The sequence below is a fragment of the Arthrobacter sp. ISL-72 genome, from assembly GCF_018613755.1.
GTDB lineage: Bacteria > Actinomycetota > Actinomycetes > Actinomycetales > Micrococcaceae > Arthrobacter.
Genome location: NZ_JAGGPP010000033.1, coordinates 1 through 57671, shown reverse-complemented (window position 1 = coordinate 57671; position 57671 = coordinate 1). Strand labels below are relative to the sequence as shown.

Genomic DNA, 57671 nt, shown 5'->3' with positions numbered 1-57671 from the left:
TCTACTGCGTTGAATGTGAAGGCTAAGGGCCGCTGAGGGGTCGCTTGGCAGCCGTTGCAGGCTGCCCCGGAAATCTTACGGAAACGTGCCCGGCTTAGTGTGGTGACAAGCCATACCCGGTAGTCCTCCGGCAGGTCTGGCTAAGGCCGGCCCGCCGGGACTATAACCATAGGACCGTGCCGGGCCGTTTGAAGGGATTTCCGATGCATCTGATGCCCCGTGAGCAGGAAAAGCTCATGATCGTGGTCGCCGCAGACCTCGCCAGGCGGCGGCAGGCCCGCGGCCTGAAACTGAACTTCCCCGAGGCTGTGGCGATCATCAGCTATGAACTGATCGAAGGCGCACGGGACGGACGCACCGTGGCCGAACTCATGAGTTACGGCACCACCCTGCTGGGCCGCGATGACGTGATGGAGGGCGTGCCGGAGATGATCCACGACGTCCAGATTGAGGCCACGTTCCCGGACGGCACCAAGCTCGTCACTGTCCACGATCCGATCCGATAGGGGCAGGGCAATGATTCCTGGTGAGTACGTTCTGGGCTCGGCGCCCGTGACGATCAACGCGGGACGCGAGGCGGTGGACGTCGTCGTTGTTAACACCGGTGACCGGCCCGTGCAGGTGGGTTCGCACTACCATTTCGCCGAAGCGAACCGCGCTCTGGATTTTGACCGCAACGCCGCCTACGGCCGCCGGCTGGACATCCCGGCGGGCACGGCGGCCCGGTTCGAGCCGGGGGACAGCAAGACCGTCCGCCTGATCGAACTGGCGGGCAGCCGCGAGGTTCACGGCCTCAGCAACGCGGTCAACGGACCGCTTTCCCGCGGCCAACAAGCCGCCGCGTCCGCTGCGCCGGAAGGGGCTGCCCAGTGAGTTTCGACCTGACCCGCAGGCAGTACGCGGACCTGTACGGCCCGACGACGGGCGACGCCATCCGCCTGGCGGACACCGAGCTGTTCCTCGAGATCGAGAAGGACCTCACCGTGTACGGCGAGGAAGTGGTGTTCGGCGGCGGCAAGGTGATCCGCGACGGCATGGGCCAGAACGGCCAGGTTGTCAGGGACGGTGACGGCCAGGGCGGTGCCGTTCCGGATACCGTCATCACCAACGCCGTCATCCTGGACTACACCGGAATCTACAAGGCGGATGTGGCGCTCAGGGACGGCCACATCTTCAAGATCGGCCAGGCCGGCAACCCGCAGATCACCGACGGCGTGGACATCGTGATCGGTGCCAGCACGGAAATCATCGCGGGGGAGCGGAAGATCCTCACCGCTGGCGGGGTGGACACCCACATCCACTTCATCTCCCCGGACCAGGTGCCCACCGCCCTCGCCAGCGGCATCACCACCATGGTGGGCGGCGGCACCGGCCCGGCCGAAGGAACCAAAGCCACCACCGTGACCCCCGGCAAATGGCACATCCAGCGGATGCTGCAGGCCACCGAGGGGATGCCCATCAACATTGGCCTGTTCGGCAAGGGGCACGCGTCCGCCGTCGAACCGTTGGCTGAACAGATCCGCGCGGGGGCCATCGGACTCAAGGTCCACGAGGACTGGGGCTCCACCACCTCCTCGATCGACAATTCCCTGAAAGCGGCGGACGAATACGACGTCCAGGTGGCCATCCACACCGACACCCTCAACGAGTGCGGCTTCGTGGAGGACACCATCCGCGCCATCGGCGGCCGCGTGATCCACACCTTCCACACGGAGGGGGCCGGCGGCGGGCACGCCCCGGACATCATCAAGATCGCCGGGCTCCCCAACGTGCTGCCGGCATCAACGAACCCCACCCTGCCGTACACGCGCAACACCATCGAAGAACACCTGGACATGCTGATGGTGTGCCACCACCTGAACCCGGACATCCCGGAAGACGTGGCCTTCGCCGATTCCCGCATCCGCGCCGAAACCATCGCCGCGGAGGACGTCCTGCAGGACATGGGGATCTTCGCCATCACCTCCTCCGACTCCCAGGCCATGGGCCGGGTGGGCGAGGTGATCACCCGCACCTGGCAGGTGGCGGACAAAATGAAGAAGCAGCGCGGCGTGTTGAAGGACCCTTCCGGGGCCGCGCACGGCTCAGCCGAAAGCGACAACTTCAGGATCAAGCGCTACGTGGCGAAGTACACCATCAACGCCGCGATAGCGCAGGGCATGGCCGACTCCATCGGTTCCGTGGAGGAAGGCAAATTCGCGGACCTGGTCCTGTGGGACCCGGCGTTCTTTGGCGTGAAACCGGAGCTGGTGCTCAAGGGCGGTCAGATCGCCTATGCGCTGATGGGGGACGCCAACGCCTCCATCCCGACGCCGCAACCGCGCACCATGCGCCCCATGTTCGCTGCGTTCGGCAAGGCGGTGCAGCAGTCCTCCATCACGTTCCTGTCCCAGGCCGCCATCGACGCCGGGGTGCCGGAAGAGCTGGGGCTGCAGAAGGTCATCCGTCCCGTCTCCGGCATCCGAAACCTCACCAAGGCCGACCTCAAGTACAACGACGCCACCCCGGATATCCAGGTGGATCCGGAAACCTACAAGGTGACCGTGGACGGCGAGGACGTCACGTGCGAACCGGCGGACGTGCTGCCCATGGCGCAGCGCTACTTCCTTTTCTGACCCCCGACTACCCGGAGCACCACAGACCCATCGGAGCACCAAGTGATTATCCAGAAAGTCCTCGGCAACCTGCATGATCTGCCCGCCGCCAAGGCCGGTGAGTACGCCGGGCTGCACCAGGAGAAGGTGGTGCTTCCCAGCGTGCAGCTGGTCAAACGCATCCAGCGCGTCACCACGGACCACGGCAAGGAGATCGGCATCCGGCTGCCGTCAGGTTCCGGCGACCTGCGCGACGGCGACATCCTCCATGTTGCCGAAACCAACATGATCGTGGTGTCCGTGCTCCCCACCGACGTCCTGGTGGTGGCCCCGCGCACTGTCCACGAAATGGGCGTGGTGGCGCATTCGCTCGGCAACCGGCACCTGCAGGCCCAGTTCTTCGACGCCGGTTCCGAATACGGCGCCGAAGTGATGGTGTGCGCCTACGACCACACCGTGGAGGACTACCTCAAACACGTCGGCGTGCCGTACGAGCGCCAGGAACGCGTGATGCCCGTCCCCTTCCGCCATGCCGAACACAGCCACTGACTCCGCCGCTGCGGCAGATGGCTACCAGCTCGCCCTGCAGCAGCTGACCGACTCCGCGCTCCCTACCGGGGCGTTCGCCCACTCGCTCGGATTCGAGACGTATATTGAGCGGGGCCTGGTCCACGACGAGGAATCCTTCGGGGTGTGGCTGGCCGCATACGTGGGCCAGCAGCTGACCTATTCCGACGGGCTGGCCGTCCGGTTCGTGTACGAGGACGTTCCCGTGGCCGAGCTGGATGCACGGCTCACCGCGCTGCTCCTGCCCCGGCAGCTGCGGGAGGCAAGCATCAAGATGGGCGGCCGGCTGCTGCAGATCGGCGCTGAAGTGTTTCCTTCCGCCGGACTCGAGCAGTACCGCGGCCTGGTGGCCGCGGGCCGTGCCGCCGGCCATCAGCCGCTGGCGTTCGCCGTCGTCGCCCGTTCCCTGGGGGTTCCGCTGGCCGAAGCGCTGGCCGCTTACCTTTTCGCGACGGTCACCTCGCTGACCCAGAACGCGGTGCGCGCCATCCCCCTGGGACAGAACGCCGGCCAGCGGCTGCTTCGGGCAGCGTCCGACGACGTCGCTGCCGCCGTCGGAAGGATCCGGCACCTGACGCCGGACGACTTCGGGGCCGTGAGTCCCGGGCTGGAAGTTTCGCAGATGCGGCACGAGCGTCAACGTGCCCGCATGTTCATGAGCTAGTAGGAGGACAGAATGTCTGAACCCATCAAAATCGGCATCGGCGGACCGGTCGGCGCCGGCAAGACCCAGCTGGTGGAGCGCCTCACCCGGCACATGAGCCGCGAAATCTCCATGGCCGCCATCACCAACGACATCTACACCATCGAGGATGCGAAGATCCTGGCCGCCAACGGGATCCTGCCCGAGGACCGGATCATCGGCGTCGAAACCGGCGGCTGCCCGCACACCGCCATCCGCGAAGACACCTCCATGAACACGGCCGCCATCGAGGAGCTCAAGAAGCGGCACCCGGACCTGCAGGTCATTTTTGTGGAGTCCGGCGGCGACAACCTGTCCGCCACCTTCAGCCCGGAGCTGGTGGATTTCTCGATCTACATCATCGACGTGGCGCAGGGCGAGAAGATCCCGCGCAAGGCCGGCCAGGGCATGATCAAGTCTGACCTCTTCATCATCAACAAGACCGACCTCGCGCCGCACGTGGGAGCAGACCTCGCCGTGATGGAGCGGGACTCGCGCGAATTCCGCGGCGAAAAACCGTTCTGCTTCACCAACCTCAAGACGGACGAAGGACTGGACGCGGTCATCGAATGGGTGCGCCGCGACGTGCTGATGCTCGATTTGGCCCAATGAGCACGACGGCGGCACCGGCGGCTGGGGCGAGGGCTGTTGGGGCACCGGCGGGTCACGCGCCGATGGGGAAACTCGCCTTGCGGGTGGCCGTGCGGGGCCAGCGGTCCGTGGCCGTGCACCAGTACTATCAAGGTGCGCTCCGGGTCCTTCGGCCGCACTATCTGGATGAGTCCGGGCAGGTTTGTTATGTGCTCGTGAACCCGGGCGGGGCCTATCTGGGGGCCGACCTCTACGTGCTCGATGTGGAGGTGGAAGCGGACGCGAAATTGCTGCTGACCACCCAGTCGGCCACCAAGATCTACCGGACGCCGGGGTCGTTTGCGGAGCAGCGCATGACTATCCGGCTGGGGGAGGGGGCACAGCTGGAGCTCGCCCCGGACCAGGTCATCGCCTACCGGGAGGCCAGCTACCGGCAGAAGACGCACATCACCGTCCGGCCGTCGTCGAGCCTGGTCATGGCCGAGGTGATCACGCCGGGCTGGTCCCCGGACGGGGCGTCCTTCCGGTACGAGGAACTGCGGCTGCGCAACGAGATCCACGTGGAGGCCGACGGCGTTTCCCGGCTGCTGGCGCTCGACAACCTGCTCATCCGGCCTCCCCTCAATGACGTGACCGGGATGGGCTTCATGGAGGGGTTCAGCCACCTGGGCTCACTGGTGGTGGTGGATCCCCGGGTGGACCAGGCGCTCGCCGATGAGATCCACACAATAACGGCCGGCCATGACGCCTACACCGGGATTTCCCTCACCGGGGCTGTCGCCGGCACCATGGGGCTGGTCCTTCGTTCGCTGGCCAACAGCACCGAGGAACTCAACCGATTGCTGGGTGCGTGCACGTCACTGCTGCGCCACACTTGGCATGGGCAGGAACCCATGAACCTGAGGAAACACTGATGACTTCGCTGACAGAGCTGGCCGTGCTCTACCGCAAACGCGAACAGCTGTCGGTGCGCGCCAGGTTGCTGTGGACGTTCGGGGCCGTAGCCGCATTGCATTTCGCCGCCGTCGTGCTGTTGTTGGCGGGCACTTTTCCGATGACCGGCACTGCCGGAGGAGGGGGGCAGCCGCTCGCGCTGGGGCTGGTCCTGACGGCCTATCTGGCCGGGGTCAAGCACAGCTACGACTGGGACCACATCGCCGCGATCGACAACTCCACCCGCAAGTTCGTGGCACAGCGGCGGGACCCGGTCAGTGTCGGTTTCGCGTTCAGCCTGGGGCACAGTTCCGTGGTGATCCTCGCCGGCGTCCTGGTGGTCTCCGGGGCAACGCTGGTGGGCCGGCTGATGGAGGAGGGGACCACCGGGAACCTGGTGCTGGGGCTGATCGGCAGCGGGGTTTCCGGGCTGTTCCTGTTGATGATGGGCATCTTCAACGGCTCGGCGTTCCTGCAGGCCACGCAGCTCTACCGCAGCGCGCGCACCGGGGCCAGCATCACGCTGGAGGACCTGGAAGCCAAAGGCTTCGTCGCCCGGCTCCTGGCCCGGCCGCTCTCGCGCGTCCAGCATCCGCGGAACATCTACGTGATCGGCTTCCTGTTCGGGCTCGGGTTCGACACCGCCACCACCATCGGGCTGCTGGTGATGACGACGGCGGCCTCCCTCGCCGGCGTTTCCCCACTGGCACTGATGGCACTGCCCTTCGCGTTCGCGGCAGCAATGACGCTGTGCGATTCGCTCAACGGGGTGGCGATGCTACGGATGTACAAGTCGGCCGTCGACGATCCGCTCCGCAAGCTCGGATTCAACGCCTTGATCACAGGTGTCTCGGCCGCATCGGCGCTGTTGATCGCGGTCATCACGCTGGGTGGATTCTTCAACGCGGCCTTTGGCCTGAAGGATCCGATGACCCTATGGCTGGGTTCCATCGACCTGGGTGACGCCGGCTTGCTCCTCGCGGGGCTGCTGCTGGCTGTCTGGGGTACTGCGGCCGTCCGGGGACGGTTGAAGGGCGCGGCGCCGGGCTCCTAGAAGGTGGAGCGGCGCGGGTGGGAGGATAGGACGCATGGAACTGCACATCACAGGGGACCCCGCCGCCGATAAATTACTCAGCGATGACGCCTTTGCTCTGCTCACCGGCATGCTGCTGGACCAGCAGGTGACCATGGAGTCCGCGTTTGCCGGCCCCGAAAAGATCCGGACGCGCATCGGTTCCATGGACCCGGCCGCGATCGCCGGGTATGACCCCCAGGGCTTCGTCGAGGTGTTCAAGGAGCGGCCCGCCGTTCACCGGTTCCCGGGATCCATGGCCGCCCGCGTCCAGGCCCTCGCCGAGACCGTGCACAGCGACTGGAACGGGGACGCCAAAGCCATCTGGACCCAGGGTGATCCTGACGGCAAGGAGGTGCTGCGCCGGCTCAAGGCCCTGCCCGGATTCGGCGAACAGAAAGCCAAGATCTTCCTGGCGCTGCTGGGGAAGCAATGCGGACTCCAAGCCAAGGGCTGGCGCGAAGCCGCGGGCCACTACGGCCAGGAGGACTCGTTCCTGTCGGTTGCCGACATTGTGGACCCGGAGTCGCTGACCAAGGTTCGCGCAAGCAAGCAGGCTGCCAAGGCCGCCGCCAAGGCTGCGAAGGCTCCCTGACACTGAGGCCCGCGTTATGGGGAGGCGCACAAGAGGTGGCTGCGGGCCTGTACCTGCGCCGGAACCCGGCCGCGGCGACGCACAAACTGATGGTCCCGCTCAGCCTGGCATCGGCCATCCTGCTCTTCGGCGTGGTGCTGCTGATCGGCCTGAACATCGAGCTGCTCACCTTCGCCGACGCGCTGACCAACACCATCCTCATCCTCGTGACGCCTGTCGTGTTCATCGCAGGACTCGTGGCCGCCCGCTGGGTGCGCCGCCACCGCCCCGAAACCTTCGCGCAGATTGGAAGCTTCGAAACCCATGAATCCTGAGTTGATCATCCTGGCCGACACCATCCACACCATGGAGGGGTGGGCAGGAAGCCCAGCACCGCAGGCGGTGGCCGTGCAGGACGGCGTAATTGCCGCCGTGGGAAGCCGTTCGGATGCCGAAAGCTGGTCGGCCGCGGAGGTCGTCGACTTCGGCGCCGCCGTGCTGACTCCGGGCTTGGTGGACTGCCACATCCATCCGGTCTTCGGCCTGGAGCTGACCCGCGGCTGCGACCTGTCCGGTGTCGCCGGCCTTGCGGAGGTGCGCGCGCTGCTGCGCGCCGAAGCGGCGGCAACTCCCTCCGGGGAGTGGGTGCGGGGCTGGGGCCTGGACCCCAATGTGTTCGGAACCGCCTCGGCCCACCGCGAGCTGATTGACGACGTCGTCTCCGGACACCCGTGCCTCATCCGCCTCTTCGACGGACATTCCGCGCTGGCAAGGTTCCCGGGCGCTCGAAATCGCCGGGGTCACCGGGGTGCGCGTTCAGCCAGGCTTCCGGGGTGGTGTGCGACGGGAGCGGCAGGCCTACGGGACTCCTGCTGGAGGCCGCCGCGATGGAGCTCGTTGCGCGGGTGATGCCCGCAGAGTCCTTCGGTGAGCGGAAGGCGCGGCTGGCGGAACTCTTCACGGAGTTCTCCCGGTCCGGGCTGACCGGGGCGCACGTGATGGACTGCGGGGAGGATTCGCTGGAGCTGTACCGGGCCTTGGAAGAAGACCTGGGCGGCGGGCCTCCCGCTGCGCCTGCGGATCTCGCCGTGGTGCATGCCCGGCAGCAGTGAGCAGGACTGGCAGCAGCTCGCCGAGCAGATCGGGCTGGGCGGAAAGCGCAGGGAGGTGGCCGGCATGAAGCTGTTCGTCGACGGCACGGTGGACAACGGCAGGGCGTGGCTTTTTGAGCCCGATGCCTATGGGGAGTCGGTGGCACCGTTCTGGCCCCGCCCCGAGGAGTACGCGGCGGCGGTGCGCTTCTTCGCGGCCCGCGGCATACCCACGGCAACGCACGCAATCGGCGACGCGGGCGTGGCAGCCGTGCTGGAGGCCTTCGAGTCCCTGCCGCCCGGCGGGCCACAGGCAGTGCACCGCATCGAACACCTCGAAACCGTCCCTGACGCCCTGATCGGGAGGTTTGCCCGTACGGGCCTGGTGGCGAGCATGCAGCCGACGCATTGCACGCATTTCTCCCCCGCGGACCAGACGGACAACTGGTCCACCCGGCTTGGACCGGAGCGCGCAAACAACGCCTGGCGGTGTGCCGACCTCCGCGTGGCGGGGACCACCCTGGGGCTTGGTTCTGACTGGCCAATCGCCCCGTTCGAACCGCTGCCCATCCTGGCGGACGCGCAATTACGACGGCGGTCCGGCCACCGGGAGGAAGTGCCAATCAGTCCGGGACAGGCCCTCACGGCCCGGCAGGCGCGCTCGAAGGCTATACCTCGCACGCAGCCAGGGCTGCGGGGGATTGGTCGGTTGCTGGGTCCGTGACTACCGGCAAGCGTGCGGATTTCACCGTGTTCGACACGGATCCGCTGCTGGCGGCCCCGGACGAACTGGCCGCCGCGCAGGTATTGGCGACCTTTGTGGACGGCCGGGTGCAGCATCTGGCGGTGGGCGCTGTGAGGTAGGTGGCCGGTCCTCAGGGAGCTGTTGGCGGCCACCCTTGTTTGATTCGGCCTTCGGGTCTGGGCCTATGCTGGAGTAGGTGGATGGGCCGTCCGGTTGACGTGACGCAGGTGCCGTCGAACCAGGCCGGGCCACGTTTCCTTCACCCTGAGCGAATGAGAGACCTTATGGCGCAGCAACTTCCTTTGGACGGGCTCACTGGCATGATCGCCCGGATCCGGGGACTCCTGCTGACGGAGGAGAAGGTTGACAGGGCGGTCCAGCTTCTGGCCCGGGCCATTAAGGAGTCTTTCGCCGGCACCATCGGGGCCGGAGTATCCCTGCTGGACGTGCATGGCCGCAGGAAAAGCAGCGGATTTATGCATGGAGTGGTTGAACAGGCCGACCGGATGCAGTACGAGCTGGGACAGGGTCCATGTTTGACTGCCTGGGCCGCCGAAGAGGCTGTGGTGATTGAAGACCTGGACTCCGACGACCGGTGGCCGGATTGGAAAGCTGCCGTAGCCGGGCTACCCATCCGCTCCGTAGTCAGCGTGCCGCTGCTTGCGGGTAAGGAATGCATCGGAGCCCTGAAGCTCTACGGTGCCCAGCCCGGGGAATACGACGATGCCACAGGCCGCCTCCTTGCACTGTTCGCCGCTCCCGCCGCCACGCTGCTGGCCCACATTCAGGCCAGTGATGCGCCGCAGCGGATGAGTGAGAGTCTGCAGGCTTCCCTGCACAGCCGTGATGCGGTCAACCGAGCCTGCGGCATCCTGATGGAACGCCACCGAATCGTGCCCGAAGCTGCCCTTCAGGAACTCATGCGGCAGGCCCGGGCCGCCGGCAGGACCCTGGGACAGGTGAGTGCCGACGTCGTTGCCGGGACACCGGCGGCCGCCGGGTAAGGGCATCCGATGGGCTTTGATCCTAACGAACCGGAACAACGGCGAAGACTCAGGGAAGCAATGAAGGCCTCCGACGTGTCGGTGCCGGAACTGTGGCTTCGCTATTTTGGCATAGCCGGGGACGCGGGTGAATACGAAGTGGAAGCGTACCTTCAGGGTATGCTGTCGTTTCCGTCGACGCAGCGCGACCTTTTGGCCATGGCTGCCAATGAACTCATCGATGAGATTGCCCGTCCCCGCGCACCCTTGTCTGGCGAATTTAAGGCGGACGGGCGCCGTGACGCAACCAGCGGGAGTACTGACTTCAATGGCGGCAACAAGGAAGATGACGCCGGCGCGGCGGGCGGGAAGGAAGCGAAGTAGCTCCCGCTGTTCGTATTTAGGGGCACCGGGGGAGCGTAGTGTCGTAAGTAAGAGATTTCGGGACGGGGCGATGGTCCGGGGATGGAACATTCGGGCTAACCCGCGTTCAGAGCGGCGGCCGATAGCCAGGGGCTTCATGCCTGGCGGCTTTAGAATCGGGGCCGCACGGCCGTGAACAGTGTACGAACCACCTCTGAACAACTGCAGGACCTGTTGCTTGAAAGCCCGGATTTCATCGACTTTCTCCTTGGACTGACCACCACCTCCGCTTCCCTGCTCGGCAAGGATGGACAGCCGATTCTCTGCGCAATCACGGTGCAACGGGACGGCGGACCGGCGACTGTGGCGAGCAGCACAGATATGGCGCGTCGCCTGGATGAGAAGCAGTACGCGATCGGCGACGGCCCCTGCCTGACCGCTCTTCGGGAACAGCACCGGGTACTTATAGATGATCTTCAGGCCGATTCGGAATGGAGCCGCTACGCGGAGGCGATCGCCGGCGAGGGCGTCGGGTCCGTACTGGCGGTCCCGATCCCGACTGATTCCGCGTCCGGAGCAGCCCTGAACTGCTACGCCCGCGGGACCGGAGCTTTTGATCACCGGACAGTGGAAGCCATAGAAGAACATGCGGCATCAGTTTCGCGGATCCTGAGGATCCTGAGGCTTGCCCTGCGGCTTCACTTGCCGGAGGAATATCCGGAGCATCTGCGTGAAGCGCTGAAGTCCCGTGCCACGGTGGACGCTGCCGTATCCCTGATCATGCTGCAAAGCCGCCGGGGCGGGACGACGCGATCGAACTCCTGCACGTCGCCGCCCGGAACGGCAGCCGCAGGATCCAGGACATCGCCACGGACATTCTCCGCGGCGGACGGCCGCCTGTCGACGAGCAGGAGGCTCACCATGCTTCATGACGTGAGCACTGTGGTCGAATGACGCAGCCCAGTTTCCGGGACCTGCCCGCTGTCAGGGCAGAATAGAGGGCATGACCCTTACGACGTTCGCCCTCATCCGTCATGGCCAGACCGACTGGAATGCGCAGCGCCGGCTGCAGGGATCCACCGACATCCCGCTGAACGACGTCGGCCGCGGCCAGGCGTGCGACGCCGTCGCCGCCCTGTCGGGTTACGAATGGGACGCAGTCGTTTCCTCGCCGCTGAGCCGGGCGGCAGAAACCGCCGAGCTGATTGCCGCCGGGCTGGGGCTCAGCGTGGCGCGGCACGTTCCGGAGCTTGTCGAAAGGAGCTTCGGGCCCGCCGAGGGCATGCAGGATGGCCCCGAACTCGACGCGCTCCGCATCCCCGGTGGGTTCCGCGGCGCCGAGAGTGAGGACGAGGCAGCCTCCCGCGGTTTGGCTGCGTTGGAGTCGCTGGCCGAGGAGTTCCGCGGCCGCCGCCTCCTGGTGGTCGCCCATGGCACACTCCTTCGTGTGAGCCTCAGCCGTGCCATTGGCCGAACCTTGGAAAGTGTCGACAACGCCGTACTCAACCTGGCCCACCACCACGCGGTTGACGGCTGGCAGCTCGAGTACTTCAACGGCGGGCGTGTGGCGGCGGTAGTCCAGGGCTGACGGGCAACGCAGTCGCGACCACGTTCCATCATTCCGGGCATGTAAAGGGTACGGCGCGGACCAGTGTCACGGACTTCCACTTTCGCCATGTCGGAGGGCTTGGCTACTCCGCGGGAATTCCAAACCGTTCTCCTCGGTTGCAGGCTAGAGGCAGCGTGCGGCGTCACCGTCAACCGCCGGAACCCTTCCCGTGCCTCAGGGGGTTCTGCCAGTACCCGTTTCAACAGAACCTTCCTCCCCGTTGCAGGATGCGGTTTCCTAGATAGGCAAGGAAAACCATCTTGCCCCGGACCGCGGACGCCGCACCCCCGGGCCCGAAAACAACCGGACTCAGAACAACCGGGCAAACCGGCTCCACAGCCACCCAATCAAGCGACTACCTCACCCAACCTTGGAGATAAATTGCTGACCGCTAACGCATACGCAGCCCCGTCCGCCGACGGAGCCCTCGTTCCCACCACGATCGAACGCCGCGACGTGGGCCCGCATGATGTGCTCATCGAGATCAAATACGCCGGCATCTGCCACTCCGACATTCACACTGTCCGCGGTGACTGGGGATCCCAGCACTACCCGCTGGCTCCCGGCCATGAAATCGCCGGAATCGTCACGGAGGTCGGCGCCGAAGTCACCAAACACGCCGTCGGTGACCGGGTGGGTGTCGGCTGCATGGTGAACTCCTGCAAGGAGTGCGCCAACTGCCTGGCCGGCGAGGAACAGTACTGCCTCAAGGGAATGATCGGCACCTACGGAGCCGTGGACCGCGACGGAACCATCACACAGGGCGGCTACTCCACCCATGTTGTGGTGACCGAGGACTTCGTCGTCTCCATCCCGGAGGGGATCGAGCTCGACGTCGCGGCGCCGCTGCTCTGCGCTGGCATCACCACCTACTCCCCGCTGCGCCGCTGGGGCGCTGGCCCCGGCAAGAAGGTCGCCGTCGTGGGACTCGGCGGACTCGGCCACATGGCCGTCAAGCTCGCCCACGCCATGGGCGCCGAGGTCACCGTGCTGTCCCAGTCCCTGAAGAAGCAGGAAGACGGGCTGAAGCTGGGCGCCGACCACTACTACGCCACCAGCGACGAAAACACCTTCGCGGACCTCGCCGGCAGCTTCGATCTAATCATCAACACCGTCAGCGCCTCGATCGACATCAGCTCCTACCTTCAGCTGCTGACACTCGACGGCGCCCTGGTGAACGTGGGCGCACCGGCCGAGCCGCTGCCGGTCAACGCCTTCGCCCTGATCATGGGACGCCGGTCCTTCGCGGGTTCGATGATCGGCGGCATCCGCGAAACCCAGGAGATGCTCGACTTCTGCGCCGAGCACCAGCTCGGCGCCGAGATCGAGGTCATCCCGGCCGACAAGATCAACGACGCCTACGAACGCGTCCTGGCTTCCGACGTCCGGTACCGCTTCGTCATCGACACCTCAACCCTGGTGTAGCCAGGCATCAAGGCAGCGCCGTCCTCAGGAGAGGGCGGCGCTGCTTGATGTCCGGCGCTGCTTCCTTCCGCGGCCGTCAACAGCTGCTAGCAGCCAGCCGGTGCCACTAGCCGGCAGTGATCAAGTGGGTGAAGTGGTCGTACCGGAAGGTGACCGCGCCGCCGCCGTGGGTGAAGGAGATGTTGCCGCCGTTGGGGACGCCGTCGACTCCGTAATTCTCATTCCAGGACCGGTTCAGTGCTGCCTTGAACTCATACGTGCCGGCCGGCAGGTCCGTCACGGACAGCTTCCACACCAGATCGGCCGGGTCCAGCGTCAGCTGGGCCTGGTCGCAGGCTGGATCCCAGTCAGCAGTGCAGCCCAGTTCACCGTCAAGGCTTCCGGCGACTGCCACCGCCTCCGGCTGCTGGGACGGGTAGACGGCACTGATCAGGTGCGTGCGGTTGTCGTAGCGGAACGTCACCGCTCCGCCGGGATGGTCCAGCACAATGTTGGCTCCGGTGGCCGAGCCGCCGACTCCGTAACTCACGTCCATGCTCCCGTTCAGCGCGGCCTTGTACTCGTACTGCCCGGCGGGCAGGTTCAGCGTGAGGCGCCAGACGTCGTCAGCGGGGTCCAGGGCCATCTTGGCCGGCGCGCAGGCAGGATCCCACCCCGCGCAGCCCATGGGTACGTTCAGCGTCCCGGCTACTGTCACCGAGTCAGGCTGCGGGGCGTCACCCACCGTGACAGTCCGGGTTTCGCTCACCACGCTGAAGCCGGGGCCGCTCATGGCGCCGCGGTACTGCACCCGCGTGCCGTCGGCGAGCCCCGACACATCGTCCGCCAGCGAGTACACCGGCGAGGAATCGTCGGAGCCTAGGGCTGTCCAGGCGCCGCCGTCAACGCTGCGCTCGAAGGACACCACGTGGCTGGCTTTTTCCGGATCGGCCGTCGCGCTGAGCTCCACTGAGCCCCTGGCGCTGCTGCCCTCAACGGGCTTCTGCAGGGTCAGGACGGGCGCAGGAACGGCAGCCGTCCGTGATGCGCTGGTGGCCTTGTGTCCCCCGTTGTCCAGCACTGTGGCCCGGTATTCCAGTGCTGTGCCGGCATCGAGCGCCGCCACGTCGTGGAACACCTGGTAGGGGGCGGTGTCATCGGTGCCGATCGGCGCCCAGTCGCCGCCGGCTGTTTTCGCCTCGAAGGTGACCTCGTAGAACGAAGCACCGCCGACGTCGGCGGTCACCTTGATCCGGCCGTTGTCAGCCGGCGCCGCAGCCGGTTCCTGGAGGGCGACGGCGGGAGCCGCCTTTGAATGCGGAATGCGGCCCGAGGACTTGTACACGACGGCGGACAGCGGCGGAACGCTGATCGTCAGCTTCCCGTCCGCGGAGGTCTTGGCTTCCGCGGCTGCGTCCCCGTACACAAGCTCGTAGTTGCGCTTGGAGATGTATGTGGGCACCTCCGCGGTCTGTGCCTGCTCGCTGTTGTTCAGGGCCACCACGTACTCACGCTGGTCCTCGGCGTCCGTGCGGGAGAAGGCGTAGATGCCAGGTCCTTCGGAGGCGTACCTGTGCTGGTGGGCGCCGTCGCGGAGGGCCGGATGCTCCTTGGTAAGGGCGGCAAGCTGGCTGATCTTGGCGTACAGCGGGTGGCCCGTGTTGAAGTTGTCCGTGGCATGCGTGGCGTCGGTGCCCAGCAGGTCGTCGTCAAGGTATTCCGGAACCTGACTGGCGAAGAGCGTCTGCCGCGCGTCCTGGTCGCCGCCGGGGCCGGTGAAGCCCTGTTCGTCGCCGTAGTAGATCACCGGGTTGCCGCGGGAAAAGTACATCAGCTCGTGGGCCAGCTGGTCGCGGGCCACCTGCTCGGCGTCGGTTGATCCCGGGTTGTCGGCCGCGATGAAGCTGCCGATGCGCCCCATGTCATGGTTTCCCAGGAACGTGGGCAGCTGGTAGACGTTCGAATCAGCGTCCGTGTACCAGTCGTCGCCAGCGAAGAACGTCTCCAGGGAGCGGGTGTCCCGGCTCTTGGACGCGAAGTTGCGGGCGGCATCCTGGAACGGGAAGTCCAATACTGCCTGCATCTGGTTGCGGGTGGTGAACTGCGAGGTGAAGCTCTTGGTGGTGTCGAACACCTCGCCGAACATAAAGAATTCGTCCTTGCCCTGGTCCTTGGCGTAGCTGAGGACTTCTGGGCCGAACTGCTGCCAGAACTCGTTGTTCACGTGCTTCATGGTGTCGATCCGGAAGCCGTCCACGCCGAAATCGCCGATCCAGGTCTTGTAGACGTCCTCCATGCCTTTCACGACCCTGGGATGCTCGGTGAAGAGATCGTCAAGGCCGAAGAAGTCGCCGTAGTAGGAGTCCTCGCCCACAAACGTGGTGTCCCCGCGGTTGTGGTAGAGCGTTGGATCGTTGAGCCAGTCCGGAACTTTCAGGTTCTTCTCCTGTTCGTCCAGGAACGGCGTGTAGGGGAAGGACGTGGCGGCGTCCAGGGGAGGGAAGTCCTCGGACCCGGCGTAGTCACGGTCGTCGAAGGCCTCGCCGGACGCCGTCTTGTACGGTTTGGCGTCCTTAGAAACGTAGGGCCTGCGCGCGCCTTCCTTGTTCTTGTCCTCGTAGCCGATCACATCTGCCGTGTGGTTGGTGATGATGTCGAAGTACACCTTCATGCCGCGGGAGTGGGCTTCGTCGATGAGCACCTTCAGTTCATCATTGGTGCCCAGATGGGGGTCGATCTGGGTAAAGTCGGTGACCCAGTAGCCGTGGTAGCCGGCTGACTTGTCCTCCGGCTGGACCGCCTTGTTCTTGAAGCTGGGGGTCAGCCAGATGGACGTGGTGCCCAGGCCCTGGATGTAGTCGATCTTGTCCAGCAGGCCCTTGAGGTCGCCGCCGTTGTAGAAGCCTTTTTTCGTCGGGTCGAAACCGGAAACCATCGGATCCGAGCCGAGCCCGCCGTCGTCGTTGGTGTGGCTTCCGTTGCGGAAGCGGTCCGCCATCACGAAGTAGAAGTTCTCGTCCGTCACCGGTGCGCGGAGCGAATGGCCGGCCGGCGCGTCGGGGCCTTTCGGCTCCGTCGCCGCGTGGGCAGGGACGGCCAGTGCGGCCGCGGCCACTAAGGCTGCGACTGCCGCGGCTGCACGTCCGGCGGGACGCTTGCAGGGTGAATCCCTGCGGGGTGAGTCCATGCAAAGGGGATTCTTGGGCATTGCACTAAGGAAAAACACGATAAGGAAACCTTCCGAAAAGCGACATTGCTGCTGTGAAGGACGATGCGGGAGACCGGCCCCTGAGAGCCAAGTCACACTGTAAGCGCTTGCACCGACATTTTCCAGCAAATCCCAAGGCTGCTTTGCATTCACCTCCGGTTCGGTAGCATGAAGTCCATCGACTGCAGCTGAGGAGCCTGCCCTTGCCGCCTAAAAGCACCGTGCAGCCCGGCCGGGCAGCAGGCGCAGACCGTCTCGAAGACCAAGTCCGCCGCCTCCGCGCCGCCGGCTGTGTGTTTGCCGAAGACGAAGCCCGCCTGCTGACGGACGCGGCCGCTTCAGCCGCTGAGCTGGAAGCGATGATCGAACGGCGCGTCGCCGGACTGCCGCTGGAGCACATCCTCGGCTGGGCGGAATTCTGCGGGCTCCGGATCGGCGTGGCAGCAGGAGTGTTCGTGCCGCGCCGCCGCACCGAGTTCCTCGTACGCCAGGCGGAGCAGCTGCTGCGGGATAACTCCGACGGCGGGACTTTCGACGGCGGGGAGCGCCCCGCCGTCGTCGACCTCTGCTGCGGATCAGGCGCGGTCGCCGCCGCCCTCGCGGCCCGCGTGGGCGGCATCGAACTGCATGCCGCGGACCTCCACCCCGCTGCCGTGCAGTGCGCCCGGCGGAACATCGAGCCTGCCGGCGGGCAGGTCCATGAGGGTGACCTCTTCGACCCCCTGCCGGCCCATCTGCGAGGCCGCATCAGGGTCCTGATGGCCAACGCCCCCTACGTCCCCACAGCGGCGATCGGCACCATGCCGCCGGAAGCCCGGACGCACGAGCCCCGGATGTCCCTGGACGGCGGTCCGGACGGGCTGGACATCCAGCGGAGGGTCATTGCGGAAGCGCCGGACTGGCTTGCCCCCGGCGGCCATGTGGTGATCGAGACAAGCCGGGGGCAGGCGCGGCAGACCGCCGGGCTCATGCGGCGGGCGGGACTCTCCGCCCGGTTGGCTAGCGACCCGGAGCTGGACGCTACAGTGGCCATCGGTACAGCGCCTGCCTCAGCGCCGGGCGCTGCAGCGATCGGGACCGCAGCGACCGGCACAGTGACTACTGGAACATTGTCAAATTCCGGCCGGCGGGCGCCGCTTGTGCAGCCCGGGGTGATCCGGCCAGCAGTGCCGAATAGAAGCTGACGTACTCCCGGACCATCCGCTGTGAACTGAAGTGCTGCTCGGCGGCCCGCCTGCAGTCGCTGCGGCGGAGCCACTGGCAGCCCTGCAGTGCCTCGGCCAGGCCCTGGAGGCTGTCCGACAGGAACCCTGTTTCGCCGTCGCTGATGATTTCCGGAGCCGAACCCCGGTGGGTGGCCACTACCGGCGTTCCCGCGGCCAGCGCCTCGATCATCACCATCCCGAACGGTTCCGGCCACTGGATCGGATTCAGCAGCGCCACCGATTCGCCCAGCAGCCGGTACTTCTGTGCCGTGTCCAGCTCGCCCAGGTATTCAACATCCGGGCCGAGGAGCGGTTCGATCACGTCTTTAAAGTAGTCCAGCTCGAACGGTTCGCGCATCTTTGCGCCGATCCGCAGCGGAATGCCGGCCTGCCGTGCCACCATGACGGCCTGCAGGAGGCCCTTGTTCGGGTGCATCCGGCCCAGGAAGCAGGCTCCGCCGTTGTGCGACGGGCTGTAGCGCACGTTGCCGACGTCGATGCCGTGGTGGATGACGGCGTCGATCTTTACACCGCGGGCCGTGGAGGCCTGGTGGTGCGAGATGGCCACGAGGGCCGTGTCCCGGTGCATCGCGCGGTAGATGCGGGTGAGGTCATCGTCGAAAGGCCCGTGCAACGTGGTGGCGCGGGGAACGGCGGGTGTCCTCCGATAGGAGAGCGGGCCCAGCAGCGTGTGGTCGTGCACAATGTCCACGTCCTCCATGGCTTCGTAGGCCCGGATGACGTGGAGGATCTCCTGCCTGGCCGAGTCCATGCTCAGCTCGGACGAGTCCGGCAGACCCGGAACGCGCGGCACCGGACAGGTGCTGTCGCCCGAAGCGGCGAGGACAACATCGTGCCCTGCCTCGGCGAGCCCCACGGCAAGCGTGTGGACCACTGCTTCGGTGCCGCCGTAACTGGGCGGGGGGACGGGAATCCAGGGTGGTGCCAGGATACCGATACGCATTGTGCCTCCTACATCAGCCAGCCTTCCGGCCAGGATCTTGATGGACCCGGATAAGGTCCGCCCGGGGGTCCTGCGTCCCCAAATGCAATTCAATCGACGGGGGCAGCCCCGTCACGTGTGCGGCATTGCCCGACACCTCGATGGTAAGCCGGGAACCGGCCAATGGCACCTGGTCCTTCTTCAGGTAGCCGAAGCCATCCGGGAACGCCGGGCTCAGCCAGAGCCGGCCGGTGGGAGCCGAAGGGTCAAAGCGCAGCAGGATGCGGAGGAGGTGGATGGGGGTGGCCGAAGCCCAGGCCTGCGGCGAGCACGACGACGGGTAGGCCACCGGGGCCCGGTCCGGTTCGCGGGGGAAACCGCAGAAAAGTTCGGGGAGCCTCCCGCCGAAGGCCTCCGCGGCGTCGAAGATCGCCATGGCCACCCGCTGCGATTCTTCGATGAATCCGTAGCGCATCAGCCCGGCGGCGATCAGGGCGTTGTCGTGCGGCCATACCGAGCCGTTGTGGTAGCTCACGGGATTGTAGGCGCCCATTGTGGAGGCCAGCGTGCGGACACCCCAGCCGGAGAACATGTCCGGTTCCATCAGGCGCTGCGCCACGAGCGGTGCCTTGTCGTCATCCACGATCCCGGACCACAGGCAGTGCCCCATATTGGAGGCACAGGCGTCCACGGGAATTTTGTCCTTGTCCAGGGCTACAGCGAAGTATCCGCGCTGGGGCATCCAGAACCTGCGGTTGAACGCCTCCTTGAGTACGGCAGCGCGGTCACCCCAGTGACGGGCAAGGCTTGAATCGCCGGAGTCCAGGGCCAGCAGCGCCCTCGCCAAGTAGGCGCTGTAGACATAGCCTTGTACCTCGCACACTGCGATGGGCGGCTCGGCGAGCGTGCCGTCCGCAAAGCTGATGCCGTCGTAGGAGTCCTTCCAGCCCTGGTTGAGGAGCCCGTGCCGGCTGGCGCGCTCGTATTCCACAAAGCCATCGCCGTCAGGGTCCCCGTAGCCGGTGATCCAGTCCAGTGCACGGTCCGCGTTGGGGAGGAGCTCCTGCACTGCCCGCGGCTCCAGTCCCCAGCTGCTGACTTCGCCCAGGAGCTTGACGAACAGGGGAGTGGCGTCAGCCGTGCCGTAGTAGGTGTTGCCGCCGCCGAGCGACAGTGCGGCGCCCGAACCGAGCCGCACCTCGTGGAGAATCCGTCCCGGCTGTTCCTCGGTGAGTTTGTTGATGGTTTGGCCCTGGTGCTCGGCCAGCGTCTGCAGTGTGCCCAGCGCGATAGTGGGATCAACGGGAAGCGCCATGAGTGAGGTCAGCAGCGAGTCGCGGCCGAACAGTGCCATGAACCACGGCGCGCCAGCGGCGATCACGGTCCGGTCCGGGTGTGCGGGGTCCTGGATGCGCAGCGAGCCCAGGTCCTGCTGGCTCTGCCGCAGGGTTCTTTCGAGGGCGGAGTTGTCCATGCTGAACTGTGGTGCGGCGGCGACCCAGATCCGGTGGCGGAGGGCGGGAACCGATTCATGCTGCGCGGTGCTGGCGGAGAACTTGCCCGCCGGCTCGTTGCCGTCGGAGCTGGGTGTGACCACAATCGTGGCGGTCCAGGAACTCTTTGCGGGAACGGTCACTTTGAACATCACCCCGTGGCGGTTCACATCCGCGCCCGGCGCCCGGACTGTCACACCCAGTAACCGCCCGTTGTGGCGGCCGCTGATGATCAACCTGTCGCCTTCCGGCCGGTGGGAGGGGCGCAGTTGGCGGGTCTTCCGTCCGGCCTTGACCTCGAACAGGTCCGCGAAGTCCGCCTCGACTGCCAGTTTGATGGTGCATGGAGCGGGGGAGGTGGAGTAGTTCCGCAACGTCAGCGTCTCACGGATCCCGTCGCCCACCTGCCGGTCCCGTTCAATCACCATGGGCCGGTCGGCCGCGCCGTCGGGCTGGGGTGCCCGTCCCGTGAAGACGGCCCGGTAGGGTTCAGGGTTCACCGCCATGAGCCCTTCCACCACGTGGTTGTTCACCAGCAGGTTCCAGCGGGACACGATCCGGGTGTCCTGGTAGAAGACCCCGTGGGCCAGTTCCAGGTCAAGGTCGCCATTGGCGGCGGAGATGAAGAACGATGATCCTTCGACGATGGTCACCGCGTTGGGGCCGACTGAACCGACCGTATCCAGGTTCCAGCCGTTCACGGGAGCCGCCGGAGAATGGGCCGCGCCGCACATCCAGCGGCCGGTGGGACCACGCGTCGAAAGCTCATGAATGCCTCCGCAAAGGATTCAACGGCTGACTGCTTAGCCACCCACATTCTAGAATTCCGGCAGGTCGGGAACAAGGTTCTTAGGGCCCGGGCGAAGGGTCAGCGCCGGGATGTGGGCAAAACGAGCCGAACCCGCCCGGAATCTGGTCCGGACGGGTCGGCGCGAAGGTAGCGGTTCTAGCCGCGCTCGGGATTGGTGTTGGTGGCGGCGCCGGCGGTGGTGGCCCCGCCTTCGTCGGACCAGTCCTGGCCGGTGGTGTCGTTGCGGGAAGGGTCGCTGGCGACGTCGGGAGTGGTGTCAGCGGACGTGCCCAGGTTTACCGTCTCTGGATGGGTGCTGTGGGACGGGACGTAGTCGCCGGCCGGGAATTCGTCTTCCGTTGTGGGAACCGCGCCCGTGGCGCTGCCGGTCTTGATGGCGTCACCCTTTGCGGTGTCGTCTTTGGCGGTGTCCGACGACTTGTCCCGGTGCATGGCCGAGCTGATGACTGTGCCGGCACGGCGGGCCGCCTCAGTCAGCTGGTCGGATACTTCGGGCGCCTTTTCCTTGACCGCTTCGGTTGCTGCGGCCACCTTGTCCTGTACGGGCTTGCTGTCCCAAAGTCCCGCAGCCCGTGCCTTGATTTTTTCGTACGCGGCGCGGCCGGACCGGGAGCCCAGTACAAATCCCGCTGCCATTCCTGTACCGAAAAGAAGTTTTGCTTTCATGATTTACTCCTGCTTCGTGTGAGGGTCCCGTGCCCGCCCCGGTCAACGAGGCCGGGATGCAGAGATGTGAGGCCATGGATAGAGGATCTTGAATTGAAAAACGGCCCCAGGAACAGTCCCGGGGCCGTCTCTCAGGCCAGTCCCGCTTTAGCGGGCTGTGCGCTTGGTGATCATGCCGTAAACAAGCAGGACAATGATCGCGCCGCCAATGGCCAGAAGCCATGTGGACAGCGAGAAGAACTCGTTGATGCCGACGCCAAAGAGCGCACTGCCAATAAATCCGCCCAAAAGAGCACCGACAACACCGAGCAGCAGCGTGATGAAAATGCCGCCGCCCTGCTGGCCGGGGAGGATCGCTTTAGCAATGGCTCCAGCGATAAGGCCCAGAATCAGAAATGCGAAAAAACCCATTTTATCGTTCCTTCTTCTTCTCGAGGAGGTGCCTGAATCCCAGGCACGCTTCATCCTTCCACCTAATACTAATCATGCTTAGTATTAATCTTCCAGTCGGCGGGGCTGCAAAGTTGCCGGGAGAGCCGACTTTCAGTGGCCTTGGACGTCGGAATTAACGCCGGACTCATCACCTCCGTCGAGTGTGGCAATCGCTGCAATGTCGTCCGCATCCAGGGCGAAGCCGAAGACATCCAGGTTTTCTTTCATGCGTTCCGGATTGGCCGTTTTCGGGATGGCAACGAGGCCCTGCTCAATGTGCCAGCGCAGCACGATCTGGCCGGGTGTTTTGCCATGCTTTTGGGCGATCCTTCCCAGTACTGGGGCGTTAAGCAGGTCCGTGCCGGCGCCCAGCGGACTGTATGACTCGGTGACGATTCCGTGCCGCCGGTTGTAGCCGATATCGACAATCCGGGTGACGGCCGGGCTGACCTGGATCTGGTTGACGGCCGGCACAATTTCACAGGCGGCCATGAGCCTCTCCAGGTGCGCGGGTTTGAAATTGGAGACCCCGATTGAGTGCACTTTTCCGGTTGTCTGCAGCCGCTCAAAAGTTTCCCACGTGGAGATGTATTCATTGCGCCGGGGGAGTGGCCAGTGGATCAGGAGCAGGTCCACATAGTCCAGCCCGAGCCGTTTCAGAGACCCGTCCAGGCCGGCCACCGCCCTGTCCTGCCCTTGGAATTCGCCGTCCAGTTTGGTGGTGATGAACATCTCGGACCGGTCCAGGCCGCTCGAACGGAAGCCGTTTCCCACGCCTGTTTCATTGCCGTACTTCACAGCGGTGTCGATGTGGCGGTAACCGGCTTCAACGGCCTGGACGACGGCGGCCGCCGCCTGTTTGTCGTCCAGCGGCCACGTGCCCAGCCCGATCTGGGGAATCCTGTTTCCGTCATTGAGCTCAATCACAGGTGAAAGTGCCATTCCACGAGTCTTTCCTATTGAAGCCGGTTTGCACAGATGCCGAACAGAACAGGATGTCCGACGGCGCCGCCACCGTTGCGGGAAAGCTCACCAGGCGTAGTCTTCCGGGGCGGTGCGGTGGCCGGGGAAGATGTCGTCGAGGCGCTTGAGCGCGTCGGCGTCGAGCGTTACATCCAGGGCGCGGAGGCCGGCGTCGAGCTGTTCCTGCGTGCGCGGCCCCACGATCGGTGCGGTTACTGCCGGTTGGTGCAGCAGCCACGCCAGGGCGACGTCGCCGGGCTCGTGGCCCAGATCGTCCGCCAAATCCTCATACCGGCGGATCTGGTCCTGGTGCTTTTTCAGTGTTTCGGCCGCGCGTCCCTCGGTGCGCCGGACGCCGTTGCGCTCTTTCTTGAGCACGCCGCCCAGGAGACCGCCGTGCAGGGGCGACCAGGGGATCAGCCCCAGCCCGTACTGCTGTGCGGCGGGGATGACCTCCAGTTCCACGTTTCGGGTGAGGAGGTTGTAGATGGATTGTTCGCTGACCAGGCCGGTGAAGTTGCGCCGGGCGGCGGATTCCTGGGCCTGGGCGATGTGCCAGCCGGCAAAGTTGCTGCTGCCGGCGTAGAGGATTTTGCCCTGCTGGACGGCCACTTCCATGGCCTGCCAGATCTCGTCCCAGGGGGTGTTCCGGTCGATGTGGTGGAACTGGTAGATGTCGATGTAGTCGGTCTGCAGCCGCTTGAGGCTGGCATCCAATGCCCGCCGGATGTTCAGGGCGGACAGTTTGGAGTCGTTCGGCCGGTCCGTCATGGTGCCGTAGAGCTTGGTGGCCAGCACGGTGCGTTCGCGGCGCTCGCCGCCCTGGCCGAACCACCGGCCGATGATTTCCTCTGTCCAGCCCCTGCGGCCCGAACCGCCGTACACGTTGGCCGTGTCAAAGAAGTTGATGCCGGATTCCAGCGCGGAATCCATGATGGAATGTGCCGCGGTTTCCTCGGTCTGCGGACCGAAGTTCATGGTGCCCAGGCACAGGCGGGAAACTTTGAGGCCGGAGCGGCCAAGCTGGGTGAACTGCATGCTGCGGGATCCTAACTTTGTTGGAGCGGCTTAGAGCTGGCTGAAGGCGGCGACGGCGGGATCGGCGCCTCCGCGGGCGCCGGACTCCAGAGCCGTGATTTCGGCGAGTTCGGCGGGCGTCAGGCTGAGGGCGACGGCGCCCAGGTTCTCCCGCATCCGCTGGGAGTCCGCTGATTTGGGGATAACGATGTTGCCCTGCGCAAGGTGCCAGGCCAGCACGATCTGGGCCGGAGTCGCGCCGTATTTGCCCGCCAGTTCCTTCACGGCGGCCGCGTTCAGGTCGGCGCCCTGTCCCAACGGGCTGTAGGCCTCCACCGCGATGCCGAGTTCCCGGCATTTGGCCGCCAGTTCCTGCTGCTGGAACGTGGGGTGGATTTCGAACTGGTTCACGGCCGGGACTACCTCCGCGCCCGGGAGCAGGGTGTCCAGGTGCTCCGGGAGGAAGTTGGAGACGCCGATGGCGCGGATCTGGCTGTTGGCGTAGAGCTTTTCCATCCCTTTCCACGCTTCGGCATAGAGCCCCTGCGACGGCACCGGCCAGTGGATCAGGTACAGGTCCACGAACTCGACGCCGAGTGCCCGCCGGCTGTTCTGGAAGGCCTCGTTCGCCTTGCCCTGTTCGCCGTTGCGCAGCTTGGTGGTGATAAAGAGTTCCTCGCGTGGAATGCCCGAGGCGGCGATGGCGGCGCCGACTCCGCCCTCATTGCGGTAGGCGGCGGCGGTGTCGATGTGGCGGTAGCCTGCCTCGAGCGCGTCCTCAACGATGCGCTGGGTTTCTTCCGGCGGCACCTGGAACACCCCGAAACCGAGCTGCGGGATCTGGACGCCGTTGTTGAGGGTCAGCTGCGGGATGGTGGTTTCATGCGTCTGGGACATGGTTGATTCCTCCGGGAGTAGGGCTGGTATGCCGGTGCCAGGACCCGGGGCGGCTCGCGGGAAACCGCTTTCGTGCTGGCTATGGTTTGAGCCTATGCATTTTGTGGTGCCCTGTCAGTAGGAGTGCCTGTTCCTGTTTTTCCTAGGACTGGCAGTCCTACTTTCGTTGTAGAAAGGGTGCTTCACAGCCGTGCACAATGGAAGGCATGGGTCAAAGTGCCGAGTTTGGAAAATTCCTGAAGGCCATGCGGTCCCGGCTGAAGCCGGAGGACGCCGGGCTGCCGGGAACCGCAGGCGCGCGTCGCGTTCCCGGACTGCGCCGCGAGGAAATTGCGCGGCTGGCGGACGTGAGTACTGACTATTACACGCGGCTGGAGCAGGGCCGCAACATCCACCCGTCCCGCTCTGTGCTCGAATCCGTGGCACGTGCACTGCGCCTTGATTCCAGCGAGCAGGCGCACATGATGGACCTCCTGGAGAACTGTGCCGAATCCCGGCGCCCACCGCTTCCTGCCCAGGGCGTGCGTCCGGCGCTGCGGCAACTCCTGCACGCGGTGGGGGACGTTCCCGCCCTGGTCCTGGGCCGCCGGAGTGACGTGCTGGCCGGCAACCGGCTCGCCTTCCTGCTGTTTGCCGACTTCCCTGCCATGCCGGCCGGGGAACGCAACCTCACACGCTGGCTCATGCTCGAGCCGCGCGCCCGCGAACTGTTCAGCGACTGGAAGACCGTGGCAGCCGAAGCTGTGGGCGCCCTCCGCGTGGACGTCGGCCGGCATCCCAACGACGCCGAAGCCAACCAGCTGGTGGGCGAGCTCGCCGTGCACAGCGAACATTTCCGCCAGTGGTGGGCCGGGCACCGTGTGGCCACCCCGTCCGCCGGCAGTGTCCGGCTGCACCATCCCGTGGTTGGGGAACTGGAACTGAACTTTGAAAACCTGGTGCTGCCTGAGGACCCGGACCAGGTGCTCCGGGTGTTTTCCGCGAAGGCGGGTTCGCCGTCGGCCGATTCCCTGACCCTGCTGGGCAGCTTCGGTGCCGGAGAATCCGGCGGGGCGGCACCCGGTCCCGGAGAATCCGGCGGCACCGTACCCGGTCCCCTCCGGGATAGGCACCTCCCCGACAAGCTCAAATAGGGCATCAAGCCATCCCTCCTATAGGATTCACGTACCTATGGAATGGGGGAGCTATGGGCGTTCGTTCATGGGTGGAACAAAAGAGGCGCGTGCTGGCCTCGGCAACCACTTTTTCAACTTTGGCTTTGGTCGCCGTGGCGGCCATTGTCTACCCGGGATTCAAGGTCACCCAGGTGGACCTGAACGACGGCGGAGTCTGGGTCACCAACGCCAGCAAGAACCTGGTGGGGCACCTCAACTACCAGTCCAAGCTCCTCGACGGCGGCCTCCTCGCTGCCAGCCCTGATTTCGACGTCCTGCAGAACACCGGCACCGTTTTCCTTTCCGACCGGAGCAAGTCCTCCCTCAGCCCCGTCAGCGTCACCGACGTCACGTTGGGCCAGGCGCAGTCCCTACCTTCCCCGGTGGCCGTGAGCTTCGGCCAGAAGTCGATCGCCCTGGCCAGCCGGGACAAGGGCGCTCTGTGGGTGACCACCACCAGCGGGCTGGGCTCCTTCGACGCCGCCTCCGCAGAGCCGGCCATCACGGACGCCGGCGGCGTGGTGGCCACCGTCGGAGCGGACGACGTGGTCTACGCGGCCAACCCGGCCGCCGGCCAAATGACGACGCTGAAGCTGGACGCCGCCGGCACCGTGGCCTCCCGGGAATCCCGGCCGTACGAGGCCCTCCGCAACATCGAGAACGCCCAGATCGCCGCCGTTGGGGACGAACCGGTGGTCCTCGACCCCACCACCGGCTCCCTGTTCCTGCCGAACGGAAAAAAGGTGGCCCTGCCGGACCCTGCCGGCGCCCGGCTGCAGCAGAGCGGTCCCGATGCCTCCTTCGTTGCCGTTGCCACCTCCACAGCACTGGTCAAGCAGCCGCTGGACGGCTCCGCGGCAACCGTCACGGACCTCGGCGCAGCGGGAAACCCGGCTGCCCCCGTCCGCCTGGGCCCCTGCCTGTACGCAGCCTGGGCAGGCTCGCAGAAATACCTCCGCGACTGCGACAACCCCGGCGACAATGCACGCCAGGACATCCCGTCTACCGGCAACCGCGCCGACTTCGTGTTCCGCGTCAACCGCAACGTGGTGGTCCTCAACGACGTCAACTCCGGCGACGTCTGGCTGGTCACCGAAGACATGCGCCTGGTTTCCAACTGGGATGACGTCATCCCGCCGCCGGACAAGTCCGATGACCAGGACGAAGACGCGGCCGACAACAACCCGGTGAACACACTGCCGGACCGCACCAAGGAAAACCGGCCGCCGGCCGCAGTGGATGACCAGTTCGGCGTCCGGCCCGGCCGCACCACCCTCCTCCCGCTGCTGTTCAACGACTCGGACCCCGACGGCGACGTCCTCACCGCGCGCCTGCAGGGCGAACCTCCCGCCGTCGGAACCCTGCAGAACGTCTACAACGGAACGGGCATGCAGGTGACCGTCCCGGCGGATGCCAGCGGATCGGCGTCGTTCCAGTACCAGGCCAACGACGGGCGCGGCGGAACAGCCACAGCCAGGGTCACCCTCACCGTCAAGGACCGCGCCACCAACGAGGCGCCGACCCAGAAACGCGTCCCCAGCATCCTCCTGGAACAGGGCAAGAGCATCACCCAGAATGTGCTCCCGGACTGGATTGACCCCGACGGCGACGACCTCCTCCTGACGGGGGCCAGCACCTCAAGCGAAGGGGACCAGGTCCGGATCAGCCCGGACGGCCAGCTCACCTTCCAGGACGTGGGCACCAGCCTGGGCCGGAAGGAAGTCCTGCTGGTGGTCTCCGACGGCCAGCTCCAAACAGAGGGCAAGGTGATCGTTGACGTCCGCGCCAAGGGCAGCCTCCCGCCCAAGGCCAACGCCGACCACGCCGCCGGCATCGCCGGCCAGGACCTGGTGGTGTCCCCGCTGGCCAACGACGTGGACCCCACCGGCGAGGGCCTGCGCCTCACCAGGGTGGACAGTCCGGCGGACCTGATGGTCACCCCCGACTACCAGTCCGGTACGTTCCGCTTCCGGGCCGCCAACCCCGGCACGTACTACCTGACGTATCTGGTCACCAACGGACCGGAGAGTTCCGCCGGGCTGGTCCGCATCGAAATCAGCCCTGCCGGCGGAAACGCGGAACCGCCGGTTGCAGTGGCGGACCTCGCCTTGCTGCCGGTGGGCGGAGAGGTGCTCGTGGACGCCCTGGCCAATGACTCCGATCCAGCCGGCGGCGTCCTGGTGGTGCAGTCCGTCAGCCAGCCGAAGAACTCCGCGATCAGCGTGGCCGTGCTGGACCACCACATCCTGCGCATCTCGGACGTCCGCGGCCTCACGGCGCCCACCAGCTTCACCTATACGGCGTCCAACGGCGTCGCCAGTGCCACCGGCGAAGTGACTGTGGTGCCCGTGCCTGCCCCGAGCAAGCTGCTCCCTCCGGTGGCCGCGCCGGACGAGGTCACGGTGCGCGCCAACGACGTTGCCACCATCAACGTCCTGGCCAACGACAGCCACCCGAACGGCGCCAAAATCCGCCTCAACCCCGTCCTGATCCAAGGCGTTGACCCTGCACAGGGACTGCTGGCAGTGTCCGGCGACGTGTTGCGCTTCAAGGCCGGACCCACCCCCATGACGGTCCACGCCATCTACGCGGTGACGGGCCCGGACGGGCAGGAAGACTCCGCCCAGGTCACCATCCACATCCGCGGCGGCGGCGCCGAGCAGAATTCGCGTCCGCTGCCGCAGAAAGTCACGGCCCGCGTCATCGCTGGCAAGACCTCCCGCGTCAGCATCCCCCTCGACGGCATCGACCCCGACGGGGACTCGGTGACCCTGATCGGCCTTGAGCAGGCCCCGGGCAAGGGCACAGCCACGGTGGGTGCCACCTACATCGAGTACACGGCTTCCCGGAACGCCTCCGGCCAGGACCTGTTCTCATACGTTGTTGAGGACCGTTTCGGAGCCCGCTCCACGGCCACGGTGGTGGTGGGCATCGCTCCTGCGCCGGGCGCCAACCAGAACCCGGTCGCCGTCGAGGACACCATCACCGTGCTGCCCGGCCGCCACCTCGCCGTCGACGTGCTGTCCAACGACGCCGACCCCGACGGCGACATCGTCAGCCTCGCCGGCGGAGGCCTGGAAGCCGCGCCGGAACTCGCCGCCGAAGTTAAGGACGGCCGTGTCCAGCTCACCGCACCGGCGGCCGCCGGGACGGTGATTGTCTACTACGGCGTGACGGACGGCAGAGGAGGCACCGCCGTCGGCACCCTCAAAGTGGAGGTCAGCAGCGACGCGCCCCAACTGCCGCCCATTGCCCGCGACGACCGCGTGACCTTCGCCGAGACCCTCGGCAAGACCGCCGTGGATGTGCCTGTCCTCAAGAACGACGAGGACGCCGACGGCGTGGCCAGTGAACTGGCCATCAGCTTCCCCCAGCCCGCCCCCACCGCGCGGGTCACCGGCGACGGAACAGTCTCGGTGACCCTCACGGACGATCCGCAGCTGATTCCGTACACCGTCACCGACGTGGACAAGCTGTCCTCGACGGCCTTCATCATGCTCCCCGGGCTCAAGGGCCAGGCCCCGGCCCTGAAGAGCAGCGCCCCGCTGGAAGTGATCAGCGGCCAGCAGCTCACACTGAACCTGCAGGAACTGGTGGTGGTCCGCGCCGGCAAGACCCCGCGGATCACCCAGGACACCAAGGTCCAAGCGGTGGCCTCCAACGGTGCACCGCTGGTCAAGGACGGCAGCACCCTGGTGTTCACCTCAGCCGACGACTACTCGGGCCCTGCCTCGGTGTCCTTCGAAGTCACCGATGGCGCCGGCGTGGACGATCCGGACGGCAGGCTGGCCGTGCTCACTGTCAGCATCCGCGTGCTGCCCGACCCCGCCCGCAACCATCCGCCGGTTTTCCCGGGCAGCAGCCTGGAAACCGCCGTGGGCGAGGAAGCGGTCCTGGACCTCCGCCAGGTGGCCACCGATGTGGACGAGGCGGACAAGGGCAGGCTCGCCTTCGCACTCAGTGGCGGCACTCCGGCCGGGATTAAGGTCTCCCTGGACGGGAGCACCCTGAAGGCGACGGCCGACGGCGGCGCCCCCAAGGGTGCCGTCCTTCCCGTCGGAGTCACGGTGACCGACGGCCGCAGCACTCCCGTAGGCAGCACGGTCAACGTCCAGGTGGTGGCCTCGAAACGGCCCCTGGCCGGCGTCAACGACGATGTGGTGGCCAACGCACGGGCCGGGCAGGCTGAACGCGTCGACGTCCTGGGGAACGACAGCAACCCGTTCCCGGACTCGCCCCTGAAAGTCCTCAGCGCCGCCGTCGAAACCGGAACCGGCACGGCCTCGGTGGACGGCGACGCCGTGACCGTCACACCGGCGGACAACTTCGTGGGCACCCTGGTGGTGCGGTACCGGGTCCAGGACAAGACCCAGGACGCCGAACGCGAAGTGGACGGACGCATCCGGCTGACCGTCAAGGACAAGCCGGACGCCCCCGCCACCCCGACGGTAAGCGAAGTCCGTGACCGCACCGTGGTGCTGAACTGGTCCCCGCCGGCGCACAACGGCGCACCCATCACCGGCTACAAGGTGGCTGGCAGCAGCGGCTTCTCCCAGCAGTGCCCCGCCACCACCTGCACCCTCAGCGGTCTGACCAACAACGTTGAGTACACCTTCACGGTTGTGGCCACGAACGAAGTCGGCGACTCTCCGGCGTCGCCGGCCTCGGCACCTGCCCGCCCCGATGCCAAGCCGGATGCGCCCGCGCCGCCCACGCTGGTGTTCGCGGACAAAGCACTCACCGTGAACTGGGCGGTGCCCAACAGCCCCGGCTCACCGGTGGAAAGCTACAACCTGGAGATCTCTCCCGCGCCTCCGGGCGGCAACGTCCGGGCCAGCAACATCACGGGCACGTCCTTCCAGTGGACCGGACTCCAGAACGGCACCCCCTACCAGGTCCGTGTCCAGGCCTCCAACAAGGCGCCGGATCCGTCAGACTGGAGCGCTTACTCGGCCAGCGAGATCCCGGCCGGCCTGCCCGGAGCTCCGGGCAAGCCGACCGCCGCCCGGTCTACCTCGGGCGGTTCGGAGTCCATCATGACTGTCAGCTGGGCGGCCGCCCCGGAGAACGGCGCCGTCATTGACACTTACACCGTCACCGCGGAACAGGGCGGTGCGGCAGTAGCCAGCAGCACGGTCTCCGGCAGCCAGCTGAGCGTGCCCATGACAGTAGGCAACTCCGCCACGGACTACTCGTTCAGGGTGGTGGCCAGGAACAAGGCCGGCAGTTCCGCAGCCAGCGAGCCGTCCAACCCGAAGCGTGCCTTCGGGGCCCCCGGAGCGGTGCCGGCAGTGCGCGCGGATCCCTTGGACAACGCCGTGCAGCTGGCCTTCGAGCCGGCGGCAGGCAACGGCGCCACTCCCACCTACCAGTACCAGGTCAACGGCGGTGCCTTCCAGGCACTTGCGGCCGACAAGGTGGTGCGAAGCGGCGTGCCAAACAACGGCAACTACACCATCGGCGTGCGTGCAGTGAACAGCATGGACGGCGAAACCTTCGAAGGACCGGTCACCAACTCCAACCCGGTGGCACCCTACGGCAAGCCGTTCCCGGCCAGCATCAACCCGGTCACCGTGACCACCACCGTCCGCTTCGACGTCGGCTCCGTGGCCAATAACGGCCGTACCGTCGTCGGGCTGGAGTACCAGGCTTCCGACGGCCAGTCCGGAAGCCTGGGCGCCGGCGGCGGTTCGGTCAGCGTTGGCAACGGTTATGACCAGTCGGTCTCCATCACCGTGACCACTGTCGACGATCTGGGGCAGCGGACCGCTGTGAGCGCCTCCGGCCGGACCGCCCCCGCAAAGTACATGGTGGTGATGAACGGTTCGAAGAGCCCCGGGACGTGCGAATGGCCCACCAACGGCACCTCGGCCTCGGACACCCGCGCAAACTGTGCCGCCGGCGGCGGCCAGTTCGTCGAGGAAGGTACGCGGGTCCAGCTCCAGTGCGTGACCAACGGCGCCGCGTACACGATCTACGACGGCAGCAGCGGAGCGTCCACCGGCACCACCAGCACCGTCTGGTACAAGGCGATCAACAACCTGTGGATCCGCCCCAGCGACGGTCCGGTGGACTCCGGAGTTCCGCCATGCTGACCCGTGGAGTTTTTGCCGTGGTCACCTCACTCGGCTGGCAGGTACTGGGTGGCGGCCTGGGTTTCTGGGCGGTCGGAGCCCTCCTGGGCTGGGAGGAAGCCATTGCCGCCGCCGCCCTGGCTCTCGGCCTGCTGCTGCTCGCCGTGCTCTTCGTCCTGGGCCGCACCTCGTACGGGGTGGACATGGACCTTGCTAAAACACGCGTGGAAGTCGGTGACATGGCCGTGGGAAGCATCACCGTGTCCAACACCTCCGCCCGGGCGCTGCTGCCGGCGTCGCTCGAGCTGCCCGTGGGTGCCGGCAAGGCCTTCTTCAGCATCCCCAGGCTCGGCCCGCAGGACGTGCATGAGGATCTCTTCACCATCCCCACGGCCGTCCGCTCGGTGATTAAGGTGGGGCCGGTCCGCTCCGTCCGCGCCGACCCGTTCCGGTTGCTGAACCGCCAGATGATCCTCACGGACGCGGTGGACCTCTTCGTCCACCCCCGGACCGTATCCCTGGCCGGTTCCGCCGACGGCCTGATCCGTGACCTGGAAGGACTGCCCACCAAGGACCTCTCCAGCGCCGACGTGTCCTTCCACGCGCTCCGCGACTACGTTTCGGGCGACGACCGGCGCCACATCCACTGGAAAACCACCGCCCGGAGCGGCAAGCTCATGGTGCGCCAGTTCGAGGAGACCCGCCGCTCGCACCTGGCCATGGCCCTGTCCACGAACCTCGGCGAGTACGGGGCCGACGCCGACCTGGAACTGGCCATCTCCGCAGCGGCATCCATCGCGAAACAGGCCATCCGCGAACAGCGCGAAGTCAGCGTCCTCACGCAGGACGGACCGCTCCGGACGGAAACCAGCCGGATCCTGCTCGACGGCATGACCAGGCTGGTGGGGGAGGAATCCCGCGTGTCAGCCGCCGACGTGGCTCGGCGCACCAGTGATGCCGTGCCCAACGCCTCGATTGTGTTCCTCCTGGTTGGCGCAGAGGTGACACCGGCTGAGCTGCGGACGGCGGCGGCAGCGGTTCCTCCCGGCGTGCGGTGTTTCGCCATCCGTTGCCAGGCCGGCGCGGCGCTGGAACGCCGTAGCATCGGCGACCTGGCCGTTCTGACACTTGGTGACCTCTCCGAACTGCCCCGGCTCCTCGTGAAGGCCGTGGCATGAGCCGGGGCACGAACGGCGGCCGGGGTCTTTCCTGGCCGCGCACCCTGCCGGGAGATGTGGCCGGCCTTGGGGTGCTCCTTGCCGCCGGGGTTCTGGGCCTCCATTCCACCTTTGCGGGCGACGTCCGGTTTTCCCTGGCCGGATTCGGCGGTATAGCCCTCGGACTGGGCCTCGCTCTCCTGGCGGCACGGCACCGGCTGGGCGTCCTGCTCACCATGGGCATGGCGGCGCTGGCGTATGTGGTGTTCGGGAGCGTCCTGGCCGCCCCGGACCAGGCACTGGCGGGAGCGCTGCCGTCGCCCGAATCCTTGCGTACCGTCATCTTCGGCGTCGTTCTGAGCTGGAAGCAGCTGCTCACCAGCGCCGCCCCCGTGGGGACCGGCAACGGCCTGCTGGTGGTTCCGTTCCTTGGCGCCTATGTTGCGGCGCTCCTCGCCGGAACCATGGCTTGGCGGTTGCGCACGCCGTCGTGGGCGGTTCTTCCGGCCGCAGGCCTGCTCCTGCTTGCCACGGCGATGGGCACGCACGAAACGTCGTGGGCCGCTGTGCGGGGTGCCGTATTCGTGGCAGCTGCGGTGGTGTGGCTTGCCTACCGGCGCGGGGCCGATTCGGCACCGGACACCGCGGTCCCGGCGTCGTCCTCGGCGCATCCGGCGGCACGGTGGCGGGGGACTGCCTTCGGGGCGCTGGTCCTTGCCTTGGCCGGCGGGGTGGCGCTGGGGTCGTCTCCGGCACTGAGTGCTTCGGCCACCCGCCTGATCCTGCGTGACGTGGTGGTCCCGCCGCTGGACCTGCGCGACTATGCCAGTCCCCTCGCCAGTTTCCGGGATTACGTGAAGGACCAGAAGGACAAGAAGCTGCTGACCGTTACCGGCCTTCCCTCCGGTGCGAGAATCCGGCTGGCAACCCTCGACTCCTATGACGGCGTCGTCTTCGACGTGTATGGCAGCGGCTCAAGCAACTTCCTGCCCATCAGCAACGCGGCGGAGATCGGAGCGGGTGGCGGCCGCGGCGCTGCCCTGGCAGCAGCAGGCGCCATGCCGGCAGCGACTGCCGAGGTCGGTGTCGACGTAGGCAACTACAAGGGCGTCTGGCTGCCCTCCAGCGGGAACCTGCGCAGCGTCGATTTTGGCGGTGCCCGGTCCAGGCAGCTGGACGACGCGCTCTTCTTCAACGCAGGAACCGACACGGCGATCACCACCGCCAGGCTCCAACCGGGGGACAGCTACAGCCTCGGTGTGGCGTATCCATCCCAGCCGACCGACGAGGAACTGGCCCAGGCGCAATTTGCCCGAGTGCAGCTTGCGCCCGCCGAAAGCGTGCCGCAGATCGTGGCGAGCAAGGCCAATGAGTTCGTGGGGGATTCCACCCTGCCGATTGAACGGGTCCGGAAGCTGGAAGCTGCGCTGTCCAAACAGGGGGCATTCAGCCACGGGCTGGACGGTGAAGCGCGAAGCCTGTCCGGGCATGGCGCCCAGCGGATCACGTCCCTGCTCAGTGCAAAGCAGATGGTGGGCGACGACGAGCAGTACGCCGTGGCCATGACCCTGATGGCCCGGGAGCTGGGCATTCCCGCGCGGGTGGTGATGGGTTTTTTCCCGGATCCCGAGGAACCGCAGCAGTCCGGCCCGGTGGAAATCACCGGCGACGACGTCCATGCCTGGGTGGAGGTCGCCTTCGCCGGAGCGGGCTGGGTGGCATTCAACCCGACGCCGTCCGAAGACAATGTGCCCATCCCGCCGGACCCGGAGCCCAGATCCAAGCCGCAGCCCCAGGTTCAGCAGCCGCCTCCGCCGCCCCAGGCGCCGGTGGAACTGCCGCCGGACTCGTCCCCGGACGCGCAGGATGCCGAACAGAACCAGCAGGGCTTCTGGGCCTTCCTTGGGCCGATTCTTATGGCCATCGGCCTGGGGCTTATCCCGGTGGCCGTCCTGCTCCTGCCATTGATGCTCATCACCTGGCTGAAGCTGCGGCGGCGTAAGCAGCGGGCAACAGGCGGGTCCGCGGCCGACCGCATCGGCGGAGGCTGGAGCGAGGTCATGAGCGCGGCAACGGACCTCGGCGCGGTGGTTCCTGCCGGAGCCACGCGCCGGGAAAGTGCCGCCACTTTCGCCGAGGCCTTTCCAGCCGGAGGCGTCACCACCCTGACCCTGGCCCGCCGCGCCGACGAAGCAATTTTCGCCGCGGGGGATCCCAGCGATGAGGAGGTGCGGGCGTTCTGGGCGGATGTGGACTCGTCCCTGAAAGAACTGTCGGGCTCCCTGACATTCTGGCAGCGCCAGCGCGCCCGGTTCTCCCTCCGGTCCCTTGCGACCGGCGGGATCCAGGCGCAACTGGCGAGGGTATTCCAGCGGACAGTTCGTTTGTGGAGGAAGTGACGTGAGTACAAAGCGGGGACCCGCGGCACCGCCGTCGATCGAGGGCTATCAGTACGTCCAGCACCTGGGATCGGGCGGCTTCGCCGATGTATACCTCTACGAACAGGACAGGCCGCGGCGCAAGGTGGCGGTGAAGGTTCTGCTCTCGGACTTGAAGACAGCGGACGCGCGCCGGCGCTTCGAGTCCGAGGCCAACCTCATGGCGCAGCTGTCCACGCACCCGTTCATTGTCACCATCTACGAAGCGAACGTCACGGCCTCCGGGCACTCCTACCTGGCGATGGAGTATTGCTCCAAGCCCAACCTGGACACCCGGCTTCGGCGCCAGCGCTTCAGCGTCGACGACGCCCTCGCCGTCGGCGTCCAGGTGGCGTCCGCCGTCGAAACCGCCCACAGGGCAGGCATCGCCCACCGGGACATCAAGCCCGCCAACATCCTGGTGACCGACTACAACCGGCCCGCCCTCACGGACTTCGGCATTTCCGGCACCACTGATTCGGCCGGGGACGACGACGGCGGCATGTCCATTCCGTGGTCTCCGCCGGAAGCCTTCCAGCGCTCGGACGCCAACGGCGTGATGGTGGATGTCTGGGCGCTGGGGGCCACGATCTACACGCTGCTGGCCGGCCACTCGCCGTTCGCTGTTGCCGGCGGGAACAACTCGCCGCGGGAGCTGATGTCCCGGATCGCCTCCGCACCCTTGCCCGGCCTCGGCCGGATCGACGTGCCGCAGTCCCTGCAGCAGGTTCTGGCGACGGCCATGGCCAAGCAGCCCGGATCCCGCTACCCCTCGGCGCATTCCTTCGGCCTGGCTCTGCAGCGGGTCCAGGCCGAGCTCGGCCTCGCCATGACACGGTTTGAAGTTCTCGACGACGGCCACGACGGCGACCATTCCGGCGATGACACCTCGGCGGACGCCACCCGGATCCGCGGGGTGGTTTCCATCGATCCGCTGGCCACAGGATCCGCCGGCAAGACGACCTCGGTCCGGCCTTCGCTGCCGGTGGCCTTTGCGCCAGGGATGGCTGCGATGGCGCCCGCTGCTCCGGCGGCATGGGACCGTCCCGCGGCGTTCACGCCGGTGGCGGTCGAAGACACCCAACTCCGGCCCGCGCGGCCGAAAACTCCCCTTGACGATGCCACGGACCGTCAGCCCCGCCGTCGATACAAGTGGTTCCTGCTCGCAGCCGGCGGAGTGCTGGCGGCTGCTGCGGTTGGGGTGGCGCTGGTCAACGGCACCGGGCCAACCCCGGCCCCGGCCGAGACCTCGGCCGGATTGGACGGACCGCTGGATCCGGTAGCGACAGGAAGCGTGGTCCCGGCGCCCGCCAAGCTGGCCGGAACAAAGGCCGGCGGGTCCGTGACCTTCACGTGGGAAAACCCTGACCCGGCGGACGGGGACGTGTACATGTGGCGCCCGGTGTCCGTTATGGAGTCCGGCGAGTACACCACCTCCAGCGAAGCCCGGGCAGTGCTGATCGCCAGCCCGGATGCCCAGACGTGCGTGGAAGTCCTGATCCGTCGCAGCACCGGCCAGGCCACGCCCGAACCGGTCAGGGCCTGCGTACCCTGACCACGCCGGTGCCCACGGGTAGCTGACGATGGCTTGGGTGGCGCTGGCCGCTGTGCAAGTGCCCCTCGCGCGGCACTGATTATGGGCAAAAGCCCATTGGGCAAGCACGCACGGTTTCCTAGCCTTGGGGTAGACCTTTTCGACTACCAAGGATGGGATTCAACGATGAAGCGCATCGCATTGCTCCGGGAGCGCGTGGCCGCAGCCGGAGCCACCGGAACACACTGCCCGGCTTCCGGGCTCTGGGCCCCCGACGCCGCACCGCAGGACCTTCTCACGATCTTCGAAGGACACATTTTCCCGTCCTACAAGGGCGAACCCACCGTCTGGCGCCGCAGCACGGCGGGCCCAACCTCGCGCTGAACTGAGCTGAGCTTAGCGCTCCAGCCGGAATCCGAGTTTGATGGTCACCTGCCAGTCGGCCACCTTGCCGTCTTCAAGGTGCCCGCGGACTTCCTTGACCTCGAACCAGTCCAGGTTCCGGAGCGTCTTCGCGGCCTCGGCGATCCCGTTGCGGACGGCGGCGTCCACACCTTCGGTTGACGTTCCGACAATTTCAGAAATGCTGTAGGTGTGATTCGACAACTTCGCTCCTCATAATCTCCATTGACACCCGGAACTGCGGGCCGTCCCTGCAGATTAGCCGACGGAGCGAAGAAGAACTAGGGCAACGTGCGGGTTCAGCTGGCCTCCTCCTCGCGCATTCCCGGGCTGTAGGCCGGTCCGGGCTCGGGGCGTTTTGGCAGGAGTCCGGGCGTTGCCGGCCGCTGCCTGACCTTGCGCAGGACCCATGGAAACAGATAGTCCTTGGCCCAGATGAGGTCGCTGCTGCGGGCCTCCCGCCAGCTGCTGGCGGGCAGGGCCTTCGGTTCCAGCGGCTTCAGGGTGTGGGGCACGTTCAGAGTTTCCAACACCATGGCTGCGATGGTGTGGTGGCCCAGAGGTGAGAAGTGCAGGCGGTCCGGGTCCCACATCCGCGGGTCGCTCAGTTGCCGAAGCGCCCACAGATCGGCAATCACGCCGTCGTATCTGGCTGCGATGGTCCGGAGGTGCTCATTGAAGATGGCCACCTTCCCGCGGATGTGACTGAAGACGGGCGTGCTGCCCCAGTCCGGCCCCGTGAAGATGACCACCGTGGCACCGGTACTGCTGAGGCTCCTGACGGCGGGATCCAGCTTCTCGGCCAGCCGGTCGGGATCAGCGCCACGGAAGACAAGGTCATTGCCTCCAGCGGAGAAGGTGACCAGGTCCGGCTTGAGTTCCAGCGCCGGGCCCACTTGCTCATCCACGATCTGCTGGAGCAGGCGTCCGCGGACGGCGAGGTTGGCGTAGGCAAAATCGGAGTGGCCCGTGCTGAGTTCTTCAGCAACGCGGTCGGCCCAGCCGCGGACTCCACCGGGGCTTTGCGGTTCGGGATCGCCGAACCCTTCGGTAAAGGAATCGCCCAAGGCAACGTACCGGTTCCACGGATGCGCACCCTGCGTGGGGGTTCCGGAGGGGATCCGCTCCGGGTCGGGAAACATTAACGCGTTCATTCCCTTATGGTGACGCCGGGTTGCGGGCGAAAACAGGGTCGAAGGGCGCAAGTTCGCGGGTCCGGAGGGGCCGAAGGGCGGTGGTCCCGGCAGTCCCGCCTCTCCGGCTGGTCCCGGCGGTCCCGCCCCGCCCGCGGCTCAGGTGGTTTTCGCCTCGAGCACGTACGTCTTCAGATCATCGAGGGTCTGCTGCATGTGGGCATCCATGGCGCTGCGGGCGCGCGCGGCGTCCCGGGATTCCAGGGCCTCGGCGATTGCGTGGTGATGCCCGATGGCGTGCTCCTGGATGTCGCGGAACTGGGAGGTCTGCGTGCGGCGCTTCTCCAGCACCCGGTGCAGGGGTTCAAAGAGCACGGCCACAAAGACGTTCTCCGAGGCGCGCAGGATTAGGTCGTGAAAGGCCAGGTCGGCTTCGACAAAGGCGGCCAAGTCGTCGGAGTCATGGGCCTTGCGCATGGCCGCAACGTAGCCGTGCAGGGTCTTGACGTCAGCGTCGCTGACGCGGCCGGCAGCCAGTTCGCAGGCACCCGTTTCTAGCATCCGCCGGAGTTCGATCAGCTGGATGGCGGCAGCGGCGTCATTCTGGCCCTCGGAGGCGGCGCGGAGGACCGCCTCCAGGGAGGCCCACCGGTTGAGCGGGTTGACGAACGTCCCGCGCCCGCGCTCCACGCTGAGGATCCGCTGTGCCTCGAGGGTCTTCATGGCCTCGCGCACCGTCATCCGGCTGACCTCGTGCTTCGCGCTCAGCTCCAGCTCGCCGGGGACGCTTGCGCCGGGAGGGAACTCGCCGGCAATGATCCGGTCCAGGAGCTCATCGGCCACCACGCCGACCAGTGATTTACGTGCCAATTTTCCCCCGTTCAGCCGTGAGCGACGATTTGTCCGACAAGTCTACTTGCGTGTCCCTGTGCCTTATGACACACTAGCATTCAGATGCAAGATGTCTGACATCTTACAAATGTCAAAAGCAGCAGAGATTACATACACAACGGAGTGCAAAATGCCCCTTGAAGCAGATGTGCTGGCAGCCTTCCCGGCAGAGGTCCAGATTCCCGCTGAGCTGGTTGCCGGGGCTGTAGCGGCTTCGTCGGCAGCCTCACCCCGGGTGCTCGTAGTGCTCGACGACGACCCCACCGGCACGCAGTCCGTAGCGGACCTGCCGGTGCTCACCCGCTGGGATGTGGCCGACTTCACCTGGGCCTTCTCACACATCCGGGAGAGCAAGACCAAGCCCGCTGTGTACGTGCTGACGAACACCCGCAGCCTGGACCCGGCCGAAGCCGCCGCCCGCAATGAGGAAATCGTCCGCAATGCCCTGGCCGCGGCAGATTCCGTTGCGGTTTCCGCATCCGGTGCGGCCGGCAACGCCAACCCCCGCCTGCGGCTGGGATTCGTCAGCCGCAGCGATTCGACCCTCCGCGGCCACTATCCGCTGGAACCGGACGTCATTGCCGCCACTGTTGCCGCCGTCAGCGGCGAAGTGACTGACGGCGTCGTGATTGTTCCGGCATTTCCCGACGCCGGCCGCGTCACCATCGGCGGTGTGCACTACATGCGCGGCACCGGTGATGCCGCCGGAACCCTGATTCCCGTGGCCGAAACCGAGTTCGCCAGGGATGCGAGCTTCGGATTCGCCAACTCGGAGATGGCCAAGTACGTGGAAGAGAAGTCGCAGGGCCGCTTCGCCGCGGACTCGGTGATCGTCCTGGACCTCAACATCATCCGTGCCGGTGCCGGTGCCGGTGCCGCGGCCGGAGATCCGGCAATCTCCGCCAAGGCCATCGCCGACGCGATCGAGGCCGCCACCGACTCCACCCCGATCGTGGCAGACATCGTCACCGAAAATGACTTCCGGGCCCTCTCGCTGGGCCTCGAAGAAGCCGAACGCCGCGGGAAGAAGCTCCTGTACCGGGTAGGCCCGCCGTTCGTCCGCGGCCGCATCGGCCAGGAAATCCGCGCCGCGCTTACCGGCGACGAGGCCTATGCCGGAAACACGCCGTCGGAAGCCGGCGGACTGATTGTGGTCGGCTCGCACGTCGGCGTCACCACACGCCAGCTCAAGGCCCTCACCGAACAGCACCGTGCAGCACGCATTATCGAGATCGACGTCGAGAAGCTGCTTGCCGAAACCGAAACAGGCGCCGAAACAGGCGCCGGTTACCTCGACCGGACGGTGGACAGGGTGGTTGAGGCGTTGCGCAGCGGCGACGTCATCGTCCACACCAGCCGCCTGCTCATCAAGACGGACGACGCCGCAGCGAGCCTGAAGATCGCCCGCACAGTCTCCGCCGCCGTCGTCGCCCTCGTGAACCGCACGCTCAAGACCTTCCCGCCGCGGTTCGTCATCGCCAAGGGCGGGATTACGTCCTCGGACGTGGCCGCGCACGGCCTGGAAATCCGCCACGCGATTGTCCGCGGCCCCATGCTTCCGGGCATCGTGAGCCTGTGGGAGCCCGTGGACGGTCCCGCCAAGGGCATTCCGTACATCGTTTTCGCCGGAAACGTGGGCGATGACCAGTCCCTTTCCGACGTCACCCGCAAGCTCAGCAGCACCTTCTAGCCGTCCCTCAGAATTTCAACGGAGAACACCATGACCAGCAACTACACCATCACCGTCCTGGGCCTCGGCGCCATGGGCCTGCCGATGGCCACCCGCCTCGCCAGCCAGCTCACCGTGCACGGCTTCGACATTGCCGAGCCGCGCCTGAAGCTCGCGGAAGAAGCCGGCATCCGCACTTTCGCCTCCGCCCGGAAGGCCTCTGTTGGTGCCGACGCCCTCCTCCTGGCCGTCCGCAACGGCGAGCAGCTCAACGACGTCCTCTTCGGCGATAACGGCGTGGCCGCCGTGCTCAAGCCGGGCGCCGTCGTCATCCTGGGCAGCACCGTGGGCACCGAAGCCATCCCGGCCACCGTGGACCGCCTGGCGGCATACGGCGTCGACCTGGTTGACGCGCCGCTTTCCGGCGGCCCCAAGCGCGCCGGTGAAGGCGACCTGCTGATCGTCGTGGGCGCATCGCCGGAGGCCCGCGAAAAGGCCGCGCCCGCCCTCGAGCTGCTGGCGTCCACGCTCACCGTGGTTGGCGACAAGCCCGGCGACGGCCAGGCCCTGAAGACGGTCAACCAGCTCCTCTGCGGTGTGCACATCGCCGCCGCCGCCGAGGCCCTGGCTCTGGCCGACGCCCTCGGCCTGGACCTGGAGAAGACCCTCGCGGCCCTCGAAGCCGGCGCTGCGGGCTCCTTCATGCTCTCCAACCGCGGGCCGCGCATCCTCCAGGCCTACACGGAGGACGGCGCCGAGGTGCTGAGCCGCCTGGACATCTTCGTGAAGGACATGGGCATCGTGGGCAAGGCCACCCGTGCCGCGGGCCTCGCAGCACCCGTTGCCGCCGCCGCCGAGCAGCTCTACCTCCTGGGCCAGGCCCAGGGCCTCGCCGCCGCCGACGATTCAGCGGTGATCAAGGTAGTGGCCCCCACCAAGCGCACCGCCTAACGACTCTCACCCCCCCAACCCCCCCAAGCCCCGCCTCACCCCTTCCCCCTTTCGAGTTTTTGTCCAGATAACGCGACTTAAAACCCCTTTAGGTCCCGTTATCTGGACAAAAACTCCAAGGCCCTCAAGCCCGACGACGGCGGTCCCCCTCCGCCGTCGTCGAACCTCCCGCTGTTGAGCCGTTCGTCGTCGAACCACGCGCCGTCGAACTCTTTCCCTCGGTACCCTTTTCGAAGAAAATCCTGTCAAAGGAGACATCCCCGATGAACCCCCTGATCAACTCTTTGATGGTGCGGGCGGCTGACGCTCCCGTCATCAAGCCGGCTGTGGAGCTGGGAACTCCGCTCCTGCTGACCATCGCCGCCCTCGGCATCGCGCTGCTGCTGGTCATGATCATCCGCTTCAAGATCCAGGCCTTCGTGGCGCTGCTGACGGTCAGCATCCTCGTGGCCGTGGCATCGCAGATTCCGCTGAAGGATGTCTTTACGGTGGTTGCCAACGGCGTTGGCGGCACCATGGGCAAGGTGGCGCTGCTGATCGCACTCGGCGCCATCCTGGGCCGGATGATCGAAGTCTCCGGCGGCGTCCAGTCGCTGGCCTCGCACTTCACCGAAAAGCTGGGCGCCAAGCGCGTTGCCGTCGCGCTCACCGCCGTCGGCTTCCTCGTCGCTATCCCGGTGTTCTTCGAGGTGGGCGTCATCGTGCTGGTCCCGATCGTCTACGCCTTCGCCAAGATCGCCAAGGTGCACCCGGTCAAGTTCGGCCTGCCCATGGCCGGCATCATGCTGTCCATCCACGTTGCCGTGCCGCCGCACCCGGGCATCGTGGCCGGCGCCGGCGTCTTCGGTGCCGACATCGGACTCATCACCCTCTTCTCGCTCCTCATCTGCGTGCCCCTGGGCTTCCTGTCCTACTGGGTGGCCAGCATCATGAACCGCAAGGACTACGAACTTCTGCCCAGCGTCAAGGCGCAGGTGGAGGAATTCGGCTCCGACTCGCTGGTCAAGGTGGGCCACGACGGCCCCGGTGCCCTTGCCGTTGCACCTCCCCGCCCCGGCCTGATCATCTTCCTCATCGCAGCCCCGATCGTGCAGATCCTGCTCGGCACGGTGGGCACGCTCACCATCGCCAAGGACAACTTCATGTACGGCGTTGCGGCGTTCGTCGGCAACCCCTTCCTGGCCCTGCTTGTCGCGGTTGGCCTGTCCTTCTTCCTGCTGGCCGTCCGCCGCCAATGGTCCCTGCGGGAAACCGGGGAGATCTTCGAAGGCGCCCTGCCTCCCATCGCCTCGATCCTGATGGTGGTTGCCGCAGGCGGCGTGTTTGGTGAAGTCCTGCGCACCTCCGGCATCGGCGCGGCCCTGTCGCAGACCCTGGACCACCTGGGCCTGCCCCTGATCGTCCTTGGCTTCGTCATCTCCCTGGCCCTCCGGGCGGCACAGGGTTCGGCCACTGTGGCCATCGTCACCACCGCGGGCCTGCTCACCTCGGCCGTGGCCGAAGGCGGCTACTCGCCGGTGCAGATCGCCGTCCTGGTGATCGCCATCGGTTTCGGCTCGCTGGGCCTGTCGCACGTGACCGACGCCGGGTTCTGGACGGTGGTGCGGTACTACGGCCTGACCGTGTCCGACGGACTCCGCACCTGGACAGTCCTGACCACCATCCTGGGCCTGGCCGGCTTCGCACTGACCTTCGTGGCCTGGATCCTGGTGGGAGGCCTGAGCGCCTGATGCGTGCCCGACTCGACCACCTGGTAGTTTCCGCGCTCCAGCAGGGCGCAGCCGTCCCGGCCTTCACCTGCTACGACTTCACCACCGCCCTGGCCGTGGTGGAAGCGGCGGAGCAGGCCGGCCGCGGCGCCATCCTGCTGGTTGCCCCCAAGACGGCCGCCACGCCCAACGGGCTCCGGCTCATCACGGCGCTGCGCGGGCTGGCGGACTCCGCCGGTGTTCCCATTGCAGTGCAGCTGGACCACGCCTCGGATCTGCGGGTGATTGCCGACGCCGTCGCGGCGGGCGCGGATTCGGTCCTCGCGGACGGCTCGTCGTTGCCGTACGAGGACAACATCGCGCTGGTCCGCGAAGCCCGCGCCGTGCTGGCAGCGCAAGGGCATGCCGACGTCGTGATTGAAGCGGAACTGGGCGGCCTGGCCGGCGATGAGGACCGCGCGTTCGGTGCGGATGCAACGCGGCCGTTGACCACCGGCGCGGACGCAGTCACCGGCACCGCCGGGCTGACCGACTCCGCCCAGGTAGAGGACTTCGTTTCCCGGACCGGCGCTCAGCTCCTGGCCGTGGCCGTGGGGAACGTGCACGGCAAGTACAAGGGGGAGCCGCAGCTGCGCTGGGATGTTCTGCAGGACATCGCGGTGCGGACCCACATCCCGCTGGTGCTGCACGGCGCTTCCGGCATCCCGGGCGAGGAACTGGTCAAAGCGGCCGCCATGAATGTGGGCAAGGTGAACTTCAACACCGAACTCCGCACCGGTGTCCTGGCGACCCTGGAGGACCAGACCCCTTTGCACCGGGCCGACGGCGAAAACCTCCAGGGCCTGCTGGGCAAGTGGAACGCCTCCGCGAAGACCTTCGCAACCGGCGCCCTGGCCACCCTGACGCGCTAACGCAACGCGCTAACGCAACGCGCTAACGCAACCGGCCCCGGAGGATTGGAGTTTTTGTCCACGTATCGCGTTCGAGGGCCCTTAGCTCGCGATAAGTGGACAAAAACTCCGAACGAGGGAGGCTAGGATCGAGCCATGATCCCGGCTTCCCTCGTTTTCGCGTTGATCGCGGCCCTCCTGCACGTCTACATCTTCACGATGGAGTCCGTCACCTGGACCCGGCCTGCCACGTGGAAGCGCTTCGGTGTCGCCTCCCAGGCCGACGCCGAAACCACCCGTCCGCTGGCCTACAACCAGGGCTTCTACAACCTTTTCCTGGCCGTCGGCGCGCTGATCGGGATCGGCGCTGTCCTCCTCGGGCAACCGCTCGTCGGCTGGACCCTCATCTTCGCGTCCTGCGGATCCATGCTGCTGGCAGCCGCCGTCCTCGCCCTGACCGGACGGAGGTACCTGCGCGCTGCTGCAACACAAGGCACGACGCCGGTGCTCGCCGTCGTGCTCGGCCTCCTGGGGCTGCTGCTCGCCTGAGCCCGCCCGCCAGTTGGCGGAGCGGCCTGGCTTCTGGCCCGTGACGGATGCCCGGCGGACAATGGGAAGTACGAGGGAATCGTTCCGTAGGGGAGCGCAATGGCTGTTCCGAAGCAACCGCAGCAGCATCAACAGCAGTCCCGGCAGGCAAGCGCAGCGCAGGCCCTGCCCGCACGGGAACGCGACGTCCCGGAACGCGACCTCGTGATCGACCTGGCCCGCTTCTTCTGCCTGGCCCTGGTGGTGGTCAGCCACACCATGATGGTCAGCCCCGCGCTCCACCCCGACGGGACCGTGAGCACCCAGAACACGCTCGCCCTGCAGGACTGGTTTGAGCCGGTCATCTGGATCTTTATGGTCATGCCCCTCTTTTTCGTTGCCGGGGGCATCACCGGTCTGCAGTCCTGGCGCCGGCTGCGCGCCCGTGGCGGCAACGGCCTGGACTTCGCCCAGGCCCGGCTGCTGCGCCTCATCCGGCCAGCCGCCGCATTGCTGGCCGTGATGTTCGCCGGGCTGTGGGCGGCGCGGCTGTTCGGAGTGGAACCGCAGGTGGTGGAGCTGATCGTCACCGGCGCCGGCATGCCGCTCTGGTTCCTGGCCGCGTATCTGGCCGCCCAGCTGAACATCCCCCTGCTGGCGAGGCTGCACGACCGTGCCCCATGGCTGACGCTGGCCGGCCTGGCCGCGCTGGTGGTGGCCGTGGACTGCTTCCGCGGTGCCGTGCCGCTCCTGGCTTACGCCAACATCCTGTTCCTGTGGTGCGCCGTCCAGCAGCTGGGGTTCATCCTGGCCGACACCCCTGCCGGAAGGCCCGGCAACTCCACGCTGCTGGGCGTCATCCTTGCAAGCAACCTGCTCCTGGGTCTGGTCACGGGGCTGGGGCTGTACCCCGGCAACATGCTGGTGAACCTGAATCCGCCCAACTTCTGCCTGCTGCTGCTCGGGACGGCCCAGGCCGCCGCGCTGCAGCTGTCCCGACCGGTGCTCACCGGCGTCGCGTCGGCACGGTGGATCCGCGTTGTGGTGGGGCTGGCCGGTCGGCGCGCCCTGACGGTCTACCTGTGGCACCTGCCGCTGCTGGCAGCCCTGTCCGGGATGCTCCTGCTCACCGATTTCCCCAAGCCGGCCGCCGGGACCGCCGGGTGGTGGTGGTCGCGGCCGCTGGTCCTGGCCGCCATCATCGCCCTCCTCCTTCCGGTGCTGGCCCTTTTCGGGCGGCTGGAAGAACGTCCGACGGCGCCCGCCCACTCCCGCCGCCGGCCCGCCGCAGCGGTGGTGACCGCCGTCGTCGTGGTGTTCATTCCGGTGGCGGACGCAGCGTTCAATGGTCTGACCCTCGGGCTGCTGGGCGGGGGAGCGGCCTGCTTCACCCTGGCCGTGCTGCTGCTGGGCCGGGTCCCGGTGCCGCACCCGCCCCCGCCGGCACCCGCTGCCGCACCCACGGATGCACGTGCGCAGAGGGCGACGGACGGCGCACCCGACGACGCGCCGGACGGCCCCGGGGGACCATTGCCACCGACGCCATTAAGTGCCAATGTCGAACCATGACGGAGAACACGGTGTCCACTGAAGACACGTTCAGCCCGGACGTCACTACCATTCGGAATGATGACCTCCACCGCTACGAACTGCGGGTGGGCGGCAAACTGGCGGTCCAATCGCGCTTTATGGACAAACCCGGCCACGTGGACTTCATCCACACCGACACTGCCGAGGAATTCAAAGGCCAGGGGCTGGCAAAGGTGCTGGCCCATTTCGCCTTGGATGACGTGGTGTCTTCCGGGAAGCGGATTATTCCGCATTGCCCGTTCATCTATGCCTACCTGAAGAAGCACGACGCCTACGAGCAGTTCATCGACTGGCCGGAGCAGCCGCCAACTGATGAGGTCACCGCTTCCTAAGACTGGCTTCCGACGCTGGCCGCTTCCGACTGGGCGTCGGACCTGCGGCGTCGGACCTGCTTAGTCCAACGTGGTTAGGCGTCGAAGTGCGTCGTCGTTGTCCCTGCCGAGTACGACGCCACGATCTTCTCCGCCACGTCCCGGAGCTTCTGGTTCCGGCCGCTGGAGGCCTTGCTGAGGAAGGTCATGGCTTCCGCCTGTGAACACCGGCTTTGGCCCATGATGATGCCTGCTGCGAGGTCAATGACAGTCCGGGACTCCATGGCGGAGCGCAGGTCCTCGGCCAGTTGCTGCCGGACGCCGATCCTTACCGCCAGGCGAAGCGCCTTCTCAGCCTGGGAGGCGAACTGTTCGGCCTTCTGGACCGTGCCGGCGTCGAAGACGTCGGGGACCGGAGCAAAGACGTTCAATGCTGCGGCAGCGTTCGCATCCAGGGCCAGCGGAACCCCCAGCACGCTGAATTGCCCCTGGTTCACAACTGCCCGGCCGTACTCGGGCCAGCGGGGATCAGTACGTGTGTCCCGGACCAGCACCGTTGTGCCGGTGCTCATTGCGTGGAGGCACGGGCCTTCGCCGAAGTCGTGCTGGATTTCGTCCAAGAGCCGGGCTTCAGGGTTGCTCCATGCCGCCGTGGTGCTCCGGTGGTGCCGGCTAAGCGTGACGGCGCAGGACACCTTCTGGCCGAGGATATTCGACAGTGAGTGGGCGGAAAGTTCGCACAGCTCTGCCAGGAATTCGTTGACGTCCTGGCTGCTGATGACCAGATCCTGCAGCTGTTCGGCCACGGAGGTGTCCAGCGTGATCTCGTCCATATTTAAGTCTAGGTCTGCCCGGAACGGAATGACCCGGGCCCCGGTGGCCAGCTTGTGGCGTGGGCAACAAAATCGTAAGGTTTAGGAGAGTTATGAAGCTGGCTCTTGGATGTCTCATTGGGAGAAGCCTTGAACCATAAACTGCGTGTGCTCGTCCGTGTGGATGTTGACCCCGGACAAGTAACCCTTGAAGTCACCGGCTGTCTAACCCAAACCAACTACCCCGTCCTGCTGCACATCATGCGCCGCGGGCGCCGGCTCTCCCCGGACCAGGTCATCACGGTCGACCTCCACAGCGCGTCCCATCTGGATCCTGAAGTGATGATGTACCTGCGCCACATCGCCGGCCTCAATCGGGAGGACGGCCTGGGCGCCGAAGTCCCGGGGAGCGACCCCGAGGCGTTCCGCCTCAAGCTCGCCGAACCGGCGGAGCTGCCCATTTGCCTGGAGCACGCCGGATTGGCCGGAGGGGAAGAAGCCACCCTGGACGGTCAGATCCATGCCCTCCTCGACGGCGGCGCCCGCGCGGATCTTAGCGGCGGCGTGGTGCCCGGCGGGGAGCAGCGCACCATCAACGGCCTGGAGCTGTCCGAATACCTCGAAGGGAACCTGGATCCCGCCGCGACGGTCCGGGCCCTGTCCGACGATGCCCTCGGCAGGCTGGCCGATGCGCTGTACCGGCACTTGGACACCCGCAGCCCGTCGTTCGGTGCCCATACCTGGTACGACCTGGCGGCGGAAGAGCTGCATCAGCGGCACCTGACGGAGCCCGAGGGCCCCTCGCAGGAGCAAATCGCGGCGAGCTGAAGCCCGGGTCGCGGCAAGCTGAAGCGCCGCGCGGTTCTGCCGGCCCAAATCGCGGCGAGCTGAACCACGTGATTCGGCGGGGACAAATTGCCTTCGTGCGCCTTAGCCCTGCCGGACGGCTATGGTTGGACTGACTTCTGCGCAGTCCGCACTTTCCCGCTCCATCGGTCTCAGCCCGGCGCCGGATCCCATCGGGCGGCTGCCTGAACCGATGAGGATCCAGGGGGACAGCCGGGCCATGACAACGCGGCAACTGATTATCAGGCTGATTGTCCTGGCCACGGCCATCCTTGGCCTGAACTACATCGTTTGGCGCTGGATGGTGTCGATCAACTGGGAAGCCTGGTGGATCGCGGTTCCCCTTGCCCTCGCCGAAACCTACTCCTTGCTGGATTCCCTGTTGTTCGGCGTCACCATGTGGCGGTACCGGCAACGGGACACTCCACCTGTTCCGCCTCCGGGGCTGACCGTGGACGTGTTCATCACCACCTACAACGAGCCGCTGGACCTCGTGATGGGAACCGCGCGGGCCGCCAAGGACATCACGTATCCGCACCGGACCTGGATCCTCGACGACGGTAACCGCCCGGAACTGCGAGCCATCGCTGAAGCGGAAGGCATCGGCTGGATCACCCGTTCCGAGGACTGGGCGGACCGTCCCCGCCACGCCAAAGCGGGAAACCTCAACAACGCCCTGCTGGCCACCGACGGCGAATTCATGCTGATCCTGGATGCCGACCAGGTTCCGGACCCCAGGATCCTCGATCACACGCTGGGCTATTTCAACGACCGACGAATGGCTCTGGTCCAGACCCCGCAGGTATTTGTGAATGTCCCGCCCCATGATCCGCTGGGAAGCCAGGCGCCGTTGTTTTACGGGCCCATCCAGCAGGGCAAGGACGGCTGGAACGCCGCCTTCTTCTGCGGCTCCAACGCGATCCTCCGCCGGGAAGCCCTGATGCAGCTCGGCGTCATGCGCTACGTCTCGGAAACCGAGCTGGCCCTGAACAAGGCGCTCCGGACTGCGGACAAGGTTGTTGCCAGGGCGCGGCGCCAGCTCGGACCGGGGCAGGAACGCCTCGCACGGGCACTCTCCACGGTGGCGGAGGATCTGCGGCAGGTCCGGCACGAGCTCAGTGAAGGGCAGGCCATTGCGGATGTCACGTACCGGTTTCAGGAGCGCGTGGACGCGGTGGCCCGGAACCTGGTGGCGGAAGACGTCGCGGCGCTGCACGCGGAGCTGAACTCCATTGAGGGACTGTCCCGGACGATCGACGTGGACGGTTCCCTCGCCGTCGTCGACGACGTTGCCCTGGACCGGCTCTCACAGCGCGACTGGTCCCCGCTGGGGGCCGTGGAAACCGTCCGCGTGCTGATCGATTCCGTCAATGCCGAGAAGGCCGGGGAAGCGCAGGCGGTGATGCCGCTCGCCATCATCTCCGTCACCGAGGACATGGCCACCTGCATGCGGCTGCATTCGCTTGGCTGGGAATCCGCATATCACCACGAAAAGCTCGCCGACGGGCTGGCTCCCGAGGACCTCGATTCGATGCTGACGCAGCGGCTCCGGTGGGCGCAGGGCACCATGCAGGTGATGTTCCGGGAAAATCCATTGCTGCAAAAAGGCTTGAGCCTGGCCCAGCGGCTGGTGTACCTGGCAACGATGTGGAGCTATCTCACCGGGTTCGCCGCCGTGGTCTACCTGGCCGCCCCGGTCATTTACCTCGTCCTGGGAATCCTTCCGGTGCAGTCGCTGAACAACGATTTCTTCGTCCGGCTCATCCCGTTCCTGGTGGTCAACCAGATCCTGTTCCTGGTGGTGGGGCGAGGAGTCAAGACCTGGCGCGGCCAGCAATATTCGCTGGCCCTTTTCCCCACTTGGATCAAGTCGGTCACATCGGCGTTCGGGAACGTGTTCCTCGGCCGGGACCTGGACTTCCGCGTCACGCCGAAGACGCTGCAGGCCCGCAACCGGCTGCCCTGGCACCTTGTCCGGCCGCAGCTGGTCGCCATGGCCGTCCTGGTCCTGGCCGCCCTCGTGGGCGTTATCCGCCTCCTGCTGGGTCAGGGCGATGTGCTGGGCAGCTCCGTCAACTTCGTCTGGATTGCCTTTGACCTGCTGATCCTCAGCGTAGTCGTCGAAGCCGTCCGCTACCCAGGCTTCGACGCGTGGCTCGCCGCCGCCAACGCCGGCACCAAGAACAGCAGCACGCGCCGCAAGACAAAAGACAGCAACAGAAAGAAGGCGGTAAGACCGTGATCGAATTCAACAACGAGACTCTGGCGAACGGTGTGGGGGTGATCCGTCCCGTGGGCCGGCTCAACATGGTTTCCGCGCCCCGCCTGGGCGCCAACATCGATGCGCTCATTAGCGACGGCACCGTCCGCCTGGTGGTGGATCTGGCCGGCACCAGCTTCATTGACTCCTCCGGACTGGGCGCCCTGATCACCGGGCTGAAGAAAACGCGGCAGGCGGGCGGAGACCTTCGCCTTGCCAACCCCACGGCCCAGATCACAGCCGTCCTGGAAATGACCAAGCTCAACAAGGTGCTGCAGCCCGTCTCCTCGGTGGACGGGGCCTATTCATGAGCAGCCGGTTCAGCGTGCGGGCGGCGGCGGTTCCCGAGAGCCTGGAACTGATCCACGAACTGCTGGAGGACGTCTGGAAGGCGGAACCCGGCATCGAATTCCTGGACCGCATCCGGTTTGAGACGGCGCTTATTGAGGTGGCGTCCAACATCATCGAACACTCGCGGCCGGCCGGGACCGACCCGGTGCGGTTCGTGCTGGCCGTCGAATGCGAACCGAAGCGGCTGTTTGCCGAATTCACGGACAACGCCAGGCCTGCCGGCATCGACCTGAGCGGGGCGGAACTGCCTGACGGCATGTCCGCGAGCGGGCGCGGGCTCGCCCTTGCAAAAGTGGCACTGGACCAGTTTTCCTATGCCAAGGAGGACGCAGGAAACCGCTGGACGTTGCTCTGCCGGCGCAACTCGGCGGCCGCAGCGCAGCAGTAAGCCGCATATTCTGCCTCACCCTCGGCTGCTGCGACAGTCAATGACGTTCCGTTGAGTCCCTGTAACAGCGGATTTCCGCCAGTTTCAGAATTAGCTTACAAAAGTTTGACTAAAAGGTTCTCCTAAGTAAGGCTTGCCTTGCTCCGTTAGTGCGCCCCGATCGCCTACCTAAAAGGAAAACCTGTGACGCTGTTGCCTCGTGTGGATGATGAAATCCTTGATCTGCCCGCCCCGACTTCCGGGCATGATTTCGGCTCCCGGGTGGAGCTCGCCCTCGCCGCCACCAACCACCTTTTCAACTCCCGCAATGCGCCGCGCTATGTAGCGCAGGTGCTTCAGGGCGTCAATGCCGTCGCCACCAAGCTGGAGCGGACCGCCAAGCCCTTCACCGGCGTCGGGCCCGAGGAACTCAAGTTACGCGTCGGCGCTGTTGACCTCGACCGCCCGCTGCCGGACACCGCTGCGGCGCTGGCCGAACTCGAGGAGGTCTACCTGCAGGACGCCGTCTACTTCCACGATGCGAAGTACGCCGCCCATCTGAACTGCCCAGTCGTCATCCCGGCGCTGGTGGGGGAGAGCATCCTCTCCGCGGTGAACTCATCCATGGACACCTGGGACCAGAGCGCCGGCGCCACCATGATCGAGCGGAGGCTGATTGGCTGGACCGCGGAGCGGCTCTCCCTTGGCGACGCTGCCGATGGCGTCTTCACCTCCGGCGGCAGCCAGTCCAACCTCCAGGCGCTGCTGATCGCCCGCAACCACGCTGTAGCAGGCCTGCGGAAGCTCCCCGGCAATGAAGCCGCCCGGCTGCCCGGCCTGCTGGACAAGCTGCGCATTTTCGCATCCGAGGACGGCCACTTCAGCATCCGCAAGTCGGCGTCCATGCTCGGGTTGGGGTACGACGCCGTCGTGCCCGTTGCGTACGGGCCCGACCACCGCATGGACCCGGCCGCGCTGGCCGCCGCACTCGCGCAGACCGCCGACGCCGGACTGGTGCCGATGGCGGTTGTCGGCACCGCCGGCACCACTGACTTCGGAGCGGTGGACCCGCTCGCCGAGCTGGCCGCCCTCGCCGAGGCGTACGGTGCGTGGTTCCACGTGGACGCCGCGTACGGCGGCGGGCTTATGGTGTCCAACCGCTACGCGCACCGCCTGAACGGAATCCGGCTGGCCGACTCGGTCACCGTTGACTACCACAAGACCTTCTTCCAGCCTGTCAGCTCCAGCGCCCTGCTGGTACGGGACCGGGCCATGCTGCGCCACGTGACTTATTACGCGGACTACCTCAACCCCGAAAGCGCCGCTCTGGCGGACATTCCCAACCAGGTGGACAAGAGCATCCAGACCACGCGCCGCTTTGACGCCCTGAAGCTCTGGCTCACACTCCGGATCATGGGGGCGGACGCGGTGGGTGCCCTCCTGGACGAGGCGATCGACCTGGCCGCCCGAACCGGGCAGGCCATTCACTCGGACCCTGACTTCGAGCTCGCCTCCGAGCCGCAGCTGAGCACGCTGGTCTTCCGCTACCGTCCCGTGCTGGCCGGCGGAACCCGCCTGGACGAGGATGCGGCCGACGCCCTCAACCCGGCAATCCGGGCCGCCGTTTTTGCCTCGGGCGAAGCCGTGGTGGCCGGCACGAAGGTTGCCGGCCGCCACTACCTGAAATTCACTCTGCTGAACGCCGAAGCCACCCCGGAGGACATCAACACGATCATCAGCCTGCTCCGCCGCACGGGCGAAGCACTGCTCGCAGGACAGGAGGCTGCCGCATGAGCGCCGCCCATCCGAACACGACGGACGCCCGCACCGGAAACTCCGGCACCTCCGACTCAGGCTGGATTTACGACTTCGCCGGAATCGGCGTCGGGCCCTTCAACCTGGGGCTTGCCGCGCTCACCGAGCCGGTGGACGGACTGGATGCGGTGTTCCTGGAACGCCGCGACTCGTTCGACTGGCATCCGGGGATGATGCTGGAGCCCGCGCACCTGCAGGTTCCGTTCATGGCGGACCTCGTGACCCTGGCGGACCCTACATCGCCGTATTCCTTCCTGAACTTCCTCAAGCAGACGGGCCGGCTCTACCGCTTCTACATTCGGGAAAACTTCTACCCGCTGCGCACTGAGTACAACCAGTACTGCCAGTGGGTGGCCGGGCAGCTCAATTCGGTACGGTTCGGGACGGACGTCCGGGAGATCACGTACGACGACGGCGTGTACACGCTGTCCGTGCACGGTCCGGCGGGGCCGGAGGTGCTGCGCGCCCGGCGGCTGGTGCTGGGCACCGGAACGTCGCCCTATGTTCCGGCGGCCTGCGACGGGGTTGTGAACGCCGGCGGACTGGTCCTCCACAACGCCGACTACCTGTGGCGGCGCAGTGAACTGCAGAAACAGCGGAGCATCACCATCGTGGGCAGCGGCCAGAGCGCGGCGGAAATCTACTACGAGCTGCTGCAGGAGATCGACGTGCACGGGTACCAGCTGAACTGGGTCACCCGTTCGGGCAGGTTCTTCCCGCTGGAGTACACCAAGCTCACCCTTGAAATGACATCGCCGGAGTATGTGGACTATTTCCACGGCCTGCGGGAGGACCAGCGCGACAGCCTTATCAAGAGCCAGAAGAACCTGTACAAGGGCATCAACTCCGAACTCATCGACGCCATTTACGACCTCCTGTACGCCAAGAGCCTCTCCGGGATCGTCGATACCCGGCTGCTGACGCACTCGGCAGTCACCGGAGCCACCTGGGACCCGGCCTCGGGTTCGCACACCCTGCAGCTGCGGCATGAGGAGCAGGGCGCCGACTACTCGCTCGACACCGAAGCCGTGGTGCTCGCCACAGGCTACGGCTACCGCGAGCCTGAGTTCCTGGCCGGAGTGCAGGGCCGTATCGCCCGGGACAGCCGCGGCAGGTTTGCTGTCGAACGCAACTACAGCACCGGCGTCGAGCCCGGCGAAATCTTCGTCCAGAACGCCGAGCTGCACACGCACGGCTTCGTCACTCCGGACCTCGGCATGGCGGCCTACCGCAACTCGTGCATCCTGCGCGAGATCTGCGGCCGCGAGGTCTACCCCGTGGAACAAAGCATCGCGTTCCAGGATTTCGGAGTGCAGGATTTCGGGGCACCGGCGCCATCCGAAATACCGGCGCAGAGGCTGGTGCACGCGTGAGTTTCACCTTCCGCTGCTACGACCCCGAGGCCGACGCCGAACTCCTCCACAGCTGGGTCACCCAGCCGTACGCCTCCTTCTGGGGGATGCAGTCCGCCACCGTTGGAGACGTTGTGGAGGAATACTCGAAGATCCAGGCCAGCGGGCATCACCATGCGCTGTTGGGGCTCGACGACGGCGTTCCCGCCTTCCTGATGGAGGAGTACCTTCCGTTGCTGTCGCCGCTGGCGGGCGTCTACGCCACGCAGCCCGGAGACATTGGAATGCACCTCCTGGTCGGTCCGCCGGCCGGGCCGCCCCGCACCGGCTATACCGCCGCGGCAATGGAAGCGGTCCTCGAGCGGCTCTTCGCCAAGGACAACGTGGAGCGGGTGGTGGTTGAGCCCGACGCCCGGAACCACAAGATCCATGTCCTCAACGCGCGCCTGGGCTTTGAGCCTGCCGGCGTGGTGACCCTTCCGGACAAGCAGGCCCTCCTCAGCTTCTGCACGCGGGAGGCCTTCCATTCCGCCCGCGCAGCCCTTCATTCATCCCCGATCCACCAGGGAGCATCACTGTGACCACCGCTGAACTTGAATCCGTCCTCACCGCAGGCAACGCTGCAACCCACCTCACCCCGGAACGCTGGGCCGCTGCCAACCGGCACCTGGTCCGCAAGGCGCTGGCCGAGTTCTCCCATGAGCGGATCCTCACCCCGGAACGCATCAGTGGCGGGGCGGACGCCGGTGCCCGCGCCGGAGGCGAAGCAAACGAGTACTGCGTGCGGACCGATGACGCCTCGGTTGAATACCGGTTCTCTGCCCGGATCCTGCAGCTGGACCACTGGTCCGTCGATGCAGCTTCCATTACTTGCAGCCGCGAGGGGCAGGACGCTCCGCTGGATGCGCTCCGGTTCATCACCGAATTCCACGAGGCTCTGGGCATCCGGCTGGAGATGCTCCCGGTCTACCTCGAGGAGATCAGCAGCACGCTCTCCAGCCACGCGTACAAGCAGTGGAGGGGCCAGCCGTCATCAGCTGAACTGGCCGCCGGAGTGACCCGCGGAGCAGACGTCGCCACGGACTTCCAGACGATTGAACGCAGCATGACCGAGGGGCACCCGTGTTTTGTGGCCAATAATGGCCGGCTGGGCTTCGGGATCGACGACTACCGTGCCTTTGCCCCGGAAGCGGGCGCCCCGGTGCAGCTGGAATGGATCGCGGTGCACCGGAGCAAGGCCGTGTTCACGTCGAGCGAGGGCCTGGACTACGCCGCCCATCTGGCAGCCGAACTCGGAGCAGGCACCCTGGCGTTCTTCGACACCGAGCTCAATGCCTTGGACCTGGACCCGGCGCAGTATTTCCTGATGCCCGTGCACCCCTGGCAATGGGAGAACAAGCTGACGGTCACGTTTGCGGCCGAAATCGCCCGGCGACACATCGTCCACCTCGGGATCGGGGCTGACAGCTACCAGGCCCAGCAATCCATCCGGACGTTCTTCAACACGGCTGCGCCGGAAAAAAGCTACGTAAAGACTGCCATGTCCGTCCTGAACATGGGCTTCATGCGCGGGCTGTCGCCGCAATACATGAAGGCCACACCTGCAATCAATGACTGGCTCCAGGAGCTCATCGACGGCGACGAGGCACTGCAGGGCCGTGGTCTGACGATGATCCGCGAAGTGGCAGCCATCGGATACCACAACGACTACTACGAGGCGGCTTCGGCGAAGGGTTCCCCGTACAGGAAGATGCTGTCCGCGCTGTGGCGGGAGAGCCCGCTGCCGCTGCTCAGGGACGGCCAGCAGCTGGCCACCATGGCTTCGCTCCTGCATGTGGATGCGGCGGGCAGACCCATGGTGTCAGCGCTGATCGAACAGTCCGGCCTCGAGCCGGGGGCGTGGCTGCGGCAATACTTCGAGGCGTACCTCGTCCCGCTGGTGCACTGCCTGTACCGCTACGAGCTCGCCTTTATGCCGCACGGCGAGAACGTGATCCTGGTCCTCGAAAACGGAGTGCCGGTCCGCGCCGTCATGAAGGACATCGCCGAGGAAATCGTGGTGATGGGGGACAGGCTTGACCTGCCCGAGGCAGTATCGCGGATCAAGGTCGAGATCCCGGACGGCGAGAAGGTCCTGGCCATCTTCACCGACGTGTTCGACTGCATCTTCCGGTTCCTCAGCGCCCTCCTCGAGGAAGACGGCGTGCTCACCGGCCAGGAATTCTGGCGCATCGCGGCGGCGGCCGTACATGACTACCAGGCAGAGCAGCCGGAACTCGCGGACCAGTTTGCCCGCCACAACCTGTTCGCCGCGGACTTCGAGTTCTCCTGCCTCAACAGGCTGCAGCTGCGCAACAACCAGCAGATGCTGGACCTGTCGGACCCGTCCGGCGGGCTGCAGATGGCCGGCCGGCTGGACAACCCGCTGGCGAAGTTCGCCTAGGAGCCTGCTGAATTAGTGGGTTTCGTGGTCTCTGGGCAGTCGGTCTTTTCTTGCGGCAGCGGTGTGGTTCCTGATTGAACGGATCTACTGGGCGCCGCTCCGCAGTTGGCTGGGGCGTCCATGAAGGCTTTGCGGTTCCTAGTGTGAGGCCCTGGTGGCGCCGCCGGGTGGG

50 protein-coding genes and 1 pseudogene (1 of these 51 running past the window's edge) are annotated in these 57671 nt (G+C 66.4%); 39 read left to right on the top strand and 12 right to left on the bottom strand.

What is annotated here, in order from left to right:
* The 17 genes and pseudogenes from J7I92_RS20960 to J7I92_RS20880 all read left to right on the top strand — a co-directional run.
* Positions 1–26 carry the 3' end of a DUF4193 domain-containing protein gene (locus tag J7I92_RS20960; RefSeq protein WP_214843638.1) on the top strand. Its footprint begins 277 nt before the window's first position, so only the last 26 of its 303 coding nucleotides appear in the window; the start codon falls outside the window, past its left edge; it ends in the stop codon at positions 24–26.
* A gap of 177 nt (positions 27–203) precedes the next feature.
* A complete protein-coding gene (locus J7I92_RS20955; protein WP_214843636.1) occupies positions 204–506 on the top strand; it encodes an urease subunit gamma in 303 nt (100 codons plus the stop codon).
* Between the two features lie 10 nt (positions 507–516).
* Positions 517–873, top strand: a complete 357-nt coding sequence (locus tag J7I92_RS20950) for an urease subunit beta (protein WP_214843634.1) — start codon at positions 517–519, stop codon at positions 871–873.
* Complete coding sequence (gene ureC, locus J7I92_RS20945) at positions 870–2615, top strand: urease subunit alpha (protein ID WP_214843633.1); 1746 nt, start codon at positions 870–872, stop codon at positions 2613–2615. The genes J7I92_RS20950 and ureC overlap by 4 nt, the downstream gene beginning before the upstream one ends.
* Positions 2616–2657: 42 nt before the next feature.
* Entirely contained in the window at positions 2658–3143 is a 486-nt protein-coding gene (gene ureE / locus J7I92_RS20940; RefSeq protein ID WP_214843632.1) for an urease accessory protein UreE, read from the top strand.
* Positions 3124–3825 carry an urease accessory protein UreF gene (locus J7I92_RS20935; protein WP_214843631.1) on the top strand — a complete coding sequence of 234 codons (702 nt, stop codon included), beginning with the start codon at positions 3124–3126 and terminating at the stop codon, positions 3823–3825. Before ureE ends, J7I92_RS20935 begins: the two co-directional genes overlap by 20 nt.
* A gap of 12 nt (positions 3826–3837) precedes the next feature.
* Positions 3838–4455: an urease accessory protein UreG gene (gene ureG, locus J7I92_RS20930; RefSeq protein ID WP_214843630.1), complete on the top strand. Its 618-nt coding sequence runs from the start codon at positions 3838–3840 to the stop codon at positions 4453–4455.
* Complete coding sequence (locus J7I92_RS20925) at positions 4452–5348, top strand: urease accessory protein UreD (RefSeq protein ID WP_396020435.1); 897 nt, start codon at positions 4452–4454, stop codon at positions 5346–5348. Before ureG ends, J7I92_RS20925 begins: the two co-directional genes overlap by 4 nt.
* The gene (locus J7I92_RS20920) at positions 5348–6421 is read left to right on the top strand and encodes a HoxN/HupN/NixA family nickel/cobalt transporter (RefSeq protein WP_214843629.1); all 1074 of its coding nucleotides are present in this window, start codon (positions 5348–5350) and stop codon (positions 6419–6421) included. Before J7I92_RS20925 ends, J7I92_RS20920 begins: the two co-directional genes overlap by 1 nt.
* Before the next feature lie 34 nt (positions 6422–6455).
* A complete protein-coding gene (locus J7I92_RS20915) occupies positions 6456–7034 on the top strand; it encodes an HhH-GPD-type base excision DNA repair protein (protein WP_214843628.1) in 579 nt (192 codons plus the stop codon).
* A 35-nt stretch (positions 7035–7069) separates the two neighbouring features.
* Entirely contained in the window at positions 7070–7348 is a 279-nt protein-coding gene (locus tag J7I92_RS20910) for a hypothetical protein (protein ID WP_251040260.1), read from the top strand.
* Positions 7338–8968 (top strand): annotated as a pseudogene (locus J7I92_RS24715) (amidohydrolase). The gene J7I92_RS20910 and the pseudogene J7I92_RS24715 overlap by 11 nt, the downstream one beginning before the upstream one ends.
* A 153-nt stretch (positions 8969–9121) precedes the next feature.
* Positions 9122–9853, top strand: coding sequence for a GAF and ANTAR domain-containing protein (locus J7I92_RS20900; protein ID WP_251040259.1), 732 nt, complete (start codon positions 9122–9124; stop codon positions 9851–9853).
* Positions 9854–9913: 60 nt separating this feature from the next.
* Complete coding sequence (locus J7I92_RS20895; RefSeq protein ID WP_251040258.1) at positions 9914–10216, top strand: hypothetical protein; 303 nt, start codon at positions 9914–9916, stop codon at positions 10214–10216.
* Between the two features lie 171 nt (positions 10217–10387).
* Entirely contained in the window at positions 10388–11149 is a 762-nt protein-coding gene (locus tag J7I92_RS20890; protein WP_311380453.1) for a GAF domain-containing protein, read from the top strand.
* A 49-nt stretch (positions 11150–11198) separates the two neighbouring features.
* Positions 11199–11783 carry a histidine phosphatase family protein gene (locus J7I92_RS20885; protein ID WP_214843624.1) on the top strand — a complete coding sequence of 195 codons (585 nt, stop codon included), beginning with the start codon at positions 11199–11201 and terminating at the stop codon, positions 11781–11783.
* A 402-nt stretch (positions 11784–12185) separates the two neighbouring features.
* Positions 12186–13229, top strand: a complete 1044-nt coding sequence (locus J7I92_RS20880) for an NAD(P)-dependent alcohol dehydrogenase (protein ID WP_214843622.1) — start codon at positions 12186–12188, stop codon at positions 13227–13229.
* A gap of 106 nt (positions 13230–13335) precedes the next feature.
* Here the strand turns inward: J7I92_RS20880 and J7I92_RS20875 are convergent, their stop codons facing one another.
* Positions 13336–16395: an alpha-amylase family glycosyl hydrolase gene (locus J7I92_RS20875; RefSeq protein ID WP_214843620.1), complete on the bottom strand. Its 3060-nt coding sequence runs from the start codon at positions 16393–16395 to the stop codon at positions 13336–13338.
* Between the two features lie 242 nt (positions 16396–16637).
* Between J7I92_RS20875 and J7I92_RS20870 the strand changes: the two genes are divergently transcribed.
* On the top strand, positions 16638–17600 hold the full coding sequence (locus J7I92_RS20870; protein ID WP_214843712.1) for a putative protein N(5)-glutamine methyltransferase: 963 nt from the start codon (positions 16638–16640) through the stop codon (positions 17598–17600).
* Here J7I92_RS20870 and J7I92_RS20865 read toward each other — a convergent pair.
* From J7I92_RS20865 to J7I92_RS20835, 7 genes are all read right to left on the bottom strand, one after another.
* Entirely contained in the window at positions 17515–18585 is a 1071-nt protein-coding gene (locus J7I92_RS20865; protein WP_214843617.1) for a glycosyltransferase family 4 protein, read from the bottom strand. The two genes, J7I92_RS20870 and J7I92_RS20865, sit on opposite strands and share 86 nt — an antisense overlap.
* Positions 18586–18598: 13 nt before the next feature.
* Positions 18599–20758 (bottom strand): glycogen debranching N-terminal domain-containing protein, encoded by a 2160-nt coding sequence (locus tag J7I92_RS20860; RefSeq protein WP_214843614.1) that lies wholly within the window; start codon positions 20756–20758, stop codon positions 18599–18601.
* A 245-nt stretch (positions 20759–21003) separates the two neighbouring features.
* Entirely contained in the window at positions 21004–21534 is a 531-nt protein-coding gene (locus tag J7I92_RS20855) for a hypothetical protein (RefSeq protein ID WP_214843612.1), read from the bottom strand.
* Positions 21535–21681: 147 nt separating this feature from the next.
* Positions 21682–21945 (bottom strand): GlsB/YeaQ/YmgE family stress response membrane protein, encoded by a 264-nt coding sequence (locus J7I92_RS20850; protein ID WP_214843610.1) that lies wholly within the window; start codon positions 21943–21945, stop codon positions 21682–21684.
* Positions 21946–22077: 132 nt separating this feature from the next.
* The gene (locus J7I92_RS20845; protein WP_214843608.1) at positions 22078–22908 is read right to left on the bottom strand and encodes an aldo/keto reductase; all 831 of its coding nucleotides are present in this window, start codon (positions 22906–22908) and stop codon (positions 22078–22080) included.
* Between the two features lie 87 nt (positions 22909–22995).
* Positions 22996–23967, bottom strand: coding sequence for an aldo/keto reductase (locus J7I92_RS20840; RefSeq protein WP_214843606.1), 972 nt, complete (start codon positions 23965–23967; stop codon positions 22996–22998).
* A 30-nt stretch (positions 23968–23997) separates the two neighbouring features.
* The gene (locus J7I92_RS20835; protein ID WP_214843604.1) at positions 23998–24843 is read right to left on the bottom strand and encodes an aldo/keto reductase; all 846 of its coding nucleotides are present in this window, start codon (positions 24841–24843) and stop codon (positions 23998–24000) included.
* Positions 24844–25049: 206 nt separating this feature from the next.
* Here J7I92_RS20835 and J7I92_RS20830 point away from each other — a divergent pair, with 206 nt between their 5' ends.
* The 6 genes from J7I92_RS20830 (at position 25050) to J7I92_RS20805 (ending at position 37563) form a co-directional block, all read left to right on the top strand.
* Positions 25050–25976 (top strand): helix-turn-helix transcriptional regulator, encoded by a 927-nt coding sequence (locus J7I92_RS20830; RefSeq protein ID WP_214843602.1) that lies wholly within the window; start codon positions 25050–25052, stop codon positions 25974–25976.
* Positions 25977–26029: 53 nt separating this feature from the next.
* On the top strand, positions 26030–32092 hold the full coding sequence (locus J7I92_RS20825; protein WP_214843600.1) for an Ig-like domain-containing protein: 6063 nt from the start codon (positions 26030–26032) through the stop codon (positions 32090–32092).
* On the top strand, positions 32041–33249 hold the full coding sequence (locus J7I92_RS20820; protein ID WP_396020434.1) for a DUF58 domain-containing protein: 1209 nt from the start codon (positions 32041–32043) through the stop codon (positions 33247–33249). The genes J7I92_RS20825 and J7I92_RS20820 overlap by 52 nt, the downstream gene beginning before the upstream one ends.
* Complete coding sequence (locus J7I92_RS20815) at positions 33246–35627, top strand: transglutaminase family protein (protein WP_251040256.1); 2382 nt, start codon at positions 33246–33248, stop codon at positions 35625–35627. The genes J7I92_RS20820 and J7I92_RS20815 overlap by 4 nt, the downstream gene beginning before the upstream one ends.
* 1 nt (position 35628) lies before the next feature.
* Positions 35629–37200, top strand: a complete 1572-nt coding sequence (locus tag J7I92_RS20810; RefSeq protein ID WP_214843598.1) for a serine/threonine-protein kinase — start codon at positions 35629–35631, stop codon at positions 37198–37200.
* A gap of 165 nt (positions 37201–37365) precedes the next feature.
* Complete coding sequence (locus J7I92_RS20805; RefSeq protein ID WP_214843596.1) at positions 37366–37563, top strand: hypothetical protein; 198 nt, start codon at positions 37366–37368, stop codon at positions 37561–37563.
* Between the two features lie 12 nt (positions 37564–37575).
* On the opposite strand, the gene J7I92_RS20800 is transcribed toward J7I92_RS20805, so the two are convergent.
* From J7I92_RS20800 to J7I92_RS20790, 3 genes are all read right to left on the bottom strand, one after another.
* Entirely contained in the window at positions 37576–37785 is a 210-nt protein-coding gene (locus J7I92_RS20800; RefSeq protein ID WP_214843594.1) for a dodecin, read from the bottom strand.
* A gap of 95 nt (positions 37786–37880) precedes the next feature.
* Complete coding sequence (locus tag J7I92_RS20795; protein ID WP_396020433.1) at positions 37881–38735, bottom strand: SGNH/GDSL hydrolase family protein; 855 nt, start codon at positions 38733–38735, stop codon at positions 37881–37883.
* 138 nt (positions 38736–38873) lie between these two features.
* The gene (locus tag J7I92_RS20790) at positions 38874–39584 is read right to left on the bottom strand and encodes a FadR/GntR family transcriptional regulator (RefSeq protein WP_214843592.1); all 711 of its coding nucleotides are present in this window, start codon (positions 39582–39584) and stop codon (positions 38874–38876) included.
* Positions 39585–39735: 151 nt separating this feature from the next.
* Between J7I92_RS20790 and J7I92_RS20785 the strand changes: the two genes are divergently transcribed.
* From J7I92_RS20785 to J7I92_RS20755, 7 genes are all read left to right on the top strand, one after another.
* On the top strand, positions 39736–41295 hold the full coding sequence (locus tag J7I92_RS20785) for a four-carbon acid sugar kinase family protein (protein ID WP_214843590.1): 1560 nt from the start codon (positions 39736–39738) through the stop codon (positions 41293–41295).
* A 30-nt stretch (positions 41296–41325) separates the two neighbouring features.
* Positions 41326–42225 carry an NAD(P)-dependent oxidoreductase gene (locus J7I92_RS20780; protein ID WP_214843588.1) on the top strand — a complete coding sequence of 300 codons (900 nt, stop codon included), beginning with the start codon at positions 41326–41328 and terminating at the stop codon, positions 42223–42225.
* A 263-nt stretch (positions 42226–42488) separates the two neighbouring features.
* The gene (locus J7I92_RS20775; RefSeq protein ID WP_214843586.1) at positions 42489–43955 is read left to right on the top strand and encodes a GntP family transporter; all 1467 of its coding nucleotides are present in this window, start codon (positions 42489–42491) and stop codon (positions 43953–43955) included.
* Positions 43955–44845: a class II fructose-bisphosphate aldolase gene (locus tag J7I92_RS20770; RefSeq protein WP_214843584.1), complete on the top strand. Its 891-nt coding sequence runs from the start codon at positions 43955–43957 to the stop codon at positions 44843–44845. Before J7I92_RS20775 ends, J7I92_RS20770 begins: the two co-directional genes overlap by 1 nt.
* Positions 44846–44980: 135 nt before the next feature.
* Positions 44981–45373, top strand: a complete 393-nt coding sequence (locus J7I92_RS20765; RefSeq protein ID WP_214843582.1) for a DUF1304 domain-containing protein — start codon at positions 44981–44983, stop codon at positions 45371–45373.
* 99 nt (positions 45374–45472) lie between these two features.
* Complete coding sequence (locus tag J7I92_RS20760; protein WP_251040255.1) at positions 45473–46921, top strand: acyltransferase; 1449 nt, start codon at positions 45473–45475, stop codon at positions 46919–46921.
* Positions 46918–47274 carry a GNAT family N-acetyltransferase gene (locus tag J7I92_RS20755; protein WP_214843579.1) on the top strand — a complete coding sequence of 119 codons (357 nt, stop codon included), beginning with the start codon at positions 46918–46920 and terminating at the stop codon, positions 47272–47274. Before J7I92_RS20760 ends, J7I92_RS20755 begins: the two co-directional genes overlap by 4 nt.
* A 74-nt stretch (positions 47275–47348) precedes the next feature.
* On the opposite strand, the gene J7I92_RS20750 is transcribed toward J7I92_RS20755, so the two are convergent.
* Positions 47349–48086, bottom strand: coding sequence for a GAF and ANTAR domain-containing protein (locus tag J7I92_RS20750; RefSeq protein ID WP_214843577.1), 738 nt, complete (start codon positions 48084–48086; stop codon positions 47349–47351).
* Positions 48087–48215: 129 nt separating this feature from the next.
* Between J7I92_RS20750 and J7I92_RS20745 the strand changes: the two genes are divergently transcribed.
* From J7I92_RS20745 to J7I92_RS20710, 8 genes are all read left to right on the top strand, one after another.
* The gene (locus J7I92_RS20745) at positions 48216–48893 is read left to right on the top strand and encodes a hypothetical protein (RefSeq protein WP_214843575.1); all 678 of its coding nucleotides are present in this window, start codon (positions 48216–48218) and stop codon (positions 48891–48893) included.
* A 211-nt stretch (positions 48894–49104) separates the two neighbouring features.
* The gene (locus J7I92_RS20740; protein ID WP_396020438.1) at positions 49105–51153 is read left to right on the top strand and encodes a glycosyltransferase family 2 protein; all 2049 of its coding nucleotides are present in this window, start codon (positions 49105–49107) and stop codon (positions 51151–51153) included.
* On the top strand, positions 51150–51482 hold the full coding sequence (locus tag J7I92_RS20735; protein ID WP_214843573.1) for an STAS domain-containing protein: 333 nt from the start codon (positions 51150–51152) through the stop codon (positions 51480–51482). Before J7I92_RS20740 ends, J7I92_RS20735 begins: the two co-directional genes overlap by 4 nt.
* On the top strand, positions 51479–51910 hold the full coding sequence (locus J7I92_RS20730; RefSeq protein WP_214843571.1) for an ATP-binding protein: 432 nt from the start codon (positions 51479–51481) through the stop codon (positions 51908–51910). The genes J7I92_RS20735 and J7I92_RS20730 overlap by 4 nt, the downstream gene beginning before the upstream one ends.
* A gap of 189 nt (positions 51911–52099) precedes the next feature.
* Entirely contained in the window at positions 52100–53683 is a 1584-nt protein-coding gene (locus J7I92_RS20725) for a pyridoxal-dependent decarboxylase (RefSeq protein WP_251040264.1), read from the top strand.
* On the top strand, positions 53680–55077 hold the full coding sequence (locus J7I92_RS20720) for a lysine N(6)-hydroxylase/L-ornithine N(5)-oxygenase family protein (RefSeq protein ID WP_214843569.1): 1398 nt from the start codon (positions 53680–53682) through the stop codon (positions 55075–55077). Before J7I92_RS20725 ends, J7I92_RS20720 begins: the two co-directional genes overlap by 4 nt.
* On the top strand, positions 55074–55637 hold the full coding sequence (locus J7I92_RS20715; protein WP_214843567.1) for a GNAT family N-acetyltransferase: 564 nt from the start codon (positions 55074–55076) through the stop codon (positions 55635–55637). The genes J7I92_RS20720 and J7I92_RS20715 overlap by 4 nt, the downstream gene beginning before the upstream one ends.
* Positions 55634–57499: an IucA/IucC family siderophore biosynthesis protein gene (locus J7I92_RS20710; protein WP_214843562.1), complete on the top strand. Its 1866-nt coding sequence runs from the start codon at positions 55634–55636 to the stop codon at positions 57497–57499. The genes J7I92_RS20715 and J7I92_RS20710 overlap by 4 nt, the downstream gene beginning before the upstream one ends.
* Positions 57500–57671 lie beyond the last annotated feature (172 nt).

Excerpts from the sequence above, each read along its gene's own strand:
- J7I92_RS20750 (WP_214843577.1), bottom strand. The coding sequence starts at position 48,086 with ATGGACGAGATCACGCTGGACACCTCCGTGGCCGAACAGCTGCAGGAT.
- J7I92_RS20955 (WP_214843636.1), top strand. The coding sequence starts at position 204 with ATGCATCTGATGCCCCGTGAGCAGGAAAAGCTCATGATCGTGGTCGCC.
- J7I92_RS20885 (WP_214843624.1), top strand. The coding sequence starts at position 11,199 with ATGACCCTTACGACGTTCGCCCTCATCCGTCATGGCCAGACCGACTGG.
- J7I92_RS20815 (WP_251040256.1), top strand. The coding sequence starts at position 33,246 with ATGAGCCGGGGCACGAACGGCGGCCGGGGTCTTTCCTGGCCGCGCACC.
- J7I92_RS20780 (WP_214843588.1), top strand. The coding sequence starts at position 41,326 with ATGACCAGCAACTACACCATCACCGTCCTGGGCCTCGGCGCCATGGGC.
- J7I92_RS20770 (WP_214843584.1), top strand. The coding sequence starts at position 43,955 with ATGCGTGCCCGACTCGACCACCTGGTAGTTTCCGCGCTCCAGCAGGGC.
- J7I92_RS20855 (WP_214843612.1), bottom strand. The coding sequence starts at position 21,534 with ATGAAAGCAAAACTTCTTTTCGGTACAGGAATGGCAGCGGGATTTGTA.
- J7I92_RS20835 (WP_214843604.1), bottom strand. The coding sequence starts at position 24,843 with ATGTCCCAGACGCATGAAACCACCATCCCGCAGCTGACCCTCAACAAC.
- J7I92_RS20775 (WP_214843586.1), top strand. The coding sequence starts at position 42,489 with ATGAACCCCCTGATCAACTCTTTGATGGTGCGGGCGGCTGACGCTCCC.
- J7I92_RS20845 (WP_214843608.1), bottom strand. The coding sequence starts at position 22,908 with ATGGCACTTTCACCTGTGATTGAGCTCAATGACGGAAACAGGATTCCC.
- ureG (WP_214843630.1), top strand. The coding sequence starts at position 3,838 with ATGTCTGAACCCATCAAAATCGGCATCGGCGGACCGGTCGGCGCCGGC.
- J7I92_RS20830 (WP_214843602.1), top strand. The coding sequence starts at position 25,050 with ATGGGTCAAAGTGCCGAGTTTGGAAAATTCCTGAAGGCCATGCGGTCC.
- J7I92_RS20915 (WP_214843628.1), top strand. The coding sequence starts at position 6,456 with ATGGAACTGCACATCACAGGGGACCCCGCCGCCGATAAATTACTCAGC.
- J7I92_RS20895 (WP_251040258.1), top strand. The coding sequence starts at position 9,914 with ATGAAGGCCTCCGACGTGTCGGTGCCGGAACTGTGGCTTCGCTATTTT.
- J7I92_RS20900 (WP_251040259.1), top strand. The coding sequence starts at position 9,122 with ATGAGAGACCTTATGGCGCAGCAACTTCCTTTGGACGGGCTCACTGGC.
- J7I92_RS20730 (WP_214843571.1), top strand. The coding sequence starts at position 51,479 with ATGAGCAGCCGGTTCAGCGTGCGGGCGGCGGCGGTTCCCGAGAGCCTG.
- J7I92_RS20825 (WP_214843600.1), top strand. The coding sequence starts at position 26,030 with ATGGGCGTTCGTTCATGGGTGGAACAAAAGAGGCGCGTGCTGGCCTCG.
- J7I92_RS20785 (WP_214843590.1), top strand. The coding sequence starts at position 39,736 with ATGCCCCTTGAAGCAGATGTGCTGGCAGCCTTCCCGGCAGAGGTCCAG.
- J7I92_RS20925 (WP_396020435.1), top strand. The coding sequence starts at position 4,452 with ATGAGCACGACGGCGGCACCGGCGGCTGGGGCGAGGGCTGTTGGGGCA.
- J7I92_RS20795 (WP_396020433.1), bottom strand. The coding sequence starts at position 38,735 with ATGAACGCGTTAATGTTTCCCGACCCGGAGCGGATCCCCTCCGGAACC.
- J7I92_RS20805 (WP_214843596.1), top strand. The coding sequence starts at position 37,366 with ATGAAGCGCATCGCATTGCTCCGGGAGCGCGTGGCCGCAGCCGGAGCC.
- J7I92_RS20865 (WP_214843617.1), bottom strand. The coding sequence starts at position 18,585 with ATGCGTATCGGTATCCTGGCACCACCCTGGATTCCCGTCCCCCCGCCC.
- J7I92_RS20740 (WP_396020438.1), top strand. The coding sequence starts at position 49,105 with ATGAGGATCCAGGGGGACAGCCGGGCCATGACAACGCGGCAACTGATT.
- J7I92_RS20755 (WP_214843579.1), top strand. The coding sequence starts at position 46,918 with ATGACGGAGAACACGGTGTCCACTGAAGACACGTTCAGCCCGGACGTC.
- J7I92_RS20875 (WP_214843620.1), bottom strand. The coding sequence starts at position 16,395 with ATGGACTCACCCCGCAGGGATTCACCCTGCAAGCGTCCCGCCGGACGT.
- J7I92_RS20935 (WP_214843631.1), top strand. The coding sequence starts at position 3,124 with ATGCCGAACACAGCCACTGACTCCGCCGCTGCGGCAGATGGCTACCAG.
- J7I92_RS20765 (WP_214843582.1), top strand. The coding sequence starts at position 44,981 with ATGATCCCGGCTTCCCTCGTTTTCGCGTTGATCGCGGCCCTCCTGCAC.
- J7I92_RS20840 (WP_214843606.1), bottom strand. The coding sequence starts at position 23,967 with ATGCAGTTCACCCAGCTTGGCCGCTCCGGCCTCAAAGTTTCCCGCCTG.
- J7I92_RS20760 (WP_251040255.1), top strand. The coding sequence starts at position 45,473 with ATGGCTGTTCCGAAGCAACCGCAGCAGCATCAACAGCAGTCCCGGCAG.
- J7I92_RS20850 (WP_214843610.1), bottom strand. The coding sequence starts at position 21,945 with ATGGGTTTTTTCGCATTTCTGATTCTGGGCCTTATCGCTGGAGCCATT.
- J7I92_RS20950 (WP_214843634.1), top strand. The coding sequence starts at position 517 with ATGATTCCTGGTGAGTACGTTCTGGGCTCGGCGCCCGTGACGATCAAC.
- J7I92_RS20720 (WP_214843569.1), top strand. The coding sequence starts at position 53,680 with ATGAGCGCCGCCCATCCGAACACGACGGACGCCCGCACCGGAAACTCC.
- J7I92_RS20920 (WP_214843629.1), top strand. The coding sequence starts at position 5,348 with ATGACTTCGCTGACAGAGCTGGCCGTGCTCTACCGCAAACGCGAACAG.